Origin of the sequence: Methanobrevibacter olleyae, assembly GCF_900114585.1 — an archaeon.
Taxonomy (GTDB): Archaea; Methanobacteriota; Methanobacteria; order Methanobacteriales; family Methanobacteriaceae; genus Methanobrevibacter; species Methanobrevibacter olleyae.
Genome location: NZ_FOTL01000020.1, coordinates 1 through 40,822, shown reverse-complemented (window position 1 = coordinate 40,822; position 40,822 = coordinate 1). Strand labels below are relative to the sequence as shown.

Genomic DNA, 40,822 nt, shown 5'->3' with positions numbered 1-40,822 from the left:
AATATTCAACTACAAATTAGAGATATTTAACCCAAAAAAGAACACAGAAAAGATTAAAAAACTATTAAAAAGACTAAAAAACGAATTTTTAGAAAAAATAAACAATTGGGAAAAATATAAACCAATAAGGGGTAAAATAGAAGACTTCTTCAAATTATGCAAAGATGGACTCAACATGAGAGAATATACACAAATATACACATGATTCAGTAAAAAGAACCGTATATTTAAATGTATTTTTAGCAGGGCTCATCACATTACAAGGCTACACTACAAAAACAGCCCTACAAAAGCTTGCAGAAATGTAAAAAATCTAGGACCCTAAAATTTATTTTAAATGCTTTTATTTAAATAAATTTAATATTTTTTCAGTAATTGATCAATTATTTCTTCTATAGGTTCTTCAAAAGTGATTATTCTTTCTAAAGCTTCATTATTTTTTCTAAATGATTTAAATATGGAAGAACCAATATTTTCAAGCCTTCCTTTTGATTCAATAAATCGTACTAAATGCCATTTAGGATTTTCCATAATTGTTTTTTCAAATGTTTTCGGATTTCCAAATTGTAAAACTAAAGTTTTTGAGTCTTTATTTTTATTTGTGAATCTTCCATATTTTTCATGTTGCTTTATCCAGTTAGGGTCTTTAATAAAATTATCCGTTGTAGTCAGATGTAAATCCATTGAAGCTCCACATTTAGGACATTTAGGTACTAATTGTCGAGGAATTTTCCTTTCATAATCTGTCTGCTTAACCATTCTTTCGATTAATTCTACAAAATCGTATAATTCATCACTGCATATTTTTTTGCACTGCAAGTGTCTAAAATCACCATTACTTGCATAGACTCTTGATTTTTTAAATCCTGTTTTATAAAATTGCTCATCAAAATTAGTTGTTATTACGAAATAATCTTTATCTTCAACTAGTTTGTAAATTTTTTTATATAGTCTTGTTCCTTCAAAATGCAGATAAACATAAAAATATCTTGCTAGATAAGCCCATTTTTCTTCACTATATTTATAAGGGTAAAACGTTCCATTATACATATTTGTAAAATCATATCTTTCTATAAAGTCTTGAAAGTTATCTGTAAACATTTTTCCATATATGTCAAGTCCTGCTTGTTCTGATAGATATTCTCCTCCAGCAATTAAAATGTGGTCTGTATTTTCAATTAAATTTTTAAGATCTTGTATTTTTTTTGATAATTCATCCATAAAATCTACCTTATTTCAATAAAAAATTTTAATGTTATATTTTTTTTAAAATTTTAATTTATACAATAAATTGAATTTTAATCATTTTAAAATTTTAATTTATATAATAAATTTGAATTTTAAGCATTTTAAAATTTTTCATTTTAATATATATTTAGGTAAATAAAAACTTAAATTAATTTGTTTAATGTTTTAGTAATATCCTCATTAAATGGAAGGTATCTTTCCTTTATATTGGGATTTAAATAATTTTCTAGTTCATCTTCTCCTATTAAATAATAATTTCCATTGTCTTGAACGGTTAATTCTAAATGACTCCTATTAAATCTTACAAGACTTACATTTTCATGGGATTTCATTAAATCATCAAATGGGAAACGGATTATAATTGGTGTGTTAAAACCTATTCCAAATTCTAAAAGAACTAACTTTCCACCTAGTGCTTTTTTTCTAAAATTGATATAATTCTGTTTTTGTTTGTGCCAGCTATCATCTTCAACAAAGAAACTATCTTTTCTAAGGTTTAAATCCATTTCTTCACTGCAAACTGGACATTTTGGGAGAAGCTCAGTTGGTATTTTTAGATTTTCATCAGTTTTTTCAATCATTTCTAAGATTAATTCCTCATCATCATATAACTTTTCATGGCAAGCTTTTGAGCATTGCATTTTAGCATATGATCCTTGTACTCTAAAGAATCTATTTTCATCAAATCCTGACTTTAAGAATTGATCATCAGTATTTGTTGTAATAACAAAGTAATCTTTATTTTTTACAAGGTTTAATAATTTTTTATAAAGATAGGTTCCTTCCATCCCTATATTATTTACATAGGCATGCTTTGCAAAATAAGCCCATTTCTCTTCTGAGCTTTTAAAAGGATAAAACATTGAGGAATACATATCTTGAAATCCATATTTTTTAATAAATTCTGGAAAATTATCTCTAAAACGTTTTCCAGAGTATTCAATTCCTGCTGCAGTTGATAATCCTGCACCTGCTCCTATTAAGATATAATTCGCATTATCAATTAGTTTTTTTAATTTTTCTACTCTTATATTATAGTTTTCCATGAGATACTTACCTTCTATGAATTTCATTTAATTTTTTATAATCTTTTAAATTATTCTTTTTAAGATTATATATTCTCTATTTTAATTTTTCCCATTATTTTAGATTATTTTTTTATTTATTATCTTTATTCTAAGTTTTTTCTATAAATCTCGCTAGCTTCATCTGAAAAGGTATTAAAAATTACTTTTTCAAGATTTGTATTTGGATTATTTTTTAAATAATCTCTTACAGTTTTAATAGCTAATTTGGAAGCTTGGTCTTTTGGGAAATTAAATACGCCTGTTGATATTGAACAAAAAGCAATTGATTTTAACTTGTATCTATCTGCAATTTCTAAGCAGGATTTATAAGAGCTTTCAAGTTTTTCAATCTCTTTTTCATTAGGTTCTGATCCATAAGCTATTGCAGGCCCTACAGTATGTATGACATATTTTGAAGGTAAATTGTAAGCTGATGTGATTTTAGCATTACCAATCTCTTCTTCATGGCCTTGTTTTTTCATAATATCATGGCAATCCATTCTTAACTGAAATCCAGCTGCTGAATGAATTTGATTGTCAATACAATTATGTAAAGGGATAAAACAACCTAACATTTGACTGTTTGCTGCATTTACAATTGCATCTACTTGAAGGCAAGTTATATCTCCCTGCCATAAAGCTATTTTTGAATCTATTTCATTAGGATTTTGACTAATTGTTTTTATATCTTCACCAGAGGCTAAATCTTTCTCTTCAGTCTCTTCACTAAGAATTTTATCTTGAATTTCATAAAATTTCTCACTTAATTGAACTGGACTTTGAGTATTCATTAAAGCTCTAAGTAATTTTCTTTTTTCATTATAATCGTTAGGAATTTTCATTTCTTTCTCTAATCTTCCACTAAGAGAAATTAATTCCTTTATAAGAAAATCGATTTCAATATTTTTATCAAATTTATTCATAATCCACCTCATTAACTTTAAATTTCTCTTATAATTAATTATTATTAGTTAGATATAAATCTTTTTTGTAACTTTTAGCTAACTATCTAATAATTATTCTAATAATTATCTTTAAACCCTATATTGTTATTTTTAATTAGCTTTTTTATCTATTATATTTATCTCAAAACTTAATTCGATTAATAATCCTTATTTGGCTTTTTAATAGTAAAATCTTTATATACTTTTTTATAAAATATAAATTAATTAAATTAAATATAAATTATATTTTTTAGTATTTTTTTTAAAATTGGGGTTGTAGAAATGGAATTTAATATTGTAAAAGAGCTAAATGGACAGTTTGATCCTATTGTATTAATTAAAACTGATGAAAAGCCTAAAGATGCATTAGCTCCTAAAGCAGGTCGAGGAGGATGTGTGATGTCCTTTGTTGCACAAACCATTGCAAAAAGAAAAATAACTGCTTTTGGTCGTGAAAATATCACTTGTGGTGGTGTTTCAGCAGGCTTTGGTTGGGGTACTGGATTTAAAGAAGAAAAAGATAAAGAATTTCAAGCTACTTTTTTATCTTTAGGATTAGACTCTGCAAAGGATAGAGATTACTTTTTAAATAGATTGGAAAAGATGCCGGAACATACAAAAAACATGTTTTTAGAAGGTGAGAGAATCTTTTCCGATTATGAAACTGCATATGAAAATATTCAAAATAGGCCATTCTATGATGAAGGGGAATATATTGTTTTTAAACCAATTGAAGCACTTAATGATGATGAAATTCCAGATTCTGTTGTTTTTACTTTAAATACTATGGAATTATCTGCAATGTTGCAGCTAAATAGTTCCTTTAGAGTTGAAAGTGCTCATGTTTTAACTCCACAAGCATCTGCATGTCAAGCGATTGGAGTATTTACTTTCGGGCAAGCTGAAAATGATAATCCTGTTCCTGTTTTAAGTCCAATTGATTTTGCAGCAAGAGCTCATATGAGAGGCTTAATTCCAGATGAATATATGAATTTATCTGTTTCTTGGAATTTATTCTTAAAATTAGAAGATTTAAGTAAAAATAGTGTTTTCCAAACACAGTTCTGGGAAGATTTTGGAAATAAATAATATTGTAATATTAGTATTTTAAATGATGATTTTAACTTATCTTTTCATTTTTTTTAAAAAAAGTAAATTAACTTTAAAAACTGATTTTTATAATAATTATGGTATGAAAGTAGATAAATTTTAAATTAACATAAAATAATAAAATAGGGATAAATTAAACATAGTTAAAATAAGAATAAATTATTAATAAATAGAAGTTAAATTTTAAAAAAAGAAAAGTAAATAATTAAGATTATCTTAATTGACTTACTTTGATTAATGATTCAATTGGGAAAATTATCTTAATTGACTTACTTTGATTAATGATTCAATTGGGACTCCATCTACTTCTTCAAGTCCTGATTTATCAATTAAAACAGTTACTACGACTGGGTCTCCACCATGGTCTTTAACTACTTTAATTACATCTTTAATTGTGTCACCACTAGTAGTTACATCATCTACAATAACGATTTTTTTACCATCAACAGTTCCGAAATTACTACTAATAGCTCCCTCATCACTGTTAGTTGGGTTAGTTCTGTGTTTTTTAGGATGGAAAATAGATATACATGTAGCAGTTCCAGTTAAATCTTCAATTACATCTGCCATCATAGTTGCAAATGGAACTCCACTAGTTGCGATTCCTACAACAAGGTCAATATCGCCATGTTTTAATGCAATATCACTTAAAGCTGCTGAAACATATCTAAGCCTAGTTGCATTTCCACCTAAACTATTCCAGTTAATAGCAATGTCAACAGGTGCTTCTGCTTCGATAGCTGCTTCTTTTTCTGTAAAGTTAACCATCTTGCAGTATCCATTGATACATTAAGCTCATCAGCTATTTCGCCAGTAGTAAACCCATGATTCCTAAGTTCCTGAGCTCTGTTAATAAGGTCTTGGTTCATATTTTTTCCTCACTTATGTTATTATAATTTTGATTTTTTAAAGGTATATCTATTTGAATTAAATGTTGTTGTTTTTATTTTATTATCTGAAATTGATTTAACTAGCTGTTTTTATTTTATTATTTAAAATTGATTGGGCTATGTTCTTTAGATGACTTATTTGCTGCAAGAACCATCTTAAGGGCTTTAAGACCATCTTCACCAGTAATTTCCGGTTCTTCATCTGCATCAATTTTATATAAAAATGAACTTAATTCTTCACTTAATGGCTCTACTGGTATGATTTGAATATCTTGTGCAAATTTGCCATAAACTTCAATACTTTGGTCTATGTAATCGATAGTTATTATTCCATCGGTACCAGTAATTTCAATTTGTCTACGTTTATATGGGGTTAACCAGTTAACTTCTAAGATTCCTGTAGTATTTTCATCAAAGCTTAACATAATTTCTGCATGGTCTTCAAAGTCAGACTGGTCTAAAATACTACTCATTGTAGCATATACCTGTTTTACAGGTTCTTCAATTAAGAAGTTCATTACATCTAAATCATGGATTGCTAAGTCAATAGCCACTCCAACATCTTTTATTCTAGGTGGGAAAGGACCTACTCTTTTAGCAGAAATAGTTACTAAATCGCCTATTACTTCATTTTCAATAAGCTCTTTAGCTTTTTGAACAGCAGGGTTAAACCTTTCTACATGTCCAGTTGCAAGTTTAACTCCAGCTTCTTTTGCAGCTTTAATCATTTCCTCTGCTTCTTCAGCTGTAAAAGCAATTGGCTTTTCTACTAAAACATGTTTACCATATTTTATAGCTTGCATAACAACCTCGTGGTGGAAAGTTGTTGGTACACATACACTTACTGCTTCAATTTCAGGATCTTTTAATAGGTCTTCAATTTCAGAGTAACCTTTTGTTTTATACTTTTTACATACTTTATCAAGGGTTGGTTTTACCACATCTGCCACTGCTACGAGATTGGCATTTTCTAATTTTGAGTATACACGTGCATGGTTATATCCCATTGCACCTACACCTATAACTCCAACATTTATAGTTCTCAAATATATTCCTCCAATTATTCAACTATATTTTTGTGTCTTATAATTTATAAACATTATTAAAATTTTATGTTTTTTCATATAATTTTTTCTTAATAATTATATTAATTGGATTTAAATTGACTTATATTTAAAATAAAGTAATATGAATAGTTATTTTCATTAAAAAATTGTAAAAAATAAGGTAAGTTAAATTTAAATGAATCTGGTCTCTTTTTAAAATTTTAATAAATTTTTCTTTTCATGTAAATTCAAGTTTTTTCATGAAAATGATATTATCAGTTAAACTAAACTAGATTAATAACTTTTTTTTTTTTTTTTTAAATGAATTCAAGCATATCTTTACCTATTTTTCTTCCCATAGTTTCTGCTTCGTTTATACTTCCACTAATTCTTTCTTGATATAATATTTCACCAGTCTTATCAAGTAAAATAGATTTAAGTTCTAACTGATTGTTTTTTATTCTGGATATTGCTCCAATTGGCCATTGGCAACCTACTCCAATTTCTTCAAGAATGGTTTTTTCTGCTAAGACCTCTTGGAATGAAAAATAATGATTTAATTTTCTGATTGTTTCTTTAAATTCAGAATCTTTTCTAGCTATAACAGCTAAGGCACCTTGACCTGCTGCTGGCATTATGTAATCTGTTGAAAACTTGGTTTTAATGTATTTTTGTAATCCCAATCTGTTTAAGCCTGCTTCTGCCATGATTGTAGCATCTACTTGCCCATCCATAACTTTTTCAATTCTTGTCTCAACATTTCCACGAATAGGTTTCAGTTCAAAATCTTTCTTATGGAGTTTACAAAATGCCTCTCTTCTTAGACTGCTTGTTCCAAGTGTAAATCCTTCTTCAAGTTCTTTCCAACTGTAGTTTGAAATAAATACTTCATTAGGACTTTCCCTTATAGGAACTGCTACGATTTCTAAATCTTCATCTAATTCAGTAGGTACATCTTTTAAACTATGAACAGCAAAATCTACTTCTTCCTCAAGTAATGCATTATCAAGTTCTCTTGTAAACAGTCCTTTTGAATCCATATTATATAATTGGGAGTTTGTTATTTTATCTCCTTTAGTTTTTATAATATTTTTCTCTACTTCTTCTCCAGTGATATTGTATAAACAGCTTCTTATGTAATCTGTTTGTACAAGTGCAAGTTTACTTCCTCTAGTTCCAACAATCATTTAATTCGCCTTAGCTTTTATTTTAATAGAAATATTTTTTTAAAGATTTTCATAATAATTTTGTAAATTATTCTTAATAAAATTAATTAATTAATTAATTTGTTTTTATTTAAAATTAATTAATTTGTTTTATTTAAAAACAATTTATTGTTCAGATTCAATAATAGCATTATTATTAAGTTTTTATAAGCTTATTTTATCGTTTAGAGACTTGTGAATAATTAGACCTATAAATAAATAAAATATTTTTATTATTTTGAATGGCAATATTTTGAGCTTCTTTATAATCCTCAATAAATTCTATTTTAAAATTTTCTTCTTTATTTTCTTTATTTTTATTATTTAGCAATTTTATTTCTTTATTTTTATTATTTAGCAATTCTATTTCTTTATTTTTCCTATTTTTATTATTCAGCAATTCTATTTTTTCTTTTAAGCTTTTTCCAACATCATCAGTTAAAATTAAATTTATCTTTGAATTATTAGTGATATATTCCTTTAAGAATTTAGATAGTTTTTTTTCATCTATCTCTTCACAGGTAACTCCATATTTTCCACCTATTATGATATAATATTTATCAATATCTTTTATCATATCAATTGATTTTTCAATAGCTTTTGTATTGATACCTGGATTAATTTCTTCAATAATCCTTAAATTATCGACTTGCCGTATATTTGTTCTGCCATCGATTCCTTTAAAGTTCCTTAAAGCATTTTGAATTATTTTCTCATCTATGCCTAATGATAATGCAGTTGTTGTAGCTGCTAAAATGTTTAGTACATGATGAGAACCTGGTGCAAAGCTATGTATATTCAAACTTCCATCTATTAATTTTTTATCAATTGTTTTTAAATTGTGATATATTATCTTAATTTTAGTCTCATCAATATCATAATCAACACTTTTACAATAAAGATTTGCATTCTTATTATCAAGAGAAAAACTATTAATTTTATTTATGTATTCTTTTTCTTCATTTGGATAAAATTCATTTAGTGTTTTATATTCAATTGTGACAAGTTGGGAGTTAAAAACTTGTTTTTTAGCTTCCATTGCATTAGATTGTCCTTTGGCAATTGGATAATTTTCTATTAAATTAGTTAAAATTCCAATATTTCCTAATCCACAAGTACCTAATGAATTTTCAAAAATAGCTATCTTATAATTTAAATTTTTATAAGGATTCTCATTGTATTCTTTGATTAAATTATCCTCTTCAATTTTTTCTTCTAAATCTTTAGTAGAATCACATCTTGGATAGCTACTACATTTAGGGTTAGCTATTTTCTCTGCTAATTGGATGGTATTAATGATATTTGCAGGAGTTATACTGATATTTTTTTGTAAAATAAGTTTTTGTTCTTTTTTCTGATTTTTTCTAAATAGATATGCACCTAAACTAGATAATAAAAGTGTATTTTTATTATTTTCTAGAAATATTTCTTTTAAAATGAAAGCTGTACTTGTTTTTCCTTTAACTCCAGTTATTTCAATGGTTTTTACATTTTGTTTAATTGTTTCATCTTTCCAATTAGATAAAACTAATTCAGTAGCTTGATGATGATTTATGATTTCGTATTGATTTAATAATTCCTCACCATCCTTTAAATTTTCTGAATCAATTAAATCATTTATTTCACCTAATAATTTTTTTATATTAAGTGGAGAGTGAATTGGATTGATAACTAAGTCTTTTTCAATTTTATTTTCTTTGAAATTTTTAATGGAATTTTTTTCTAATTCATTTTTAAAAGACTCTAAATCTTTTATAATATTAACATTATAATTATTTAAAAGACTCTCATCTTCTTTTTTTAATGTATTGTATAAGTCAAAAGCAAATACTTTTTCATATTTTTCTGATTTAGCAAGCTCAGTAGATATTTTTACCCCGCCATGTGTTAAATCAACTAGAAAAACATTCATCATTTCACTCTTATTTAATTCTAATTAAAATTCATAAAAAAAGAAATAGAGTTTCATAAACTCTATTATACTATTTTTTATAGATAGAGTATTTTTATAACACCTTATTGACACTATTTTTTATAGATAGGATATTTTTATAACACCTTATTGACACTATTTTTTATAGATAGGGTATTTTTATAACACCCTATTGATACTATCTAATCCACCTTCATTTAATTTATCTTTAACTTTTTTATAGAAGTATTTATTATTAATTCTTATAAAGTAAACATCTTTTTCAGACTTTTTAATAACAAGCTCTTCCATGTAGTTCACTTCTTTTTGAATTTGACCATCCATTACGAAGATTGCTTTTTTACCTCTTTTAATGAGTTTTATTCTTATTTCACTTGTATCAGATACTACAAATGGCCTAACTCCTAATTTATAAGGACAAATTGGAATAATGATAAATGCACCTACTTTCGGATCTACAATTGGCCCTCCTGCAGACATTGAATATGCAGTTGAACCACTTGGTGTAGAAACAATCAATCCATCAGCTCTTAATTCTTCTACAACCTCACCGTCAACTGTGATTTCATAATGTAACATTTTAGCAGGTCTTGCAGTCATTATTACAACTTCATTCAATGCACGGAAGCTCTGATTTTCATGAGAAATAATAATTTGAGTTCTTTTTTCTTTAGACCATTCTCCATCTAAAATTGCATCAAGAGCTTGGAAGGTATGTTCTACCTCAATTTCAGTTAAAAACCCTACTGTACCCATATTAATTCCAAATATTGGAATTTCTTTAGTTAATTGATTTTGTGTTCTAAGGAGTGTTCCATCTCCTCCAAGAATAATTGCCATATCGGTTCTAAATTCATTTAGTTCTTTTGCATAATCTCTAAAATTATAATTAAAGTTTAAGCTTTCAATATGTTTGGATATTTCTGGAGTTTCATTCATAGTTTTTGCAATAATTTTATGTAATTCTGGGTTCTGTTTTATTTCTTCTAATTTTTCAGCTAGTGATGATTCCAGTACGGTTTCTAGGTTTTTTTGAACTAATGTTTCAAATATCTTAAGTGAGAACAATACAGATTTGTATTCATCTACCCTACTTACAATTGCAACACTTTGAATTTTATCTAATTCATCGTTATTTATAATTTTAATAATTTGACTATGTAAATCATGGTTTCCTGCACTTACAACTACTGCTTTTTCATAAATACTTAATCTATTATCTAATTTTTCACCATATTTATTAGTTACAATAGCTCCTGCCTCTTCTACAATAAGCTTTGAAGCTGCAATATCGATAATTCTACTACCTCTTAAATCAAGAAATGCATCATATTTTCCACTTGCAACATAAGCAAGTTCTAATACTACAGAACCTAATACTCTCATTCTTCTTGCAGTATCGACTAATTTAGAAACAGATAATGTTTTACTTTTAGTAAACCCTCCTAAACTTATTTTTGTTAAGTCGGTTTCACTACTTGGAGTCATTCTTTCTCCATTTCGTTTAGCTCCATTTCCTTTTATAGCTTCATAAAAGTTTCCGTTAGCATAATTTTTAACAAAACCAAGTTCCACATCATCTAATGTTGCCTCTCTTCCTTCTGGAACATTAGCTACTGCAATAGACATACCATATGCAGGAATGTTTTTTATTGCATTACTTGTTCCATCAAGAGGATCAATTAAAAAGAGGAAACGAGGCTTTTCTTGATTTTCTCTTTCTTTTTTAGTTTTTGTTTTATTGTTTAGCAATTCTTCACTGAGGTTGATTGACTCTTGTTTCCCTTTTCCTAATTTTAGCTCTCCAATTTCTTCACTAATTAAGTAAGATTTAAAATCAGCATCTTTAAGAAGTTTAATTACTTCATCTTCAGCAATAATATCAATATAAGATGTTGGAGTGCCATCTGCACCTATTTTAACAAATTCACCTGCTTTAGGATTTCCTACTTGTCCTTCAAGGAGATTTTCCACTTTTTCAAAAACTGTTGTAGCGATGTTTCTACATATACTTATGTCCTCTTGATTCATCTTAACCCCTCAAATTATTTTTTTTTCTTTAATTGTTATTGAATGTGTTTTTTTAAATATTATTTGTTTTATTGTTTTTTTAATTTATTTTTGAATGTGTTTTTTTTAAATATTATTTGTTTTATTGTTTTTTTAATTTATTTTTGAATAATTATTTTTCTAAAATATCCTCTTTAATGTAAATAACTGCAGCTATTACAGATCCTATTTCTTTAACAGTATGATGAGTTTCTTCCACTATTAATTCCTTAATTTTTACATTACGCTTATTCATCATGTATTTAACCATATCTATTGCTTCATTTTTAATATCTTCAGGATCTTCATCGATTCCATTTGTCTCAACAACACAACCTAATTCTTCACCAATAGCTACTGCAACACAAGCAATAATTTCAGCTCCCTTTTTATTTGATGTTAAACTTGATAAAACACAGTTTACCATAGACCCTGCTTTTAATTTAGGTAATTTTTCCACTTTAGTATTAGATTCTAACATACTTGATACTTTTATTAAGTTCACATCACCAATTTCTGCTTCATATAAAGCATTATCAAAAGCATTTAGTTCTGTTGGGCCTTCGGATTTTCCTGAAACAATAGCTATTCTCATTATACCACTTTAAATTTAAAATTTTTTTAATTGTATCTGCTAATCTAATTGTTATTTAAATTATTTTTTTCATTGACTCTTTAATTATTATTTATCTTTTATAATATATTAATATTAAAATATTTTTTTTTAAAATATTTGGTGAAAACTTGGATATTCTTATATCTAAATTATATTCATACGAAGGTTTATATATAATTTTAAATTAATATATTAGTAATCTATATTTTATTAGGTTAATCATATTTAATTTAAATTAATTATAACTAAATTATTAATTTAAAAAGCAAATTATTAATTTAAAAAACTAAATTATTAATTTTTAACTATTATTGTGAGGTTATTTTAATGTCAACTAAAGTTGTAGAACTTAAAACCGTAAAAGTCGGAAAATATATTGTATTAGATGGAGAAGCTTCTAAAGTAACTAGTTTAACCACTTCATCTCCTGGTAAACATGGAGCTGCAAAAGCAAGATTAGAAGCTGTTGGTATTTTTGATGGTCAAAAAAGAAGTTTAGTAAAACCTGTAGATACTAAAGTAGAAGTACCTATTCTCGATAAAAGAATTGGTCAAATTTTAGCTATTATGGGTGATCAGGTTCAAATTATGGACTTAGAAAGCTATGAAACCTTTGAATTACCTATACCTGCTGAATTCGATGATGAAATCAGAGCTGCTGTTGGTACTGACTTAGGTGTAGAATATATCATAGCATTAGGTAATATGAAAATCATGAGAACTAAAAAAGTATGATTTTTTAGTTTTTTTATCTTTTTCAAGGATTTTTGTAAAAATCCTATTTCAATCTTTTTTAATAACAAATCAAATCTAAAATCAAATCAAAACTTTTTTTATTTTTTATTTATTTCTATTTTTAATTAATTAATTGATTAAAGGAGTTATTTTTTTAATTAGCCAACTAATCAATTAATTGATTAAAATTATCTAGATTAAATATAATTATTAAAACTAATATAATTTAGAAAATAAGTGATAAAATGCTTTTTAATACTTTTGAACCAGGAAAATTTGCATTTTCAGCAGAATCCATTGACTTATGTAGATTAGATTATCCGGATAAAGAAAACTTAGATGATTCTAATTTTAATAAAGAGGGCCTTGATTTTGCAAAATCTAAAAAGTGGGGAATAATTGGAGTTCCTTTTGATAGCACTTCTTCTTATCATCATGGTTCAAGGTATGGCCCAACAATTATAAGGGAAGCGTCATTTGGCTTTGAACAATATAATTCTACTTTTGAAAAACTTTTAGATGCTGAATTTTATGATTGCGGGGATTTAAATGCTGTTCATGGAAATTGTAAAAAAACTTGTGATACTCTTGAAGAGGCGGTAAATGAATTAATTGGGGCTAATATTAAGCCAGTTATTATTGGTGGAGAACATAGTGTTAGCATTGGACCTATTAAAGCATTATCTAATCTTGAAGATAATAAAGACCTATCAAATATTACTATTATTCATTTAGATGCTCATAGGGATATCATTGATAGATATATTGGAGAAAAAGATTCTCATGCAACTATTATGAGAAGAGTGCATGATTTAAATCCAAAAGAATTAATCCAAATAGGGATTCGTTCATTTTCTAAAGAAGAAAAGGAATTTGTAGAAAAACAAGAAAATATTAGTAGTTTTTTAGCTAAAGACCTTTTCGACTCTTTTGATATTGTTTTAGATAAATTAAATTCAATTGAAGGTAAGGTTTATATTTCTATTGATATGGATGTTATAGATCCTTCATTTGCACCTTCTGTTAGTAATCCAACTCCAAATGGATTACATCCGAGTGATATTGAAAATATTTTTGAGCTATTAAATAATAATGAAAAAATAGATATTATTGGCTTTGACCTTGTAGAAGTAGCAAGTGACAGATTGGGGGATATAACTGCAGTTCTTGCAGCTAAAATAATTTATGACTTTTTAACTTTATTTGCTTAATTTATAAACTAATTTTCAATTTTCACTGATTGATTACAGATATTTTAGTTTATTTTAAAACTTTTTTTAGATTATTCTATTTCTAGAAACAATGTTCTTTTTCTAACAAATAATATAAATATTACTTAAACACATACCTTAACTATAATTTATTATTTAGTATAAGTTATAAATATAATAACTTAAATTTATAAGCTAATTTAATTTAAATAGATTATTTCAGTAAATAAAAATTTTTATTTTAATCAATCTTAGAAAATTATAAAAAATTAAGGAGATTTTTGATGTATAAAAGAGAAATAGAATTATCTGGTCATATCATTGATTCTTTAACTCTTCCTAAAACCATGGATATTATTATGGATAAAGGTGGAGACTTTGATATATTGGAGTTTGATATAGGAAAACGCAAATCTGATACTAGTAAAGCTAAAATAATGGTTTCAGCTGAATCTCCCGATATTTTAAATTCTATTCTTGATGAACTTAACTTCATTGGGGTTTCAATATCTGAAATTGAAGAGGTAAATCTAATACCTTCTCCAAAAAATCAAGTAGCTCCAGAAGGTTTTTATTCAACAAGTCATCATGTAACTCATGTTTATTATAAAGATGAATGGATTCTTGTTAATGAAATTGAAATGGATTGTTTAATTGTTATTGATGAGGAAAATAAAACTGCTAGCTGTAGACCAATTGCAGATATTAAAAAAGGAGATTTGATTGTAGTTGGTAGGGAAGGAGTAAAAATCACACCACCTCAAAGAGCAAGAGGTAAACAGGGCGTATTTGAATTTATGAACAGTGAAGTTTCCTCTGAAAAACCAATGATGAGCATTATTAATGATGTTGCAGCTGAGATTAAAAATGTTAAAGCAAATGGTGGAAAAATAGCTCTTGTTGGTGGTCCTGCTATTGTACATACAGGTTCTGCAGGAATTGTTGCCGAACTTGTTAAAGAAGGAGTTATTGATGTTATTTTTGCAGGTAATGCTTTAGCTACTCATGATATCGAATGTGATCAATTTGGAACTTCTCTTGGTGTAGATGTAAAAACTGGAGAAGTAGTTGCACATGGTCATACTCACCATATGAGAGCGATTAATAGAATTAATAAATCTGGTTCAATTAAAGAAGCTGTTGAAGATGGAACTTTAAAAAGCGGAATCATGTATGAATGTGTTAAAAATGATGTTCCATTTATTCTAGCAGGTTCTATTCGTGATGATGGTCCACTTCCAGATGTCATTACTGACATTGTCGAATCTCAGAAATTAATGCGTAGATATGCTCAAGAGGTTGATATGGTTATAATGATTTCCACCATGCTACATTCAATTGCTACTGGTAATTTATTGCCTTCAAGAGTTAAAAGTATCTGCGTAGATATTAATCCATCTACTGTTACTAAACTTTCTGATAGGGGTAGTGCTCAAGTTGTAGGTATTGTAACTGATGTAGGAGCATTTTTACCAGTTTTATATGATGCATTACAAGATTAAATCATTTTTTAATCTTTTTTTATTTTAATTAATTTTTTCACTTTTTAACTTTTTTTAAAGACTTTTTTTATTTTTTCATGCCCTTTTTAACTTTTTTTAGAAACTTTTTTTATTAAGTTTTAATAGATTTTTATTATAGATAAAAATATTTTATAAAATTTTTTAAAAATTTATAGATTATAGTAAAAAATTTAAATTTAATTTGTTTTATCATATAGTGGTGTCTATTATGGATGAAAAAATTATTAATGTAGATGGCAATGAAATTATAATTTCTGCAGAAAATCTTGATGATATAGAAATAGATGATATAATCATAGAAGAGGTCATTATGGAAGATGGCGAGGAACCTGAAGGGGACCTTGTAATTACTGCAAGGTATCTTAATGTGGAATTTGGTGAAGTTTATCCTGCAGAAATAGTTATTGAAGATGGTTTATTTAAAGAAGTTATTCCAATTATAACTGATGATGAGGATAGTCTTGATTTAGATTATGAAGGTATTTTAATTCCCGGTTTTATAGATTCACATATTCATATAGAAAGTTCAAAAATAGCTCCTTCTAATTTTGCAAAAGCTGTTTTACCTTATGGAACAACTTCTGTTGTTGCAGATTCGCATGAAATAGCAAATGTACTTGGAGTTGAAGGTATCGATTTTATGATTGAAGATGGTGAAAAAGTACCATTTGATTTTTATTATGCGGTTCCTTCTTGTGTTCCAGCTACTCCATTTGAAACTTCAGGAGCAATATTAAATAGTTTAGATGTAGAAGAATTATTAAAACGTGATGAAATGGTTGCTCTTGGTGAAATGATGAATTTTCCAGGTGTTTTAGCAGAAGATGAAGAAGTTTTAAAGAAATTAGATGCTGCTAATCTATTGAGAAAACCAATTGACGGTCATGCTCCATTGGTATCTGGTGAAGATTTAGAGAAATATATTTCATATGGTATTTCTACAGACCATGAATCTAGTAACTTTGATGAAGCTATCGAAAAGAAAAAAGCAGGTATGAAAATCATGATTCGTGAAGGTTCATCTGCAAAAGACATGGACACTCTTTTAAATATGGATGATAGATTAAATTATTTAATTGAAGAAGAGATGGCAGGAAATATTATTGTAGATAATATTGATGATGCTTTATCTGTCCCTCCATTTGATTTTTTAGTTTGTGATGATATTGATGCAAGAGACTTGTCAAATGGCCATTTAGATAATTTAATTAAAAAGGCAATATCATTAAAAATAAATCCAAAAGAAGCTATTAAAATGGTTACCTTTAACCCTGCTGAACATTATGGCTTAAACTGCGGTGCAATTGAAGAGGAGAGAATTGCTAATTTCTCATTAGTTGATGATTTAAAAAATTTAAATATTAGTAAAGTGTGGGTTCATGGTGAACTTGTTGTAGATAATGGGGAAGTTTTATTTGATGTGGAAAAACCAAAAACATTAAATAATTTTGATTTAAATGAAGTTAAAGCTAAAGATTTTGATGTAACAATGGAAATGGGCTATGTTAACTCTTTAATGGATGAAACTACTAATGTTTATCTTATAGAAGCTTATGATGGAGAATTATTAACTGGTAAATTAGAAGAAACTCTTTTTGTTAGAAATAAGATAGTTCAACCAGATTTGAATAAAGATATAATTAAAATTGCTATTGTTAATAGGTATGGTGGAGGAAATATTTCTAATGGCTTTATTAAAGGTTTTAATCTTAAAAAAGGAGCTATTGCTTCATCTGTAGCACATGATTCGCATAATATTGTAGTTATAGGTACAAATCCTGAAGATATGGCTTGTGCTGTCAATTTAATTAGGGAAAATCAAGGAGGTCTTGCAGTAGTATCTAAAGAAGATGGACTTGAAGATATTCTTGAATTACCAATTGCAGGATTAATGTCTGATAGGGACGTTGATTATGTAGCATCTAAACTAGATGATTTGCATGACTTAGCTAAAGAATTAGGCTGTACTTTAAATTCTCCATTTATGACTTTATCATTTATGGCATTGCTGGTTATTCCTAACTTTAAAATAAGTGACCTTGGTATCTTTGACTTTGAAAGTTTTGGATTTACAGATTTAATAAAGCAATACTTAAATTGATTTATTATTTCTTTTTTAAGATTTTTTATTTTTAACTTTTTTCTATTCTTATTTTATTTTTTTAGTTTTTCTATTTTTTAAGCTATTTTTATTTTATTTTTTTAGTTTTTCTATTTTTTTAGCTATTTTTATTTTATTTTTTTAGTTTTTCTATTTTTTTAGCTATTTTTATTTTTAATATGTATTGGAAGATTATTCAATGGCTTAAATTCTTCCAATTTTTGAATTAGGGCCATGCCTATACCATTTAGTACCCATACTGTTGTAGAAACAATTAACACGGTTTTTTTCAGATTCAGTTAAATTGTAATTTAATCTAACAACTAAACTGTCATCCCAAATACCAAACTTCTTTTTCATATAACTAACTGAAACCCATTTAGTTGGAATATTAGCATAACTACCATAAGAATTACTCACTAAAACTTTCTTTCCATTTGGACTAATATCTAAAATACTTACATAATGATGTTGTGCATGGAATACTAAAGCACAGCCACCTTTTTTAAGTTCAGACAAAGCATAATCAAAGGAATTTCTATAGAAATAGCTACAGGTAAAATTATGCTTATTTAATGCCTTTTCTAATTTTGAAATTTTTGTTCCACTTCTATTTGTACCTGCAAGCTTTGCTAAATGCCTCTCACAAACATAATTTCTTAAAACTTGGCTACAAACACTTGCTGAAGTTGGACCACATGTATACACCCTATTTTGAACATCTCTAACTTCAGGATATTTATAAGATCTACCTTTTAAAGATACTTTTATTTTACTTGGCCAGTAATTATACTTATTGGCTTTTACTATTTTTTTATTAATCTCTCTTTCAATAACATTCCACTTTTCACGCTTTAGAACATGGTATAATTTAGGATGGTTTTTTGTTTTAAAAAATACATATCTACTTAATTTATTGTTTAAAAACAGACAATAACTATCTCTCATAATCACTTCCTTATACTGTGATTTTTTAAGGGTGTATGTTGCACTACCATCTCCCATAACATATGAACTAGTCATATAATCAAGATCTGGAACACCACTGACTAATGAAATATTGTGCTTTAGGGGGTCTTTAATTGTATCATTAATACAGCTTATTCTTTTGTTTACGTAATATTTGCCATATTTAACAACTACAGTATAATTTCTTACTTTAACATTAGGTTTTAAAAGGATTATCCCCTCTGAATTGGTTCGTTTGTAAAAGGTTTTACCTCCAATTCTTATTTTCATTTTCTTATGAGTAATGTCCTTTTTAGTTTTGCCTTTTAGATAAATTCTTAAGGAACCATCTGTTAATAATTTTCTATTTCCAATAGTGAACCTAATAGATTTTGTTAGATAAAATTTAAATTTTTTAGAACTTTTGTAAAAATATTTATCTCCTTTAAATTTTACACTAATGGTATATTTTTTAATAGGTAAATTAATCTTTAGACTTACACGGCCATTTTTATTTGTTGTTTTCTTGTAAGTTTTTTTCCTAAATTTTAATATTAATTTTCTACTCGGAATTCCTTTATTATCTTTTCCAATTAAGTAAATATACAAACGATTTTTCCGCATAACATAGTTTGCATATGTTTTGATTTGAGTAGATAATTTTGAAACTTTTATACTGAACTTTTTAGAGATGGGATTAAAGTATTCATTTCCAATAAACTGAATAGTTATTTTATAGGTTTTAGGAATTAAAAACAGCTTTACATTTGCAAGTCCATTTGCATTGGTATAAACACTTATCTTTTTATTATTAATAAGCAAAATTATATTTTTATGCTGTAAAGGAGTATTATCAGAGTCCTTTAGAAAAATAGTTAATATATCTCTAGATTTAAGTTTAGAAGATTTAATGGAGATTTGTGGTGTAGTTTTAGTTATAATGGCACTTTCATTTTCTTCAGTCAAATTACTTTCATTTGTTTCTTGATTGAGGGCTGTGTTATTATCTTGATTTGTGTTATTTGTTTCATTTGTTTCTTGATTGAGGGCTGTGTTATTATCTTGATTTGTGTTATTTGTTTCATTTGTTTTTTGGTTGGAGTTTATATTATAACTTTCTATTGTAGAATCATTTATTTCCACATTCTTTAAATCAAGATTTGTTTCTCTTGTATCTTCTATGTTTAGATTATTAGAATTATTCTTTTGCTTTGTTTCTCTTGTATCTTCTATGTTTAGATTATTAGAATTATCCTTTTGAATCTCATCATCAAGATTGATATCACTTGCATTAACTGTTGAGAGAGTTAAAATACTTAAAAGTATAAGAAAAATGGATAATTTTTTTAAATTAATTTTCATGAAATGCCCCTCTTTTAATATAATTATAGGTATTTGTTTTAAATATATATAAAAATTTCTAATGAAGCATTAGTTTTTTACCTATTCTATTCAAACGTTAATCTAGTTAATAGTTTTTATATAAACTTTTTTTTTTAAATGCTTTTTAAGTGTAATTTTTAAAATATTTTAAATATTATGAATTAGATAATTTTTCATAATTATAAATGTTTTTTTCATTGTTGTTGATTTTTGGATAAAAGAATGGTTTGATGTTTTTTTGTTGATTTTGGAGAGAAAATTATGAAAGATATATTTGATCAAGTTCAATTTGCTAATTTTAGTCTTAAAAGTAGAATTATTCGTACTGGTGGATGGGAAAGAGAAACTGAAGATGGGGGTTTTATTAAACCTAGTGTTTTTGATAGATATGAAAATATTTCAAAAAGTGGAGTTGGTCTAATTGTCTCAGAGATGTTTGCACTTGATCCAAAGGATAGATTCTACCATTATTGTGCCAATATGAATTATAAAGGTTTTATAAAAGACTACAAACAAATAACTGAGATAGCACATAAAAATGAGGTTCCTATATTGGGCCAATTGGCTTTTTTCTTTTATGATGATGGTGTTAATCAGAAAGCAGAGCCTAATGATTTAACAGTTGAAGGAATAAGAAAACTACAAGCAGAAATTGTAATAGCTGCTAAAAAGTTTTCTTTTGCAGGATTTGATGGCATTCAAATTAATATGGCTCATAATTTCTATTTGGCAAGATTCATTAATCCTTATTTTAATCAAAGAACTGATGATTATGGTGGGAATACTGAAAATAGAGTTAGAGTTGTTGTAGAAATTATAAAACTAATTAAAAAAATGCTTGGCTGTCATGTTAGCTTTAGAATTAATGCAGTAGATGGAAGAAAAGGTGGAATGACATTAGATGAAAGTTTTGAAATAGCTAAGATATTTGCGAAAAATGGTGCAGATAGTGTTCAAATTACAGCAAGGACTATTTCTTTTAATTTTGGTGAAGATGGAGGTCATGCATTTTTATCCTATGCTAATAGATTAGTTAATGAATTAGACATTCCTATAATTTTAGGAGGTACTTTAAGGGATATGAAAACAATGAATGAAATTTTAAATACAACGAATATTGGATTTTTCTCTCTTGTAAAACCTTTTGTTGCACAAGCGGACTTTTTATCTGAATGGAAAGAAAAAGGTGATGGTGTATCAAGGTGTAAAGGCTGTAATAATTGTTATGCTAAAAAGGAAAGTAAATGTTTCCAATTTGATTAAGTCTAAATTAATTTAATCAAATATTTTTTTATTAATATTTCATTAGTAATTTTTTTATTGATTAATTTAATCAAATATTTTTTTATTAATATTTCATTAGTAATTTTTCGTTAATTAATTTAATCAATTTTTTCATGTCATTAATAATTTTTTTAATTATTTTAACTTTATTTTTTATAAATTAAAGTTCATAGCCTTGTTTTTTTAAATTTTCTTTTAAGATTTTTATAGATTCCTTTTCTTCTTTATTTCCTACTTTTTTGATTATTCTTTCAGATTCTAAAAATCTATCGATAAAATAATCTTCTTTTTCTTTATTTACTATATTTATCCTTGAATAATTAACCAAAGATTCCATTAAAGCATGAATTCCTCTATTAATCGGTTTGACACATTTATTTTTAACATTGATCTCCAATACAACTGCTTTGATTATATTGATTTTGCTTGCTTTAATGGGATCATCTTCTCTAAAGCTTGTTTTTATATTCTCAACTTTACATATAAAATAAGCATCTGCATTAGTTAAATAAACTAATTCATCATGAGTTTTAGTTTTAGAGATTCTAGTTAAATACTCTTCAGTTATGGTATTAGTTGTAGCAAAAGTAAACATTAATGGCTCTGTAGTAATGTTTACAACAAATTCTCCATTTTCTTTAATATTTTTTATTGTATTTCCACCTTCAAATATTCTTAATACTATTTTATCATTATCTAAAACCCTTAGTCCAAAAGGTGCTGCATTAGTGTTTTGATTCTTATCCATTGTGGTGATGATTGTTTCATATTGTTGTCCTTTATTCATCCCTATTTTACTTAAATCTATTAGCATTTTTTACCTCTAAAATTTAGATTTATATTAATTTTTATTGTTTATTAATTTTATAATTTTTTATATAAACTTTTTTATATTATAAATGATAAACATATAAGCAATATATTTAATAAATTAAGATTAATTAATTAAATTCTATTTAATTAAGTTTTAAGTTTTTATTTTAAATTAAACTGATTTAAAATTGTTTAACTATAAGTCATTATCCAATTAGTTCTATTTATTTAAGTTTATATTTTCTTAAAAAAAATATTATGAGATTAATTTTCAATTAAAATAGAGGGGTTTTATGAAATATCAAATGTATTATGAAATGATGGAGCAGCCAGAGGCACTTAGAAAGACTTTCGCTTCTGAATTAGATAATATGAATAATATTTCTAAATTAGCTGAATCTGTAGATACTATTTACTTAATTGGTTGTGGAAGTTCTATTTCTACTTGTTACTCTATAAGGGATGCATTAGCATCTGTTTCTCATTTAAGAATTGAAGTATTTACTGGCTATGAATTTGTATATAATAAAAAATTGAATAAAGGTGAAAATTCATTATTTATTTCAACTTCTCAATCTGGTGAAACTGCAGATACTTTAGCAGCTTTAAGAAAGGCTAATGAGTTTAATATTGATACTGTATCTATCTCCAATGAACCAGATAGTTCTATGGTTAAAGAAGCAAAATACCCAGTTATAACATTAGGAAATACTGAAACAGCTATTCTCGGTACTAAAACTTATATTACGCAATTAGCTTGTCTTTATCAAATTCTATTTGCTGCTTCAGGATATGAAAAAGCTAATGAAATTTTAGAAGAATTATCTACTATTCCTAATCTAATTGAGGAACTTTTAGAAACCACTGAAGAAGATAATAAAAGATTAGCTAAAGAATTTAAAGATGAAGAAATTTTTTATTGTTTAGGTAGTGGTGTTAACTTTGGTCTTGCTTATAAGTTAGCTATGACTATGTTGATGGAGGGAGCCATTAAACATGCTTGCCCCCTTTATTCTGCTGAATTTAGACATGGTTTAATTGAAAGAGCTGAAGAAGGTGTTCCTTTAATTTTCTTAGATGCTGATTTAGAAAGTGATAAATTAACTAAAATAGCTATTAATTTCTCAAAAAATAAATTAGAAGCTAAAACAATTATTTATAGTCTTAAGGATTATGCTAATATAAATCCGTTACTTGCTCCATTTATCCTTGTAATACCTTTAGAATGGTTTGTTTATTATTTATCACACTTTAATGGTGAAGATCCAGGTAGTACAAGACATATTGGTAAAGTAAGATATGAATAAATAATTTTGATTTTATTTGTTATTTTTTTATTTTTTAGTTTCTTTTTATTTAACTAAACTAGAATTTAGTTTTACTTTATTCTATTTTTTAAATTTTTGTTTTTTATATTTATTTTAATCGTTTGTTTTAAATGGATATTCCGGTGATTTTATGGATTTTTATATTGTAAATGGCAGTCCTAGAAAGAAGTATAATACTGCTCAGATATTAGAAAAAGCAAGTGGAGGCATTTTTGATGAATTAAGAAAGAATTATGATGAAGAAGATATAAATATTCATCAAATTCATCTTTATGATTTAGATTTTAAAGGCTGTAAATCTTGTTTTCATTGTAAAAGAATTGGCGGGAAATATTATGCAAAATGCCCAATTAAAGATGATTTATTAGAATTATTGCCTAAAATTCAAAATGCTGACGGTATTATATTTGGTAGTCCAATATACTTTGGCGAACTAAGTGGAGAGCTTAGATCATTTTTTGAGAGATTTTTATTTTCTGCACTTGTTTATGGTGGAGAATCTAACGCTCCAAAAAGAATGCCTATTGGAATGATCTATAGTATGAACCTTACAGAAGAGGGATGTGAGCAATTTTATGCTAATAAATTTGATGTTTTAGAAAATACTATTGAAATATTATATTCAAAACCATACTCTTTAAAAGTTTATGACACTTTCCAATTTTCAGATTACTCTAAATATGAAAATTATGCATTTGACCCTGAATTAAAAGCTAAAAGAAGGAAAGAACATTTCCCAATAGACTTAGAAGATGCTTATAATTTAGGTGTAAAAATAGCTCAAGAAAGTTTAAAAATTTGATATTTTATTGTTTTGAGGTTTTCAATCTTTCTATTTAAATTATTAAAAATAGTTAAAATAGTTAAATGGCTAAAAGAGCTAAATAGTTAAAATAGCTTAAAGAGCTAAAATAGTTAAAATAGTAAGAATGGTTAAAAAATAGAATATGTTAAAAATATAAAATAATAGTTAAAAAATAATATAGTTTTATTAAAAAGTAAAAAGTAAATAAGATAAGTTAATTATCTTATTCTTTGTCAATAGCTAATGCAATATCATCTGCTTTTACAGTTTGTCTTTTTGCAATTTTTGCATATTCAATTGCTTTTTTAGATACAGCTGCTGCGTCTGCTTCTAAGTATGCTACTAATGCATCTACTGCTTCAGCACTTACTCTTTCAGCACCAGCTTCTTTTATAATCCTATTTATAGGAGCTTTAGGAATTGCCATATTTTTCACCTCCGTTATAATAGTATAGTAATATTATATCATAACTTAGTATTAAATATTTCCCTTTTTTTACTTAAATTTTCTTAAATTCTTATATTCATATATTATAGTACTGATTTTTTTAAATAGCTATAAATTTTTTATTGTTTTATAAAAATAGTAATGATTTTTAATATTTTAAAATTTTAGATAATTTTTTTTAAAAATCAGTTAGTGTTTTAAGTAAAAAATAATAATTTTTGCAAGAGATCCTTGCAAAAATCATAAAATAGTTTTTAAGCTCTTTAATTTTAAAAATTAAAAAAGGTAATGGGATGGCACCTATTTTAATTATAATTTTTTCTTATTTTTAAAGATTAGATAATTAATCAATTATTAATCTTTTAGCTTTGAGATATATTGTTCTATATAAGTTATTGGGTTTGAGATATATTGTTCTATATAAGTTATTGGGTTTGAGATATATTTTTCTATATAACTTATTTAAATTTATTCGATGTCTATTTTGGTTTTTGGAATTACTTTTTTAGGAATTGTTATGAATAAAACTCCATTGTTGTGTTTAGCAGTAATCTCTTCTTTAACGATGTCTTCTGCTAAACTGATAGTTCTTTCTGCAACACCATCTTTGATTCCAGTAATAATTAAAGTTGCCTGATTTTCTTCATTTGCTTCAATGCTTTTAAGAATATTTTCAAAGCATGCCTTAATAGTTATGCTATTGTTAGTTGCTTCAATGGAGATCTCTTCTTTTTTAATACCTGCTAAGTAAGCTTGTAAGTAGTAGAAATCTTTGTTTTCAGCTAAGTCAACATTGATTTTGTTGGTTGCTGCACTTTCCCTGTATTCTTGATACCTAGAATCAAAATTCTTTTGAAGAGTTTTCATTGCAATGATGGTATCATCAATGGTTTTACTAAGGTTTTCACCTACTTTACCTGCAACATCTTTACTTCTATTGAGAGTTTCATCAATTCTTTCCTTATTAGATTCAGTTTTTGCTTCAGCTTTAGATTTAAATTCTTCTTTAAATTCTTCAGCCTTACCTTTAATTTCTTCAGCTTTTTCTTTAAACTCATCAGATTTGATGCTTTCTTTTTCAATCTTTTCTTTTAAATCTTCAGACATTTTATTAACTCCTTTAGATTATTTTTTTTCTAAATTCATAAATTTTCTCTCATGTTTATAGATAAAAAATTTAAAAAAAATTATAAACATGCTTAATATAATTTTATAAATTTATTTTAAAAACTTAGTGTACGTTTATTTCTAAAGTATACTATATTTTTCATTTATTATAAATATTTCTATAATATGTATACATTTTTTTATTTAGTATACAAAATCCTTAATTTTTTATTAATTTTCAAAATTTTTTCCATATTCTTTCCAATTCTTAAAAAATTTAGAATTTTTTAGTATACTTTTATTCTTTATGTATACTAGTGTTTTATTCTTTATAAATCTTTCTATTTTAGTTAATAAAAATTAATAAAAGCTTTGATATTTTTTTAAAATCTTTGAAAAATAGAATTTTATAAAGAAAAATTTTAAAAATATAAGAAATGTCTATTATAATAGAAATTTTAAAAAGTAAAAAAATAGCTAATAAATAGAAGTTTATAAAAAAGTTTATAAAAAATCTTATAAAAATAGAATATAGAAGATGATTAGTTAATTTAAGTTAAATCAAAGTAATTTTCATCTTCTTCGTATTCATCTTCATCATCAGATGACTTTTCTCTTTTTTCCACTTTCATAATTAATTTAATAATTTCTTCAATTCCCTCTCCTTCTGCAGCTGAAATAAGTAAAGGATCTTCAGTTCTATCGATATATTCTTGGATATAATCATGCCTAATGCCATCATATTCTGCTATATCCATTTTATTGAATAAATAGATAATCGGAGCATCAAAGATGTTTTTAATTTCTTCTAAAAGCTTGTATTGATTTTCAAGAGGATATCCGCATGTTTCTGAACTATCAAAAATAAATAATATTGCATCTGCTAAGTGTTCAAGAGCAACCATAGCATTTAATTCAATATCGTTCATATCTCCAATAGGCCTATCTAATAAACCTGGAGTATCAATAATTTGGAAATGTTTCCATTTTTTCTCAAAGTGTCCAATTTGGATACCTTTTGTAGTAAATGGATAGTTAGCTACTTGAGGTTCTGCATCGGTAATATGGGTTAATAAAGTTGATTTACCTACATTGGGAAAACCTGCAATTACAATGCTTGTAGCTTCAAAATCAACAGTAGGCATATTTCTTAAATTTTGTTTTGCAAAGTCTAAGAAATCTAAATCTTTTTCAATTTTATTAACAACAGATGAAATTCTTCCATAGGCTTGTTTTCTAAGTCCTGTTGCTCTTTCTGAGGATAATTTTCTTATTTTTGCACCATATTCTTTTTCTAATTGGGTAATAATACCATAAGCCCAATTAAGTGCACCTAATGATTGTTTAAAATCATCAACACCTACTGTAATGTCTATATAATCTTGATAAAAATCAGGAAGCTCTTCAATTTCAGGGGTACGATCTAAAATCATTTTAAGTTTATCTTTAATAACTTGACAAGCAGTAATTACTCTAGTTTCTTCAATACGTTTGCCTTTTAAGTGTTTAGGTATTTTTTCTCCTCTTTTTAAGTCTGCTGCCTTTTTACCTCTTCTAAAACCTTTATCTAATAATTCTTCAGGAGTTGGGATAGTTGGTAACATCATTTTTTATCACCATATAATCATAATTTAATATTTTTCTATTAACATTTTGTTTAAATATTTGTCGTTGAAATTTGTATATTATTAAACGCTTTATTTAAATATTTGTCCTTGGAATTTGTATACTTTTATATCTTCATCTAACCATGCATCTTGTCTTAGGCCTGCTTTTAGGCAAGTGTGTGATAAAAATTCTTCTTTATCCATATTATGCTCTGGAGCTACTTGTGGTAAAAGTAATCCTCTATAAAAACCTCTTTCTACAATTAAACCATCTTCACCAATTACTATATTATCTAAATAATCGATAGGCTTTTCAACTTCAATTAATTCTGGTTTGCTTAAAACAGTAATTTCATAATCTAAACTATCTAATTCCCTTTCATCTACCTCTGGAAAACGAGGGTCTCTAGTTGCTGCAGATATTGCTGAGGAAATTACTGCATCAATTAATGGATAAGTTGGTTCTGGATAACCGATACATCCTCTTAAATCATTATATTTATTTAAAGTAACAAATACACCAAGTTCTTCTTTTAAATGATTTGGAGAATCTGAAGGGGTATCGATTATTCTATTTTCTTTAAGATATGTTTCAATAGCATCTTTTGCTATACTAAGTAAATATTTCCCATCATCTTCATTTAACATATTTTCACCTTCAAATTCACTTTCAAGTTTAGTTTGAATTTATATTCAAATTTGCTATTAATTTTACTTTTAAGTTCAGCTTAAATTCACCCTCAAATTATAAATTCAATTAAAATATCATTTTTCAACAATCTTATCTATATCTCTTTTTACCACTTGCTTACTATTTATAATGAATCATTTATTTTCACATTTAGCTTTAATTAAATTAATGGCTGTAAAATTTAATGCAGAATCAACTAAGGTTTATGTCAATTAACCATAGTCTTTAATTTAGCTAGTTCCACCTACCATTGCATTTAAAATTCTAGTATGTGGTCCGCCATCACCTACTGGTGCAGTTTGTCCACCTTTACCACAGAAACCAACACTAAGTTTAAAGTCAGATCCTATTCCATCAACACCATTAAGTGTCTCAAGAATATTTCCAGATAATGAAACATCTCTGTAATGGTCTTTAAGCTCACCATTTTCAATCTTATATGCTTCAGTTGCATTGAATTGGAAAATACCTTTGCCAGTATCTACTTGCCCGCCTCTTGAACCTTTAAGATAAATTCCATCATTTATATCTTCAATAAGTTCTTCAAAACTTAAATCACCAGGTTTAAGGTAAGTGTTACTCATTCTTACAATAGGTTGGTCACTTATAGATGACCTTGCATTTCCAGTTAAAGGAATTCCTAATTTACCTGCACTTTCCCTTGAAGATAAAAATGATACAAGTTCTCCACTTTTAACAATTTGGTTCTTTCTTGTTTTCACCCCTTCAACATCATAAGGATAATATCCAAAGCCATCCTTAAAACTTGAATCGTCATAGATATTTACGATATCCGCTCCTACTTTCTTATTCATCTGGTCATGTAAAATTGAGTCACCTTGTAATATTAGGTCTGCCTCTACAGCATGCCCTACTGCTTCATGAATAAATACTCCTGTCAGGTTATTGTCAGCTACAATTGGGAAACGTCCAGATGGTGCTGGTTTAGCATCTAAAAGTTTAGTTGCCTTTTCACCTATTTTTCTTCCAAAAGATTCAATATCTGCATCTTGAACTACTTCAAAACCCTTCACTCCACCTAAACTTCCATGATTAAATTGAATTAATTCTCCATTTGAAGCAACAGCATTTAAGAATAGCCCAACCCTTGAACTATCCACTATAATTCTACTTCCTTCACTACTTACAAATGCATTTTTATTTTCTCCATCTGAGTAACTAATAGTTGTACTAACTACTTTTCCAACATTACTTGCATTATTAAGGTCTTGAATTAATTCTTTTTTATCTTCAATACTTACATCGCTTATAGCTATTTTTCTATCAGTTTTAATATTATCCTCTATGATTTCACATTCTGCAAGTTCAATATCTCCACTTAATGAGTTTGATATTTTAATAGCTTTTTTGCTGATTTCTTCTAATTTAGAAAAGTCATTTGTTGAGGCAAATCCCCATGCACCATTTTTTAAAACTCTTATTCTTGCAACAGTAGAAAGGCCAGTGTTAATTTCTTGAATTTGATTATCTTTCATGATTATGCTGGTATTATTTCCTTTTCCTGCTCGTATATCTGCATAATCTACTTCATCTTCAATTTTTCTTAATATTTTTTCAAATAAGTCTATATTTTCTTCCATTTTAAGACTCCTGATCTTTATTTTCTTTTTATTTAATTATTTTCTTGAGTATTTTCATTAAATACTTCTTATAAATATTCTAATTATTTTCTAAAATATTTTCATTAAATACTTCTTATAAATATTTTAATTATTTTTCTAATTGGTTTTGTAAATAAAGTTTAATCATTTATTAATATATTTTTTTTAATAAATATAACTATTTATAAATTCAATTTTTTAATAAAAAATTATAAATAAAGTTTAGAAGAAATAATTATCTATGACTAAGCCAGAATTAAAAGTTAAATCTATTGAAAATGGTACGGTGATTGACCATATTCCTGCTAATAAAGCGCTTCAAGTATTAAAAATATTAGGTCTTCCAGAGGAAGGAACTAATGTAACTCTTGCTATGAATGTTCCTTCAAAATTAGGCTATAAAGATATTGTTAAATTTGAAAATAGGGAATTAGGGCATACTGAAATAGATAAAATTGCTTTGATAGCTCCTGATTCTACTATAAATATTATTAGAGATTTTGAAATAGTTTCAAAAAATCAAGTTAGCTTAGTAAAAGAGTTAAATGGTATAGTAAAGTGTACTAATCCTAAATGTATTTCAAATACTGATGAACCAATTGAGAGTAAATTTTATCTTGTTGAAGTTGATCCAATTACAGTTAGATGTCATTATTGTGAAAGACTAGTTCAAGCTGATGAGATTTATAATCAATTTGAATAATATTTATTGTATTGCTTATTTGCCAGTCTTGATTTTTTTTTATTAGTTTATTGTATTTAATATATTTTTTTAATTTAGTTGGTGCTTATATGTGGGAAATGATATGGCCTATTTTACTTGTTATATTATCAAATACTCTTTATAATATTTGTACTAAATCAACTCCTAGTAATGTTAATGTTTTCGCTACCTTGATGGTAACTTATATTACTGCAGCTATTTTAACTGCTATTTTCTTTGTATTTCTTTTAAAACCTGAAAATGTCCTATCTGAGTTATCTAATATAAATTGGACATCTTTTGTTTTAGGAATGGCTATTGTAGGATTAGAATTAGCTTATATTTTTGCATTCCGTGCTGGTTGGAAAGTAAGTTCTGCTTCACTTGTTGCTAACATTGGCTTAGCTATTGTATTGATATTTGTTGGTGCTATTTTATATGGTGAAAATATTACGCTTAAGCAGATAATTGGTATTTTTGTATGTATTGGTGGTTTATTATTAATTAATTTAGGCTAAATATATTTAATTTTGCTGTTTTTTTATTTATTTTTTTATATTGCTTTTTTCATTTGATTAAAAGATTAATTAAAGAACTTAAATAAGTTCTTCAATTAAATTATTAGCTAATCTTAAAGCCAATGCTAGAATAAGTAAGATTGGTGGCTTTCCAGGGGAAATTGGAATTACACTTCCATCTCCAAGATATAAACCATCGATTTTCGTTTTTAGGTTTTTATCAACCACATCTCCAATGGCAGCAGTTCCTCCAGGGTGAGCTCCTCTAAAAACAGTAGATGTTAATGTTTTAGAATCAACACCTGCTTTTTCAAGTATTGCACTAGCAGCAGCTGTACCTTGAGCAAGCCTTCTAATGTCATCAACTGTGTTAAATTTATAAACATTACCTTCACTATCAACACTACCTACCATATCATCCTTTACTTTAACCATAATTCCTAAAATATCTTTAGCTTCTATTTCAGGAATTCTCTCTTTAATGTATTTTGGAATATATGAAGCAAAGTGAGGAGATAAAATGTATTCTTCTTCTAGAACTAAACTATTCATTTGCACTTCACTGTTATATCCAATATCTTTTAATACTCCTCCAACAGTAATAAATGGGTCAAAAAATAATTTATTTCCAGCATCGATACCTGATTTTTGTAGAATAACTGCAGAATCAATTGCTCCAGCACAAAGAATAACCAAATCAGATTCAATTTTTTTGCTTTTCTTATTTTGAATGTATTCTACACCTATAATTTTTTCATTTTCAATTAGTAGTTTATTTACTTCAGCTTCAATAATAAGCTTAGCACCATTTTCAACTGCTATATCAACAAAGTCTTTTCCACTCCATTTAGCATCTCTTGGACAACCTAATGAACAGCTTCCACAGGGTTTACAATCCCCATCCCTTATGAATTTTGGCATTTTTATTGGATTAAAACCAAGTTCTTTTGCAGATTCTATGAATAATCTTGTACCTTCTCCAATATGTTCATCATCCATTTGGTGTATGTTTAATAATTCTTCAACTTTATCATATTCTTTTGATAAATCAATACCTATTTCTTTAAATTCATCTTCAAGAATTCTCACACCATTACCTGCAGAGACTATTGTAGATCCTCCAATACAATTAGTTTTAAGCAAATCTAAACTATTTGTATCCTTTGACCTTTTTTCATAGTATTTCATATCATAGTAATTTAATGAGTCTTTAGCTTTTATGTATGGCCCTCTTTCTATTATCGTAACAGGAATATTTGCTTTTGCAAGTTCCATAGCTATTATTGAGCCTCCTGCACCAGTACCTATGATTATAACCATTTTTTATCCCCAGCTATTTTCTTTGTTAGTAAATTTTTTAATGATTAATTATATTTTTTGTTTTTACTAATTAATTATTTATCTCTTAATTATTTTATTAGTTTTTTTAATATATAAAATTTAACAATTGTTATAATTTTTATTATCTATTTGCTGTTTTTAATATAAAATTTAAATGTTTTTATAATTTTTATTATGAGTATGAGGAATATAATTTATTATTTTTTAAAAAATATGAAAAAATAGAAAAATGATAAGTAAACTAATATCTTTAGTTTTACTTATTCATAATTGATTTTATTTAAGAGACAAAAATTTCAATAAATTTAGCATAAGCCGGTCTTGTAACGAATACACCAATTAAAACCCCTATGATTGTAGTAAATGCGAAACCTGCTATTGTACCAATACCACTACTACCTCTTGCAAATCCAACATATGCAAGTGGTAACATCGCAGCGATTAAAGTACCTGCAGATGCAAAGATAATAAATAATGCATTTTTAACATTCATTTGAGTTCTAGTTCTTCTATGCCTTGTTTTTTCATCATCGTGGTGTAAAACTTCATCTGTAATGATAATCTGGTCATCTACCCCAGTACCTACAGATGCAATTAAACCAGCAATTGCTGCAAGATCTATATTCCAATGAATAATAGAAGCAACACCTATGATGATAGTTACCTCTGAAATTGTTGTAATCAAGATTGGAATTGCTAAGAATGCTCTTCTATATTTAATGTATACAACTGCTGAAATACCAAGAATTGCTAGTAATCCTGCAATTAAAGCACCTTGTGCAAACTGCTGACCTAACTCTGGTGATACCGTATTGGAACCTACAGTATGAATTTTTACAGGTAATGACCCTGTTTTTAAAACAGTATATACTGTATTAGATTCAGTTTTTGAAGTTTCTACATTTTCAGAACCACCAGTTACTTCAACTTCAGTTACAGCTTCACCACTTGCCAATTCATCAGATAGTGCTGGGGGATGCTCATCAATTTGTTTTCCATCAAGATACATTACAACTTCATGCCCGCCTTTACCTTTAGCAAGTTTTGCGAATTTTTTAGCCCCTTCTGTTGTTAATGTAAAGGGCACATGCCATTCTCCAGAATCTCCTACAATAGGTGCTTCAACTGAAGCTACATCACTTCCAGTAAGAACAGTTTTATTATCTATTTTAGCTTCAAAAATACCCGGATTTCCTATCAGCCGTTCAACCTCTTCAGGACTCTTTCCAGCCATTTCAACTATGACCATTCGGTCTCCACTTGATCTGACTTTTACATCACTTACACCATAAATGTTAAGTCTTTTATCTAAAACAGATGTAACAACTTTCATTGTACTATCATTAACTGGATGTTCTAATTCTAATTGGATAGAAGATCCGCCTTTTAAATCGAGACCCTGTTCTACACCAAGGAAACTAATACTTAGAATACTGATTATGAGGAATATTAAGAGGATAATTACTTCTCTAGTTCTGAAGAATTTAGATAAATCGTTTGTCATAATTATTTACCTCCTTTTCCTTTTTGTTTTTTAGCTTTACGCTTATTAACTTTTTTATTTTTATTAGATTTCTTACTGGATTTTGTATCGGAAGATTTTTCTATCTTTTCATCAAATTCTTCTTTTTTAGCTTCTAGTTGATTTTCTCCTTCTTTAATATCATATTCGGATTTCCTTTTAAATCTATCTTTAAGCTTTGATTTGGATTTTTTTCATCAGACTTATCTAATTTATCTGATTTAGTAGGTTTATTTGATTTAGCTGTAGATGAACTTAAACTATATTTTTCCTGTTTTTTAGACTGTCTCCAATCAATATATGATTTAAGAATTCCTAAGTTCATTAACCAAGTGGAAAGAATATCTCCGATTAATCCAATTACTAAAACTGCAGAAATATTACTTAAGGTATCTGCTTCAGGCATTATTAAAATGGTTACTACAAATAAGATAGTCATTGCAACTATTGAAGCAAAAGACATTGTTAAACCAGTATGCATAGCATTTCTAGCACGTTCTTCCACAGTTCCTTCTCTTCTTTTTAAGAGTCTTGTTGTAAGAAGAATATCTGTATCTACACTGTATCCAATAAGCATTAATAATGCACCTACAGATGCAATTGATAATGGAATTTTAAATAAAGACATTCCACCAAGAGCAATAACTATATCACATAATGCTGCTAATATAATTGCTATTGAAGGTACAGGTTCTCTAAATACAATAAATACAGTAATTGCCATAAAGATGAATGCAAAAAGCATAGCAATGTAAATTTGTTCCATTGCTTCTTCACTTAAAACAGGGCCAATTTCATTATAACTGATTATTTTTGCTTTTCCATTTATCGCACTTGTAAACGTACTTGAATTAATGCTGTTCTCTAATTCCACAGTAGCCTTATTGTTTCCATTACTTGTTACTTTTATATTATTTGTGTTCAATTCCTGATTAAGTGTCTGTTCTAATTCAGTTGGACTAACAGAACCTAATAATTCCAGTTCTGCTTGAGATCCTCCCTTTAAGTCAACACCTTGTTCTAATCCATTAAAGGCCAGAAGGAACAAAGATAAAAGTGCAAGAATGATTGGAATAATAATTAAGATTTTGTGATTTTCCATCGTTTTTTCTAACATTTCTCTGTTACACCTATAAACTTAATTAGTTTTTTATAATTTGATAATATTCATATAAAATTTATATTAATTTGATTATTAATAAAAATTATACATTAATAGTTTTCTTATTTATATTATTAAATAGTTTGCTTAATTATAGCTTTAATTTTAATATCTTTAAAAATTGATATGAAATGCTTAAAAAATAATTTTTTAAATTTTAATATTCTTTAAAAATAGTACATAAATTAAAAATAGGATTAGAAATTATTTGATTGAAAAAATGGGATTAGGTAAAATTGGAATTAGGGATTATAAAAAAATGGGATTAGGTAAAATAGGTGATGATTAGATTTAGTATAAGTCTAAATCTAATGATTTACATAAATTTTTAGTATCTTTTTGGAGTTGAGCAGGACTTTTATCTCTAGTTTTTAAATTAAATTGTTGAACTACTCTTGCACCTCTAGCTAATACTTTTATTTCCATTTTTTCTAAAGTTCCTTCTCCATCAGAATTACTTGAAGTAGTAAATAAAACAATGTCTTTTCCACGTAAGTCACATCTATCTATTAAAGTAATAATTGCTGGACTAGGTTTATTTGCCCAAGTAGGTGTTCCTATGTAAATGGTATCATACTTTTCAAGGTTTATAGTTGAAGGATAAATTTCTGTTTTATTTTCTCTAAATGCATCAAAAGTAGAACTTAATATATTTTTAAATCCCCTACGTTTCTTCAAATCTTTAATTTGACAGATATCACATCTTAAATTAATTGCAAGTGTTTCTGCAACTAGTTTTGTTCTTCCTCCCTCTGAATAGTATAGAATTATTCTTTCCATATTTTTACCTCAGGAATTACTTTATAAAAATAATATAATATTTTTACTTCTTGAGTTATTATAAGAAAATAATATATATTTTTTACTTCTTGAGTTATTATAAGAAATAATATATATTTTTTTACTTTTTGACTTATTTTATAAGAAATAATATATATTTTTACTGCTTAAGTTATTTTATAAGAAATAATCTATTTAAACATTTGCATGTTAATAAAGTTATGTTTTTATATGAAATTTTAATAAATATTTCTTATGGGTGCATACCAAAGAAGTTCAATCCAGTCTTTTCATCAAAACCACAGATAATATTCATATTATGAATAGCTTGTCCAGATGCTCCCTTAACTAAATTATCAATTGCTGATATAACAACTAATCTTCCAGTTTCATCTATTTCAAAGCATCCGATTTGAGCGTAATTAGATCCTCTTATACTACTTAAACGAGGGATTTCACCATCTTCTAAGATTTGTATAAATGGTTCTCCTTCATATGTTTTCTTATAAATATCCAATAATTCCCCACTAGAAATATCTTCACTACCTTCAATTAAGAAAGAATGGTTAGTTGTAAGAATTCCTCTAATAACTGGCACTAAATGAGGTGTAAAAGATACTTTTACATCTGAGAATAAACCTAATTCTTGTTGTATTTCTGGTGTATGTCTATGGGAAGTTACTTTATAGGGATTTACATTGTCTCCGATATTTGGATAATGTGTTGAGGAGGATGGATTTACACCAGCACCACTTACTCCAGTTTTAGAATCGAAAATCATTCTATCTACAATAGCTGCCTTTGATAAGGGGTATCCAGATAAAATAGCTCCAGTTACAAAACAACCAGGATTTGCAATTAAATTAGCATTTTTGATTTCTTCTCTGTGAATTTCTGGAAGTCCATAAACACCTTTAATATCTGAGGTATGTTTAAGACCATACCATTTTTCATATACTTCAATATCATTAAATCTGTAATCTCCACTTAAGTCGATTACTTTAGCACCGATTTCAAGTAAGTCTGGAATGATTTTCATTGAAGCTCCATGTGGAGTTGCTGTAAATATAATGTCTGCATCTAATTCACTTGGTTTTTTATTTTTAAATACTAAATCAGTTCCTCTAATATGTGGGTGAACTTTGTGAATTGGGGTTTCTTCAAATTGTCTTGAGCTAATATCCTCAATTTCTACTTCTGGATGGTTTAAAAGTAATCTTGTTAGTTCTCCTCCAGTATATCCACTTGCACCTACAATTGCTACACTTACCATTTTCACACCTTAATCTATTCTTAATTATTTCTTGTATATTTATAATTATAATGTTTATTTAATATTTTATGGTTTTTTTTATCGATTATTTTTATGGTTTTTTTGTTGAATTATTTTTTTTTATCGATTATTTTTATGGTTTTTTTGTTGAATTATTTTTTTTTTTATCGATTATTTTTATGGTTTTTTTGTTGAATTATTTTTTTTATCGATTATTTTTATGGTTTTTTTTATTGAATTGACTTTAATCACAGTTTACATAATCATCTTCAAAGTCAGCATTACGTATTTTTTTAATGATTTTACATGTACTATCTAAATCTGCAGTTCTATGAGCTTCAACTCTTTTAACCACTGCTTTTATTCCTCTTTTATCTAACTCTTCTTGAAGTTTTTTCACATCATGTATTTGATTAAAACCAACAGCTATTATATCAGGTTTAATTTCTTCTACAATCTTAAACATATCCTCATCATAGCCAATATATGCTTCATCAACAGGCTTTAAATATTTAATCATTTCCAATCTTTGATTTTCATCAATAATAGGAATTTTTTTTTTCTTTTTCACTGTTGAATCACGAGCTATTACAACTGCAAGGACTGCATCTTTTCCACCTAATTTTTTTGCTTTTTCAAGATACAATCCATGTCCTGGATGTAATATATCAAATGCTCCTGTTGCCATTACTTTCATATTCTTTTCTCCATTTTAAAATCTAATAATATTTATAAATCAGCATAATTTATTTAATATCTTGGTATTTTAAAGCATCTTCTAATCTTATTTTATCTTTGTATAATGCAGAACCAATTACAACACCCTTTGCACCGGTACTTTGTAGTTGCCTCAAATCATCTAAACTTGTAACTCCTCCAGAGTAGACAACTGGAATGTCTACAGAGTTTACAAGGTCAATAACAGGATCTAGATAAAATCCTCCAAGTAAACCTTCTACATCAACATTTGTAAATAAAATACTTCCAGCACCAAGCTCTTGGAATTCTTTGCTGATTTCAGTTGGAGATTTATCTATTTTTTCCTTCCAACCTTTTATAAGAACTTTATTGTCTTTGCTATCAAGAGAAATCATCACTCTGTCGGAACCATATTCTTTGGATAATTTGGATATTGTTTCTGGGTTTTTTATACCCATAGTTCCAATAATTAATCTATCGATATCTAAGTTAAGGAGTTTTTCTGCATATTTTATGCTTCTTATACCTCCTCCAAGTTGAATAGGCACTGAAACTTCCTTTAAAACTTTTTTAATTGTTTCTATATTGCTGATACTTTCAAGTGCACCATCTAAGTCTATTATATGAACTAGCTCTGCACCAAGATCTTCCCATTTTTTAGCAACTTTTTCCGGGTTTTCGATTATTACTTGTTCAGTTCCAGGCTCTCCTTGAACTAACTGTACACATTTTCCATTTTTTATATCTACAGCAGGTATAATTAACATTTTATTATCTTGAAATGACATTTTGATTCCTTTTTTAAATCTTTATAGTTTAATAATTTAGAATTATCTATAAAATAATTATAATATATTTTTTTATATTATTAATTGTTTCTTATTTTTTTTTGCTTTGCTGAAATCCTTTTTTCAGTTGGTGTTATATTTAGTATTTAAAAAATTGGAACTTTAAAATTTTATAGGCTTAAATTTATTTTTAATTATTTTATCTATAAATATAATAATAAATTTTTATTTTTAAGTCTAAACTTTTTTACAAGTTCTAAAGTTTTAAAATTGATCTCATTTTTTTTTTAAATAATAATGGCTTTATTTAAATTCTAATTTTTTTCACTTGATACTATACTTATTTTTAAAAGGATTTAAATTTGTTTAAGTTTGTTCATCGTTGAAATATGGTTTAATTTTCTGAAAATAGGAAGTAGTAATAATGTTTTTACTAAATAATGAGAATGAATATTATTTAGGGGTCTGGAGATTTTAGTTTTTTTGATAATTGTTGTATGGCTGTTTTGAGTAAAATTCTTGTGATACTACCAGTGTTACTAAAAATACATTTAAATAAATAGTATTTTTAACTGGTTTTAGTGTATACTTGCAGATTTCTCTATATTCAAAGCCTTATTTTAATAATTGAAAAAATCTTCTGTTTTATCTCTTATTGGTTTAAATTTTTCTCAAGAATCTAATTTTTTCAATAATTCCATTTTTAATCTATTGTATGCACTTTTTTCTTCCATAATTTTCTTTATTTTGTTAAATACGACTAATGGATAGGTTAAAATATCGTCCAATCTGACTTTGTTGAATTTTCTTTTTGAAAATGAAAAGAATGATTTTATATTTGCTAATTCATAATTGTTAATTTTATAGCTGTAATATCCTTTATCAAAGGTTATATATCTTTTTTCTTATTATTCCTCTTTTTTGAAGGCTTTCTAAAATTTTTTCAAAAAAAGCTTTTCAGAGTTTATTTTATGAAAAAATTTTATAAGCTTGATTTGCAGATAAAACTTCAGAAATATTAAAGAATTTACGAAGTTTCTTTAGATTTAATCTCTTTTAAAATGAATAAAATTTTAAATCCTAAGAACGTACTTATAAAAATGACCTTAAAAGTAAATATGGTTATACTTGGTTTTTTAAATCCGTAATATGCTAATATTTCTTGTGATTTTCTAGAATCAATAATTTTAAATATTTCTTTTAACAAAATATAATTTGGGTCTTTGGTATCTAAATTTAATCTATGCTTCATTATTATTACCAATAATACATTTATAAAGTATATTATTTAAATTTAAAGGTATTAAAGGCCTATTTTTTTATATAACTAAAAATACAATTGTATATTTAGAAATAAAACTACTTTTTTGGGAGAATGGGTAAAATGCGGAAAATCTAAAGTAATTTTTCCTTGAAAAAATTCAGTCCCCTAAATTATTTATAAATGTTTGTATGGGATTATTATTAATTACCTATACATATTTGTGTTTTTAATTTCATTTAATTAAATAAATTAATAAAAAATGGAGGTTAACTAATGGCTAAGGGCTTAAATAAAATTGTTATAGCGTTTTTATTTTTAATGTTTTTATCTATTTCTGCTGTCTCAGCACAAGAGAATACAACATCTGAAATAGGTTTAGATGAAAACATGGCAACTATAGATGTTGAAGAAACAGTAGAAGATACACTCAATCTTGGAACCAGTGATGATAGTGTAATAGCTTCGGAGTCTGGAGAAGAAGATGAAGTCAATGCTGTGATGAATGAGGATAATTTAAAAGGCTCAATATCAACATTCACAGATTTACAAAATTTAATAGACAATACAGGGGTGAATAACACATTAACTCTAGATAAAGATTATAGTTATTCCGATGGTGATTCAGAGATAGTTATTACACAATCCATAATTATCGATGGTAAAAACCATGTACTTGATGGAAAATTATCAACAAGAATACTATATATAACTGGCGATTATGGGCTCTTTCAAAAACTTTGTTGATTTGAAAATTTTTTTAATAAAAAGTAGTGGTTTTTAGAATTTTTTCTTAAAAAATTGTTTGATTTTTATTTAAAAATAGTAAAATTTAATAAAGAGTTGGAGCAAAGTTTTTTTCATGATAAAACAAAAAACAATTGCTCCAAATAGTATTTTAGATGTTGAACAATATATATTTTGCGATTTTAATGATGATTTTGTTCTTTCAAATCCTCATTTTGTAAGATTATTTAATTCTTGTCGTGAAGTTTTTAAATCTTTTGATTTAATTTTTAAAAAGGATGTTCCTTATTTTAGGATGAATTATGCTAGATGTC

34 protein-coding genes and 3 pseudogenes are annotated in these 40,822 nt (G+C 26.7%); 13 read left to right on the top strand and 24 right to left on the bottom strand.

All coding sequences use genetic code 11. The annotated features are described in order from the left end of the window. Positions 1–308 (top strand): annotated as a pseudogene (locus BM020_RS09850) (IS5/IS1182 family transposase); the annotation flags it as partial. A gap of 49 nt (positions 309–357) precedes the next feature. Here the strand turns inward: BM020_RS09850 and BM020_RS06415 are convergent. The 3 genes from BM020_RS06415 to BM020_RS06405 all read right to left on the bottom strand — a co-directional run bounded on the left by BM020_RS06415 (position 358) and on the right by BM020_RS06405 (position 3,238). Continuing rightward, positions 358–1,221: an SIR2 family NAD-dependent protein deacylase gene (locus BM020_RS06415; protein ID WP_074798617.1), complete on the bottom strand. Its 864-nt coding sequence runs from the start codon at positions 1,219–1,221 to the stop codon at positions 358–360. Positions 1,222–1,391: 170 nt separating this feature from the next. Further along, positions 1,392–2,294 (bottom strand): SIR2 family NAD-dependent protein deacylase, encoded by a 903-nt coding sequence (locus BM020_RS06410; RefSeq protein WP_067147281.1) that lies wholly within the window; start codon positions 2,292–2,294, stop codon positions 1,392–1,394. 125 nt (positions 2,295–2,419) lie between these two features. Continuing rightward, positions 2,420–3,238, bottom strand: coding sequence for a protein-ADP-ribose hydrolase (locus BM020_RS06405; protein ID WP_067147279.1), 819 nt, complete (start codon positions 3,236–3,238; stop codon positions 2,420–2,422). Positions 3,239–3,541: 303 nt separating this feature from the next. Here BM020_RS06405 and BM020_RS06400 point away from each other — a divergent pair, with 303 nt between their 5' ends. Then, complete coding sequence (locus BM020_RS06400; RefSeq protein ID WP_067147277.1) at positions 3,542–4,348, top strand: DUF169 domain-containing protein; 807 nt, start codon at positions 3,542–3,544, stop codon at positions 4,346–4,348. 276 nt (positions 4,349–4,624) lie between these two features. On the opposite strand, the pseudogene BM020_RS06395 reads toward BM020_RS06400, so the two are convergent. The 6 genes and pseudogenes from BM020_RS06395 to BM020_RS06370 form a co-directional block, all read right to left on the bottom strand. Further along, positions 4,625–5,238: pseudogene (locus BM020_RS06395) on the bottom strand (orotate phosphoribosyltransferase-like protein). Between the two features lie 119 nt (positions 5,239–5,357). Further along, complete coding sequence (locus BM020_RS06390) at positions 5,358–6,305, bottom strand: Gfo/Idh/MocA family protein (RefSeq protein WP_067147275.1); 948 nt, start codon at positions 6,303–6,305, stop codon at positions 5,358–5,360. A 317-nt stretch (positions 6,306–6,622) separates the two neighbouring features. Further along, positions 6,623–7,492, bottom strand: a complete 870-nt coding sequence (hemC, locus tag BM020_RS06385) for a hydroxymethylbilane synthase (protein WP_067147274.1) — start codon at positions 7,490–7,492, stop codon at positions 6,623–6,625. Between the two features lie 196 nt (positions 7,493–7,688). Next, positions 7,689–9,422 carry a coenzyme F430 synthase gene (cfbE, locus tag BM020_RS06380; protein WP_074798615.1) on the bottom strand — a complete coding sequence of 578 codons (1,734 nt, stop codon included), beginning with the start codon at positions 9,420–9,422 and terminating at the stop codon, positions 7,689–7,691. Positions 9,423–9,602: 180 nt separating this feature from the next. Next, the gene (locus BM020_RS06375; protein WP_074798613.1) at positions 9,603–11,474 is read right to left on the bottom strand and encodes a bifunctional NADP phosphatase/NAD kinase; all 1,872 of its coding nucleotides are present in this window, start codon (positions 11,472–11,474) and stop codon (positions 9,603–9,605) included. A 151-nt stretch (positions 11,475–11,625) separates the two neighbouring features. Next, a complete protein-coding gene (locus BM020_RS06370; protein ID WP_067147268.1) occupies positions 11,626–12,087 on the bottom strand; it encodes a pyruvoyl-dependent arginine decarboxylase in 462 nt (153 codons plus the stop codon). A gap of 348 nt (positions 12,088–12,435) precedes the next feature. Between BM020_RS06370 and BM020_RS06365 the strand changes: the two genes are divergently transcribed. The 4 genes from BM020_RS06365 (at position 12,436) to ade (ending at position 17,678) form a co-directional block, all read left to right on the top strand. Continuing rightward, a complete protein-coding gene (locus BM020_RS06365) occupies positions 12,436–12,843 on the top strand; it encodes a translation initiation factor IF-5A (RefSeq protein ID WP_067147266.1) in 408 nt (135 codons plus the stop codon). Positions 12,844–13,088: 245 nt separating this feature from the next. Next, positions 13,089–14,054 (top strand): agmatinase, encoded by a 966-nt coding sequence (speB, locus tag BM020_RS06360; protein WP_067147264.1) that lies wholly within the window; start codon positions 13,089–13,091, stop codon positions 14,052–14,054. 284 nt (positions 14,055–14,338) lie between these two features. After that, positions 14,339–15,556, top strand: a complete 1,218-nt coding sequence (locus tag BM020_RS06355) for an ornithine cyclodeaminase, nickel-pincer nucleotide-dependent (protein ID WP_067147261.1) — start codon at positions 14,339–14,341, stop codon at positions 15,554–15,556. Between the two features lie 331 nt (positions 15,557–15,887). Continuing rightward, entirely contained in the window at positions 15,888–17,678 is a 1,791-nt protein-coding gene (gene ade / locus BM020_RS06350; RefSeq protein ID WP_067149086.1) for an adenine deaminase, read from the top strand. 204 nt (positions 17,679–17,882) lie between these two features. On the opposite strand, the gene BM020_RS06345 is transcribed toward ade, so the two are convergent. Next, entirely contained in the window at positions 17,883–19,988 is a 2,106-nt protein-coding gene (locus BM020_RS06345) for a cysteine peptidase family C39 domain-containing protein (protein ID WP_067147259.1), read from the bottom strand. A 282-nt stretch (positions 19,989–20,270) separates the two neighbouring features. Here BM020_RS06345 and BM020_RS06340 point away from each other — a divergent pair, with 282 nt between their 5' ends. Beyond that, positions 20,271–21,272, top strand: a complete 1,002-nt coding sequence (locus BM020_RS06340) for an oxidoreductase (protein ID WP_067147257.1) — start codon at positions 20,271–20,273, stop codon at positions 21,270–21,272. 181 nt (positions 21,273–21,453) lie between these two features. Here the strand turns inward: BM020_RS06340 and BM020_RS06335 are convergent, their stop codons facing one another. Beyond that, on the bottom strand, positions 21,454–22,107 hold the full coding sequence (locus BM020_RS06335; protein ID WP_067147255.1) for a DUF447 domain-containing protein: 654 nt from the start codon (positions 22,105–22,107) through the stop codon (positions 21,454–21,456). 292 nt (positions 22,108–22,399) lie between these two features. Here BM020_RS06335 and BM020_RS06330 point away from each other — a divergent pair, with 292 nt between their 5' ends. Both BM020_RS06330 and BM020_RS06325 read left to right on the top strand, forming a co-directional pair. Next, positions 22,400–23,413: an SIS domain-containing protein gene (locus tag BM020_RS06330; protein WP_067147253.1), complete on the top strand. Its 1,014-nt coding sequence runs from the start codon at positions 22,400–22,402 to the stop codon at positions 23,411–23,413. A gap of 151 nt (positions 23,414–23,564) precedes the next feature. Next, the gene (locus BM020_RS06325) at positions 23,565–24,236 is read left to right on the top strand and encodes a flavodoxin family protein (protein WP_067147251.1); all 672 of its coding nucleotides are present in this window, start codon (positions 23,565–23,567) and stop codon (positions 24,234–24,236) included. A gap of 226 nt (positions 24,237–24,462) precedes the next feature. Here BM020_RS06325 and BM020_RS06320 read toward each other — a convergent pair whose 3' ends face one another. From BM020_RS06320 to BM020_RS06300, 5 genes are all read right to left on the bottom strand, one after another. After that, positions 24,463–24,666 (bottom strand): histone family protein, encoded by a 204-nt coding sequence (locus tag BM020_RS06320; RefSeq protein ID WP_067147249.1) that lies wholly within the window; start codon positions 24,664–24,666, stop codon positions 24,463–24,465. Between the two features lie 489 nt (positions 24,667–25,155). Beyond that, entirely contained in the window at positions 25,156–25,794 is a 639-nt protein-coding gene (locus BM020_RS06315; RefSeq protein WP_067147247.1) for an Hsp20/alpha crystallin family protein, read from the bottom strand. A gap of 551 nt (positions 25,795–26,345) precedes the next feature. Next, positions 26,346–27,401: an NOG1 family protein gene (locus BM020_RS06310; RefSeq protein WP_067147246.1), complete on the bottom strand. Its 1,056-nt coding sequence runs from the start codon at positions 27,399–27,401 to the stop codon at positions 26,346–26,348. A 90-nt stretch (positions 27,402–27,491) separates the two neighbouring features. Continuing rightward, a complete protein-coding gene (locus BM020_RS06305) occupies positions 27,492–28,049 on the bottom strand; it encodes a TIGR00296 family protein (RefSeq protein WP_067147244.1) in 558 nt (185 codons plus the stop codon). 273 nt (positions 28,050–28,322) lie between these two features. After that, positions 28,323–29,693, bottom strand: coding sequence for a TldD/PmbA family protein (locus BM020_RS06300; protein ID WP_074798611.1), 1,371 nt, complete (start codon positions 29,691–29,693; stop codon positions 28,323–28,325). A 262-nt stretch (positions 29,694–29,955) separates the two neighbouring features. Between BM020_RS06300 and pyrI the strand changes: the two genes are divergently transcribed. Further along, on the top strand, positions 29,956–30,417 hold the full coding sequence (gene pyrI / locus BM020_RS06295) for an aspartate carbamoyltransferase regulatory subunit (RefSeq protein WP_067147240.1): 462 nt from the start codon (positions 29,956–29,958) through the stop codon (positions 30,415–30,417). Between the two features lie 89 nt (positions 30,418–30,506). Further along, a complete protein-coding gene (locus BM020_RS06290) occupies positions 30,507–30,935 on the top strand; it encodes an EamA family transporter (protein WP_067147238.1) in 429 nt (142 codons plus the stop codon). A 78-nt stretch (positions 30,936–31,013) separates the two neighbouring features. On the opposite strand, the gene BM020_RS06285 is transcribed toward BM020_RS06290, so the two are convergent. From BM020_RS06285 to BM020_RS09340, 8 genes and pseudogenes are all read right to left on the bottom strand, one after another. After that, positions 31,014–32,255, bottom strand: coding sequence for a GMC family oxidoreductase N-terminal domain-containing protein (locus BM020_RS06285; protein WP_067147236.1), 1,242 nt, complete (start codon positions 32,253–32,255; stop codon positions 31,014–31,016). Between the two features lie 301 nt (positions 32,256–32,556). Further along, positions 32,557–33,780, bottom strand: a complete 1,224-nt coding sequence (locus BM020_RS06280; RefSeq protein ID WP_067147234.1) for a preprotein translocase subunit SecD — start codon at positions 33,778–33,780, stop codon at positions 32,557–32,559. A 133-nt stretch (positions 33,781–33,913) separates the two neighbouring features. After that, on the bottom strand, positions 33,914–34,915 hold the full coding sequence (locus BM020_RS06275) for a protein translocase subunit SecF (protein ID WP_074798609.1): 1,002 nt from the start codon (positions 34,913–34,915) through the stop codon (positions 33,914–33,916). 336 nt (positions 34,916–35,251) lie between these two features. Next, entirely contained in the window at positions 35,252–35,740 is a 489-nt protein-coding gene (locus BM020_RS06270) for a flavodoxin family protein (RefSeq protein WP_067147230.1), read from the bottom strand. A gap of 253 nt (positions 35,741–35,993) precedes the next feature. Next, the gene (gene argC / locus BM020_RS06265; protein WP_067147228.1) at positions 35,994–37,013 is read right to left on the bottom strand and encodes an N-acetyl-gamma-glutamyl-phosphate reductase; all 1,020 of its coding nucleotides are present in this window, start codon (positions 37,011–37,013) and stop codon (positions 35,994–35,996) included. Between the two features lie 244 nt (positions 37,014–37,257). After that, positions 37,258–37,710, bottom strand: coding sequence for an FAD synthase family protein (locus BM020_RS06260; protein ID WP_200781253.1), 453 nt, complete (start codon positions 37,708–37,710; stop codon positions 37,258–37,260). A 49-nt stretch (positions 37,711–37,759) separates the two neighbouring features. Next, positions 37,760–38,500, bottom strand: a complete 741-nt coding sequence (gene hisA / locus BM020_RS06255) for a 1-(5-phosphoribosyl)-5-[(5-phosphoribosylamino)methylideneamino]imidazole-4-carboxamide isomerase (protein ID WP_067147226.1) — start codon at positions 38,498–38,500, stop codon at positions 37,760–37,762. A gap of 457 nt (positions 38,501–38,957) precedes the next feature. Then, positions 38,958–39,752: pseudogene (locus tag BM020_RS09340) on the bottom strand (IS5/IS1182 family transposase). A gap of 285 nt (positions 39,753–40,037) precedes the next feature. Between BM020_RS09340 and BM020_RS06245 the strand changes: the two are divergent. After that, positions 40,038–40,508, top strand: coding sequence for a hypothetical protein (locus BM020_RS06245; protein ID WP_074798607.1), 471 nt, complete (start codon positions 40,038–40,040; stop codon positions 40,506–40,508). A 115-nt stretch (positions 40,509–40,623) separates the two neighbouring features. After that, a partial coding sequence (locus BM020_RS06240) for a hypothetical protein (RefSeq protein WP_143743939.1) occupies positions 40,624–40,822 on the top strand: 199 nt, incomplete at its 3' end.

Coding starts and splice junctions, on each gene's coding strand:
- BM020_RS06305 (WP_067147244.1), bottom strand. CDS start 28,049: ATGTTAAATGAAGATGATGGGAAATATTTACTTAGTATAGCAAAAGAT.
- BM020_RS06370 (WP_067147268.1), bottom strand. CDS start 12,087: ATGAGAATAGCTATTGTTTCAGGAAAATCCGAAGGCCCAACAGAACTA.
- BM020_RS06345 (WP_067147259.1), bottom strand. CDS start 19,988: ATGAAAATTAATTTAAAAAAATTATCCATTTTTCTTATACTTTTAAGT.
- speB (WP_067147264.1), top strand. CDS start 13,089: ATGCTTTTTAATACTTTTGAACCAGGAAAATTTGCATTTTCAGCAGAA.
- BM020_RS06245 (WP_074798607.1), top strand. CDS start 40,038: ATGGCTAAGGGCTTAAATAAAATTGTTATAGCGTTTTTATTTTTAATG.
- BM020_RS06300 (WP_074798611.1), bottom strand. CDS start 29,693: ATGGAAGAAAATATAGACTTATTTGAAAAAATATTAAGAAAAATTGAA.
- BM020_RS06355 (WP_067147261.1), top strand. CDS start 14,339: ATGTATAAAAGAGAAATAGAATTATCTGGTCATATCATTGATTCTTTA.
- BM020_RS06410 (WP_067147281.1), bottom strand. CDS start 2,294: ATGGAAAACTATAATATAAGAGTAGAAAAATTAAAAAAACTAATTGAT.
- BM020_RS06340 (WP_067147257.1), top strand. CDS start 20,271: ATGAAAGATATATTTGATCAAGTTCAATTTGCTAATTTTAGTCTTAAA.
- BM020_RS06325 (WP_067147251.1), top strand. CDS start 23,565: ATGGATTTTTATATTGTAAATGGCAGTCCTAGAAAGAAGTATAATACT.
- argC (WP_067147228.1), bottom strand. CDS start 37,013: ATGGTAAGTGTAGCAATTGTAGGTGCAAGTGGATATACTGGAGGAGAA.
- hemC (WP_067147274.1), bottom strand. CDS start 7,492: ATGATTGTTGGAACTAGAGGAAGTAAACTTGCACTTGTACAAACAGAT.
- BM020_RS06285 (WP_067147236.1), bottom strand. CDS start 32,255: ATGGTTATAATCATAGGTACTGGTGCAGGAGGCTCAATAATAGCTATG.
- BM020_RS06275 (WP_074798609.1), bottom strand. CDS start 34,915: ATGTTAGAAAAAACGATGGAAAATCACAAAATCTTAATTATTATTCCA.
- BM020_RS06415 (WP_074798617.1), bottom strand. CDS start 1,221: ATGGATGAATTATCAAAAAAAATACAAGATCTTAAAAATTTAATTGAA.
- BM020_RS06365 (WP_067147266.1), top strand. CDS start 12,436: ATGTCAACTAAAGTTGTAGAACTTAAAACCGTAAAAGTCGGAAAATAT.
- BM020_RS06260 (WP_200781253.1), bottom strand. CDS start 37,710: ATGAAAGTAATGGCAACAGGAGCATTTGATATATTACATCCAGGACAT.
- BM020_RS06400 (WP_067147277.1), top strand. CDS start 3,542: ATGGAATTTAATATTGTAAAAGAGCTAAATGGACAGTTTGATCCTATT.
- hisA (WP_067147226.1), bottom strand. CDS start 38,500: ATGTCATTTCAAGATAATAAAATGTTAATTATACCTGCTGTAGATATA.
- BM020_RS06375 (WP_074798613.1), bottom strand. CDS start 11,474: ATGAATCAAGAGGACATAAGTATATGTAGAAACATCGCTACAACAGTT.
- ade (WP_067149086.1), top strand. CDS start 15,888: ATGGAAGATGGCGAGGAACCTGAAGGGGACCTTGTAATTACTGCAAGG.
- BM020_RS06315 (WP_067147247.1), bottom strand. CDS start 25,794: ATGTCTGAAGATTTAAAAGAAAAGATTGAAAAAGAAAGCATCAAATCT.
- BM020_RS06330 (WP_067147253.1), top strand. CDS start 22,400: ATGAAATATCAAATGTATTATGAAATGATGGAGCAGCCAGAGGCACTT.
- BM020_RS06290 (WP_067147238.1), top strand. CDS start 30,507: ATGTGGGAAATGATATGGCCTATTTTACTTGTTATATTATCAAATACT.
- BM020_RS06280 (WP_067147234.1), bottom strand. CDS start 33,780: ATGACAAACGATTTATCTAAATTCTTCAGAACTAGAGAAGTAATTATC.
- BM020_RS06405 (WP_067147279.1), bottom strand. CDS start 3,238: ATGAATAAATTTGATAAAAATATTGAAATCGATTTTCTTATAAAGGAA.
- BM020_RS06310 (WP_067147246.1), bottom strand. CDS start 27,401: ATGATGTTACCAACTATCCCAACTCCTGAAGAATTATTAGATAAAGGT.
- BM020_RS06270 (WP_067147230.1), bottom strand. CDS start 35,740: ATGGAAAGAATAATTCTATACTATTCAGAGGGAGGAAGAACAAAACTA.
- cfbE (WP_074798615.1), bottom strand. CDS start 9,422: ATGAATGTTTTTCTAGTTGATTTAACACATGGCGGGGTAAAAATATCT.
- BM020_RS06335 (WP_067147255.1), bottom strand. CDS start 22,107: ATGCTAATAGATTTAAGTAAAATAGGGATGAATAAAGGACAACAATAT.
- pyrI (WP_067147240.1), top strand. CDS start 29,956: ATGACTAAGCCAGAATTAAAAGTTAAATCTATTGAAAATGGTACGGTG.
- BM020_RS06320 (WP_067147249.1), bottom strand. CDS start 24,666: ATGGCAATTCCTAAAGCTCCTATAAATAGGATTATAAAAGAAGCTGGT.